This window comes from Lacisediminimonas sp., assembly GCF_030645335.1.
Taxonomy (GTDB): domain Bacteria; phylum Pseudomonadota; class Gammaproteobacteria; order Burkholderiales; family Burkholderiaceae_D; genus Lacisediminimonas.
The window spans coordinates 1-45291 of record NZ_JAUSNH010000165.1 but is presented as its reverse complement, the minus strand read 5'-3'; the positions used below and the strand labels follow the sequence as shown (position 1 = coordinate 45291).

The following is a 45291-nucleotide window of genomic DNA, read 5'->3' as shown; positions in this document are numbered from 1 at the left end:
TGCGCAACCGACGCTCGCATTATCGGTTTGCCCGACCTTTGTCGAGTCCGGCATTGCGCCGCGTCACATCGACCTTCGTCCGTTCGTATTGTCCGGTGAGACCATTTCCATCGTACCGGGTGGACTGACCCGGGTCGCTCTGCAGGAGGGTTCGCTGGTGGTGAACTCATCGCAGGGCGGCGGTACGAAGGACACCTGGATTTTGGAGCAATGACATGCTGAGCCGCACTGCCGACCACCTTTACTGGATGGCGCGTTATACCGAACGCGCCGAAAACACCGCCCGCCTGCTGGATGTGAACCTGCAAACCTCGCTGCTACCGCAATCGGCGCGCTCGGCCGAGCAAGGATGGCGCGCGATGCTGGGCATCTCCGAGCTGCAGCTGGCCTACGACCAGCGCTACGACAAGCTCAACGCGCGCGACGTCCTTCATTTCATGGTGCAGGACCGCACCAATATGTCCTCGATCGCGTCCTGTCTTGGTGCAGCCAGGGAAAATGCACGCGCCGTGCGCGGCACGCTGACCACGGAAGTATGGGAAACCCTGAACACAACCTGGCTGGAAGTACTGTCGCAGTTGCAGGACGGACTGCCCGGACAGGACCCGGGGCAATTCTTCGAATGGGTCAAGCACCGCTCCCACCTGTCGCGCGGCGTCACGCTGGGCACCATGCTCAAGGATGAAGCATTCCAGTTCATCCGCCTGGGCACCCACCTGGAGCGGGCCGACAACACGGCGCGCATCCTGGACGTCAAGTTCCATGGCGCACAGGGTAATGGCACCGAAGCCAGTGCACAGGATGCGCAGTTCGATTTCTATTATTGGGCGGCGATCCTGCGTTCGGTATCCGCCTTCGAAATCTATCGCAAGGTGTACCGGGATGTCATTACACCGGAGCGCGTGGCCGAGCTGATGATGCTGCGTGCGGACATGCCGCGCTCGCTGCATGCCTGCCTGGAGGAAGTGGTGGCGATCCTGGCCGCCGTGCGCAATGACCTGTCGGCGGACACCGAACGCCAGGCCGGGCGCTTGCATGCCGAACTGTGTTTCAGCCGGATCGACGAGATCCTGGAGAGCGGCCTGCATGCTTACCTGACCCGCTTCCTGGAACAAATTTACGAACTTGGCAATCGAATCAGCCGGGACTTCCTGCTGCCGCTGGCAGCCTGAGCAAGAAAATGATCCTGAATATCCGGCACCAGACTGACTACCACTACACGACCACCGTCGCCTATACCATCCAGCAATTGCGGCTGACGCCGCGCCGCGAACCGACCCAGCACACGCTGAACTGGAAAGTCACCGCGCCCGGACGTTGCCACTTCTACACCGATGCCTGGGGCAATGCCACCCATGTGCTGACCCTGACCGGCGACCATACCAACGTGCGGGTAATCGCCGAGGGGCGGGTACAGACAATTTCGCCCGACCAGGGCCGCATCCAGGGCAGTGGCGAACTCAAGGCGCTGGTGTTTACCGTGCCGACCACCTTGACCGAGACGACCGACACCGTGATGTCCTTCGCCGCGCAGCACCTGAAGCCTTCTGCCCGCAGCCACGACCTGATGGACCTGGCCAGCGCCATCATGGGAAGCGTCGGTTACCAGACCGGCGCCACTGGCGTGGCCAGCACGGCGACGGAAGCGCTGCTGTTGGGACATGGCGTTTGCCAGGATCACGCCCATCTGTTCATTGCCTGCTGCCATTCGCGCGGCATCCCGGCGCGCTATGTGTCGGGTTACCTCGATGCCGGCATCCAGGACCATGCCGCCACCCACGCCTGGGTCGATGTCTGGGTTGAAGACGTCGACTATTCCGGCTGGATCAGCATCGACGTCACGCACGCCTGCTTCCAGGACGAGCGTTACTGCAGGCTGGCAGTGGGGCGCGACTACGAGACCGCCGCCCCGGTACGCGGCGTGCGGCGCGGCGGCGGAACGGAATCAATGAGTGCACATGTCACCGTCACGCCCGAGGGCATGCGGTAAAATCCCTCTTTACTTTTTTGTCGAACAAACATGACTTACTGCGTTGCGATGCGGGTAAATGCCGGACTGGTGTTCCTGTCCGATTCGCGCACTAACGCCGGCGTGGACCAGATAGGCACCTTCAGGAAGCTGAACGTGTTTGAAAATCCGGGCGAACGCGTGTTGGTCCTGATGACATCCGGCAACCTGTCGATCACGCAAGCGATCCGGCAGATGATCACTGAACTGGTCACGCCAGAAGGCAAGAGCATCTGGACCGTCGACACGATGTACGAAGCGGCCCAGATCGTCGGCCAGGCGGTGCGGCACGTGCATGAACGCGACGGTACTGCCTTGCAGGAATTCGGCATCGATTTCAACGTGCGCATGATCTTCGGCGGCCAGATCAAGGGGGAACGGTCACGGCTGTTCCAGGTTTATGCCGCCGGCAATTTCATCGAGGCGCACGACGAAAACACCTACTTCCAGATTGGCGAAGCCAAATATGGCAAGCCGATCGTGGATCGCGTGATCACGCCCGACAGCACGCTGGACGAAGCGGCGAAATGTGCGCTGATTTCGATGGACTCGACGCTGCGTTCGAACATTTCAGTCGGGCTCCCGCTGGATCTGCTGGTGTACAAGGCAGATTCATTCGGCGTCACCCGCTTCGTCACGATCGACGAGCACAACCAGTACTTCCAGATGATCCGCAATAGCTGGGGCGACCAGTTAAAACGCGTATTCGAGGGAATTTCTGACCCGGTATGGGATGCGCCGACCGAGGCTGCCCTGAATGTGCTGTCCAAACGCCAGGGACAGAGCCAGCCGGTACGCATGCTGGCCCCGCCAAATGGCAAATTGGCGCAGAACGCGCCGGCGATGGTGCAGACGCTGGCAGGCCAGGATAATCCCGAGCGCCAACCGTAAAATGGGCGGATAGCGGGCCACCGCCACCGGGAAGCAGGCTCAGCAAGGCCGTCGATGCCGGAACGTGGATCAGGAACCCGATCGGCTCGGCATCTGCCGACGGCCAGGCTCAGACGACGATGGTCTGCGCCTCGCTGCCCTGGCGCTCGCGAATTTCGCCAATCCGCGAAACGGTCTGGCCTTGCGTTCGCAAATGGGCCATCGCCGCATCGGCCAGGTCGGCCGCAACAATCACCGCCATGCCAATGCCGCAGTTGAAGACGCGGTGCATTTCCGCGTCGGCAACGCCCCCATGCTGTTGCAGCCAGGAAAACAGCGGCGGCATGCTCCAGCCGTCACGGTGCAGCACCGCCGTCAGGTTCGGCTGCAGCACACGGGGCACGTTCTCGACCAGTCCGCCGCCGGTGATATGCGCCATCCCCCGTACCGGCATGGTCGCCATCAGCGACAGCAAGGACTTGACGTAAATACGGGTCGGCTCCATCAGCACATCGGCCAAGCGGCGGCCGTGGAAATCGGCATCCAGGTCCGGCTGCGCCACCGAAATGATCTTGCGCACCAGCGAATAACCATGGGAATGGCAACCGGAAGAAGCCAGGCCAAGCACCACATCGCCCGGCGCAATCTGGCGCCCATCGATGATTTGCGATTTTTCAACAGCGCCAACCGCAAAGCCAGCAAGGTCGTATTCGCCATCCGGATACATGCCCGGCATTTCAGCAGTCTCACCGCCGATCAGCGCACAACCGGCCTGTTCGCAGCCGAACGCAATGCCCTTCACCACATCAGTGGCGGTGGCTACGTCGAGCTTGCCGCAAGCGAAATAATCGAGGAAAAACAACGGCTCGGCGCCCTGGACCAGGATATCGTTGACACTCATGGCGACCAGGTCGATGCCCACCGTATCGTGCCGCTTGAGTTCGAATGCCAGCCTGAGCTTGGTGCCGACGCCGTCGGTGCCGGACACCAGCACCGGTTCGCGGAACTTCTTGCTGATTTCAAAAAGCGCGCCGAAGCCGCCAATGCCGCCCAGCACACCTTCGCGCATGGTTCGCTTGGCGAATGGCTTGATTGCTTCGACCAGCGCATCGCCGGCATCGATATCGACGCCGGCATCTCGGTAAGACAGGGAAACCTTGGTGGGGGATGTCATGATTTGGTTGGCGGAGGCGGTAAAATAGGCGGCTTTCTCAAAGAGCGCACGATCAGGGGCGCAAGCCTATAATCGCGCATCCAGCCGCCGCAGCAAAGGCGCTATTTTAACAAACCGTTACCCCAGCCCCGATCCTCATGTCATTTCCCTTCACTTCCGAACAAAGACAGACCCTGATGTGGGTCGCGTTCGGACTGGTGTTGGTGGCATTGCTGGTGCTGCTGGGGCCGGTCCTGACACCCTTCATCGCCGCGGCGATCCTGGCCTACGCGCTCAATCCCGGCGTCGACTGGCTGTGCCGGGGCCACCTGGGCCGGCTGCGCATGCCGCGCATGGTGGCCGTCGTGATCGTGATGTTGCTGCTGTGCGCCGTGCTGCTAGCCCTGGTCCTGATCGTGGTGCCGGTGCTGGAAAAAGAACTGCCGCTGATGCGGGAACAGATCCCCCGCCTGCTGTCGTCGATCGATGCGGTCGTCGCCCCGTGGCTGCAAGGACTTGGCGTAACGGCAAGGCTGGACGTCGAAGGCATCAAGCAGTTGTTGACCGAACAGGTAGCGAACGCCGGCCAGGGTATCTGGACGTCACTGCTGGCGTCGGCGCGTATCGGCGGCATTGCACTGCTTGGCTGGATCGCCACGCTGCTGCTGATACCCGTGGTCCTGTTTTACCTGCTGTTGGACTGGCATCAGATGGTCGGGCGCGTCCACCACGCGGTGCCGCGGCGCTGGGCGGCCAGGACGCAGTCGTTCGGACGCGAAGTCGACGCCCTGCTGGCCCAGTACCTGCGCGGCCAATTGCTGGTGATGCTGGTGCTGGCGATTTATTATTCCGCCGGCCTGGCCATTGCCGGCCTCGAAGTCGCGGTGCCGGTCGGCATCATTACCGGCCTGCTGGTATTCATTCCCTATGTCGGATTCGGCCTCGGCCTGCTGATGGCGCTGCTTGCCGCCCTGCTGCAATTCGAGATCCTGCACGGCCTGGTCGCGGTTGGCGTGGTCTACGGTCTGGGGCAAATGCTGGAAAGTTTCATACTGACTCCACGCCTGGTCGGCGAACGCATCGGCCTGCATCCGCTGGTGGTGATCTTCGCCTTGCTCGCCTTCGGACAGTTATTCGGATTCGTTGGCGTATTGCTGGCGCTGCCAGCATCAGCCATCCTGTCGGTTGCCGTGCGCCACACGCGGGACAATTACCTGCGCAGCAGCTTTTACAGCCAGCCTGAACAATGAGACAGCTGCTTCTCGACATTCCCGGCGTCCAGCCGCAAACCTTCGCCACCTTCGTCACCGGCCGCAACGACGAACTGCTGGCGCTGCTGCACACGATCGCCGGCGGCGACGCCAGCGGGCTGGACCAGCGATTCGTCTATCTGTGGGCTGAAGCAGGCTGCGGCAAGTCCCATTTATTGAAGGCCTTGCAGGCAATGTGCTGCGATGCCCGCCTGCTGGGCCCGGATTCGGATGCCGATGACTTCACCTATGCACCGGCGACCTGGCTCTACCTGGTCGATGATTGCGAGCGCCTCAAACCCGCGCAGCAGGTGGCGACATTTGCGCTGTTCAACCAGATCCGGGAACGCGGCGGCGTACTGGTCACCGCAGGTGCGGCCGCACCTGCTACGCTGGCGCTGCGCGACGACCTGCGCACACGGCTTGGCTGGGGCCTGATTTACCAGGTACATGGCCTGGCCGACGAAGAAAAACTGGCGGCGCTGGAGCGCGCAGCGCAGGCGCGCGGCTTTCACTTGGCGCCGGGGCTGTTGCCGTGGCTGATTACGCATTTCCGGCGCGACATGCCCTCACTGGCAGCGGTGCTGGATGCGCTGGACCGCTATTCACTGGAAACCAAGCGCCCGGTTACCCTGCCCCTGTTGAAGGAGCTGCTGGAATTGGGCGAAGTGCAGATAAATTGATGAACCTGGCCATTTTCGATCTTGATTACACGCTGCTCCCGGTCGACTCCGACTACGAATGGGGTCAGTTCCTGGTCCGCCTGGGGGTGGTCGACCCGGTCAGCTTTGCCAGCCGCAATGATGCGTTTTTCGCGCAATACCTGGCCGGCACGCTCGACCCGGTCGAATACCTGCACTTTGCTTTCGGCACGCTGGCGGGCTTCCCGCGCGCGCAGCTCGATCAATGGCACCAGCAGTTCATGAATGAGGTCATCACACCCGCCATCCATCCGGTGGCGCTGGCGCTGGTCGAACAACACCGTTCTGCCGGCGACCTGACGGTGATCATCAGCGCCACCAACAGCTTTGTCACCGGCCCCATTGCGCGCCGGTTCAATGTCGACCACCTGATCTCCGCCGAGCCTGAACTCGATAGCGCCGGCGAAATCACCGGCAAGATCCGCGGTACACCCACCCATGGCCAAGGCAAGGTTTCCCATCTGCACGCCTGGCTTGCCGGCCGGGGAACGCGCCTGGAAGAATTCGGGCGCAGCGCGTTTTACAGTGACTCGCACAACGACCTGCCGCTGCTATCCGCAGTGACCGATCCCGTTGCCACCAACCCGAATGAAAAATTGAAAGCGCACGCTCTGGCTCACGGCTGGCCCGTACTGAACCTATTCGATGATTAAGAAATTTATCAACCGCCTGCTGGGCCGCAAGAACGACGCCGCCCGCAACAACGAACCCGTCGTGCTCGGGCCCAAAGAACACGGCATTGACCCCAAGCTGGTGTCATCCAATGCCATCAGGGTGACCCAGTCGCTGCAAGAGGCGGGGTTCAAGGCATTCCTGGTCGGCGGCGCAGTGCGCGACCTTTTGCTAGGCATCAAGCCAAAGGATTTCGACGTCGCCACCAACGCCACGCCGGAACAGGTCAAGCGACTGTTCCGGCGCGCGTTCATCATCGGCCGCCGCTTCCAGATCGTGCATGTGATGTTCGGGCAGGACTTGATCGAGGTCACTACCTTCCGCGGCGCAACCGCCGACGATGTGCCCAAGGATGCCCACGGGCGGGTGCTGCGCGACAATACCTTCGGCGACCAGCATGAAGACGCGGTGCGGCGCGATTTCACCATCAACGCCATGTACTACAACCCGGCCGACCAGTCGGTGCTGGACTACCACGGCGGCATACCCGACATCCGCAGCCGCACGCTGCGCGTGATCGGCGTGCCGGAAGTCCGCTTCCGCGAAGATCCGGTCCGCTTGCTGCGGGTGGTGCGCTTCGCCGCCAAGCTGGGCTTCACGATCGATCCCGCCACCCGTGAGCCGATCAAGGTGATGGCGCCGCTGATCAACAATGTGCCGGCGGCACGGGTATTCGACGAGATGCTCAAGCTGCTGTTTTCCGGACATGCGCTGGCCTGCCTGCAACAATTGCGCAAGGAAGGCCTGCACCACGGCCTGCTGCCCTTGCTGGACGTGGTGCTGGAACAGCCGCTGGGCGAAAAATTCGTCAGGCTGGCACTGGGCAACACCGACGAACGCGTCAGGCAAGGCAAGCCGGTATCGCCCGGCTTCCTGTTTGCGTCGCTGTTGTGGCACCAGGTCGTGGAAAAGTGGAAGGCCTACGAAGCCGCAGGCGAGCATTCGCTGCCTGCGCTGCACCTGGCGGCTGACGATGTGCTCAATGCGCAGACCGACAAGCTGGCCCTGCAGCGCAAGATCGCGGGCGACATGCGGGACATCTGGGCCATGCAGCCGCGCTTCGACCGCCGCGTGGGCAAGTCGCCGTACAAGCTGCTCGAACATCTGCGCTTTCGTGCCGGCTACGACTTCTTGCTGCTGCGCTGCGCATCCGGCGAGATTGACGAGGAAATCGGCGAATGGTGGACTGAGTTCCAGGATGCCGATGGCCCGGGACGCGAGCTGCTGCTGGCGAGGAAGTTGAAGAAACCGGGAGAAAAAGCGGGCGACGCTGCGCCGGCACGCAAACGCCGCCGCAAAAGCAGCGGTACACGCGCGAAAACCGGTGAAGAAGGCCAGGCCGCCAACCCTGGCGCCGGCGGACCCGGCGCGACCAACGATTGACCCAGGCTGACGAATGAGGTTGCCAGCTTCAACCGCCTGGATAGGGATAGGCGCCAACCTGGGCGACGCCCGCGCCAATGTCGAACAGGCGATTACCGCAATCGCCAGGCTGCACGGATGCGCCCTGGTACGCCGTTCTTCGCTGTACCGCAGCGCCCCGGTCGATGCCGGGGGCGATGACTATGTCAACGCGGTGTTGCAAATATCCACCACCCTCGCGCCGCAGGATCTGCTGCAACAATTGATGCAACTTGAGACCGGCTTCGGGCGCGAACGCGCCTATCGCAATGCACCGCGCACGCTGGACCTGGACTTGCTGCTGGTCGACGATATCGAGTTGCAGAGCGAACTGCTGACTCTGCCCCATCCGCGCATGCACTTGCGTGCATTCGTGCTGGCGCCCTTGCTGGAAGTCGATCCCGATATCGTGATTCCCGGCATTGGTCCGGCGGCGGCGATGCTCGATGCCACGGCCGGCCAAGAAATCCAAAAGCTCGAAGCAACGAAGTAAAGCCATCGCCGGATAAAGAACGCCGCTTTCGCCTGGCCTCCTTGCGCCAGCCTTTCAACAGCCGACAGGTTTGCCAGCCACCATGCCCACTGCAGCCGTACTCCAGACAATTGGCTTGCTTTGCCTGTCCAATGTCTTCATGACCATCGCCTGGTACGCCCACCTGAAAAACCTGGCCGACAAGCCATGGTGGATCGCCGCGTTCATCAGTTGGGGCATTGCACTGTTCGAGTACCTGCTGCAGGTGCCGGCAAACCGCATCGGCTATAGCGTTCTCAGCCTGGCCCAGCTCAAGATCCTGCAGGAAGCGATTACACTGTCGATCTTCGTTCCGTTTGCCGTGATCTACATGGACCAGCCACTCAAGATCGACTACCTGTGGGCTGCGCTGTGCCTGGTCGGCGCCGTCTACTTCATTTTCAGATCATGAACATCGAAAGATTCAGGTACATCGTCGTGGAAGGTCCGATCGGCGCGGGGAAAACCACGCTGGCCCGCAAGATCGCGGATGGCCTGGGCGCACAGGCCTTGCTGGAAATGCCCGAGGACAATCCCTTCCTCGAAAAATTTTATCGTGACGCCGAACGCTATGCCTTGCCGACGCAACTGTTCTTCCTGTTCCAGCGGGTCAACCAGTTGCGCGACCTGAAGCAGGCCGACATGTTCAACGCCCCGGTCGTGTCCGACTTCCTGCTCGACAAGGATCCGCTGTTCGCCAGCCTGACGCTGGCCGACGATGAGCTGCACCTGTACCGGCAACTGTATGAGCAACTCCGCCCGCAGGCACCGGTACCTGACCTCGTGATCTACCTGCAAGCCCAACCTGAGACGCTGGTGGAACGGGTCCAGAAGCGCGGCATTGCCATGGAGTCCGGTATTTCAGAAGACTATCTCTATCGGCTATGTGAGAGTTACAGCCGCTTCTTTTATCATTACGAAGATGCGCCGCTGCTGATCGTCAACACCGAGCACCTCAACCCGATTGCCCGGGACGAGGATTTCAATTTGCTGCTCAATCGCGTGCACAACATGCGTGGCAAGCGCGAATTTTTCAGTCGTGGAGAATAACGAATGTCGGCCTATCTGCAAGAAGCCCGGACCAAAGCAGTCACCATTACCAGCTTGCTCGAAATGCGCGCCAAAGGCGAAAAAATCGCCATGCTGACCTGCTATGACGCCAGCTTCGCGTCGCTGATGGATCGCTGCGGCGTCGAAATGCTGCTGGTCGGCGATTCACTGGGCATGGTATGCCAGGGACAACAGTCAACCCTGCCCGTCACGCTGCAAGAAGTGGCCTACCACACCGCCAGCGTCGCGCGCGGCAACAAGACTGCGATGCTGGTGGCCGACATGCCGTTTGGCACCTATGCCACCCCCGAATCCGCCTTCGCCAACGCGGTGTCGCTGATGCAGGCCGGTGCGCAAATGGTCAAGATCGAAGGCGGCGCCTGGCTGTGCGACACCATACGCTTCCTCACGCAACGCTCGGTTCCTGTGTGCGCACACCTGGGCCTGACGCCACAGTCGGTGCATGCGCTGGGCGGATACAAAGTGCAAGGCAAGACCGTGCAAGCAGCCGACCTGCTGAAGGCCGATGCCATCGCCGTGCAGCAAGCCGGCGCAACTGTCCTCGTGCTTGAAGCGATTCCTGCGCAATTGGGGAAAGACACCACCGACAGCTTGTCGATTCCAACGATCGGCATTGGCGCCGGCGTCGACTGTTCGGGCCAGGTGCTGGTCATGCACGACATGCTGGGGGTTTTCCCCGGGCACAAGGCAAAGTTCGTGCGGGATTTCATGCAGGGACAAGGCAGTATTGCCGACGCAATCTCCAGTTACGTCCTTGCGGTCAAGGACAAATCCTTTCCCGCGGCCGAACACTGTTTCTGAGGCGGAACCGGCAGGCCTGCGCCGATTGACTGCGTCACCTGTAATCCACCAGACTGTCAGCAGGATACGGCAGCCGGCGACCGCTGAGCGCCGCGATGGCGCCGCTCCCGGGCGCCTAAAAAAAGCGGCACACATTCGGCCAATGGCCATGCACATCTTTCGATGGGGGTGTTTTTTCCGGCACGCCCGCACTACTCCCTGAACCGAACAATCCTGATGGCCAGGCTTGCCGTAAGACTATGCTGATTGGTAGCAGGCGATGGGAACCGAAATGCGCGTCCTGATACTGTGGTTCAGCATAACCGCAGTTCGGCCATATTTTGGGTTAAAAACGTGCGTATCAAAAGGTTAAATGTGTGACATTCTGCGCTCACTTTCCTCTATGGTAAAAGCCTATTAGGCAGGTGCATCAGGATCATTATATTTGTCACAATTTTTCCCCTCTTCTGATCTACTTCAATCCGTACACACAGGGTTAGCAGCGCGATACCGCGCACCTGCCCTGTGATATCCGCGCGTTGGCAAATCAACAGAAAAGGGGGCAATCATGAACGCTGTCACGGAAGCAAAATATCTTTACACCCATGCTGCGCTTGCAGCGGTGCCTCAACAAGAATACCAGCAGATCGACGTGATCCATGATGCCGAAACCAGGTCGGCGTGGACCTATCTCAAACCGCGTGGCCGTGCCTGTTTTACCTTGGGCTTGCTGGCCGACCTGCGGCTGAGGGACAAGAATTTTGAAGCCGACCGAGGCCAGGCATGCAGTGATGGAGAAGTGTTCCCTATCGAGTACTCCGTCGTTGCCTCGGCCGACCCCCGGGTATTCAGCTGGGGCGGCGACCTGGCGCTGTTCGTCATGCTGATCAAGGCGCGTGACCGCGAAGCGTTGCTGCACTACGCGCGCGCCTGTGTCGAACCGGCCTGGCGGCGCCTGTGCCACTACGGCGGACGGACAACGACCATATCGCTGGTGCAAGGCGATGCATTGGGTGGTGGCTTTGAATGCGCGCTGACCAGCGACGTGATTATCGCCGAGGAGTCGGTTCGCATGGGTTTCCCGGAAATCTTGTTCAACCTGTTCCCGGGCATGGGCGCTTACAGCCTGCTGGCGCGCCGCATTGGCGCCCGCCAGGCCGAGAAAATGATTCTTGGCGGCGAAATGCACAATGCCAGCTACCTGAAAGAATTAGGGCTGGTCGACATCGTGGTGCCCGACGGACAAGGCAAGGAAGCAACAAAGGACTTCATTCGCCGGCACCGCGGACAGTCAAACGGGATGCGAGCCTTGTTCCGCTGCCGCGAATTCACCAACCCGGTAACGATGGAGGAACTGATGCAGATCTGTGAAGTCTGGACCGATGCCGCCCTGCGCCTGGAAGACCGGGACCTGAGGATGATGCAACGTCTGGTGAAGGCACAGGTGAGGCAACGGGACGGCGCCATTCCGGACAGTGTTCCCGCCTGAAGGGACGATGTGCCTACGGCGTCGTGCAGTGCCCGGCATCACGCAGTTCCATGAAGCCGGGCACACCCGCCCTGCCCGAAGATCGATGCAGCACCCGGTCCAGGGCCATCATCTGGCGCCATCATTGAAGGCGTCGCCTTGCCGAGCCTTGCCTCCTGATTGCCTTTGTCTCGCCGGATAGCTCAATACCGGCGCGCCAGATCGCGCAACGAATCAGGCATCGCGCGTAGGATCGGACACCCGAAGATCAGACACCTGAAGGACCGCCACGCCAGCCGGCGGCGTCATGCCAATGGCCGATCAGCTCAGGCGATCTGGCGAATCCATTCCTTGAACAGATAAAAATTCGACTTGCTTGCCGCGATTACTTCTTGCTGCGCCCGGGCGTCCTCAAGCGTATTGAGCAGCGCATGTAGCCGGACCACGTGCACCTCATCAAGGCTGGCGTGCGATTCAAGGAAAGCAAAGCCTCTGCCAGGCTGCATTCCAAAGCCGCGCGCAAGGCCGGCAGCAATCGGGCCTGCGTAGGCCGATGCGAGCAATTCAAGCACGTAGGACATTCCGATGACAGAACAAGGGTGGACTCGGTCTGCCAGGTAGTAGTTGCTCGATATGAGGGCCAGGACTGGTTCGCTCGCACGGCTATGACGTACCAGATCGGTATCGACGTCAAATTCGGCAAGATCATCCAGCACCATTTGCTCATGGCCCTGCTCGTCGTGCATCGCTTCATAGAGATGCGAGCGCAGTTGCCTGAATTGATCCGGACACCGGCTGACGGCAGCCCCCATGATCGGGCAAAAATGCAGAACCACGTGATACAGGTCGGACAGGAATTGAATGTAATGGCTGCGACTGCATTGGCCTTCAACCATTTGTCGCAATAGCGGCAGGCTTTCCAGATCCGCGCGATGTAAATCTGTAACCTCGAGCAATTCTACGACGAAGGGAATGGTCACTTTTCAGCCTGGCCTGTGTTGGGAATCACTTGCCGGCGTCACTTTGCGCTGCACGCAGTAGATATTCAATTGCGTACACAATGCGGAAAAAACATGCCGGCATTCCTGTATGACCTGCTCACCCCTGTCATGGAACAGGCCGGCAGCAGTCAGTTGCTCGGATCGCTCGCAGAATTCCTGCATGCGCAAAGCACCGACACTGACCGCCGATCCTTTCATCGCATGCAGGAGGTCCCGGCAATCCTGTAATCGTTGCCCATGCAGTGCGGACTCTAGTTGTACGACCAAAGCACTGTTGTCCTTCATGTACCCTGCCAGCAGCATCTCGACGAAGCCGGGATCGCTGCCAAGCGACTCAAGGTCTGCAAGCACTACCGGATCAAGATCCTTGCCGTTGGCAATCACCGTGTGTTCGTGCACGTGCCCGTGGCTGCGATCGTCGTCCCCGGAATTGAAAGCTTGCGGTCGAGCCAGCTCGTCAAGCATGGAGAGGAAAGGCCGGACTTGTACGGGCTTGGACAAGAATGCGTCGACGCCAGCCATTGAACACTCGTGTCGGGCGTCTTTTGTTACATTGGCTGAGAACATGATGACCGGCGCACGCTCGCTGTCCGTCACGATGAAGCGGTAGGCTTTTGCAACCTCCAGCCCGCTCATCAGCGGCATGTTCATGTCCAGCAAGGCAATATCGAATCGCTCTGCGATCAAATAATCCAGGGCCTTCTCACCGTTCGTCGCCAATTTGTGGCGATGGCCGGCGCGCTGCAGGATTTGCTGGACGACCTTGCTATTGGTGGGATTGTCTTCGGCCACCAGGACGTACAGGGAGCGGGCGGCAGCGGGAATCGGGCGTACACCTCCCTGTGCCGCTTGCTGATGATCTTCCGGCGATGCGTGCTGCACGCCTTCCGGTGTCTTGAAAAAAAAGCTTGCCGGAATTTTGGTCGCCGCAACGGCTGTCGCCGGAATACCGGGCGCGACCGGGACGGCCGGCAAGGATTTTCTCAGCGGGATCTCGAACAAGAACAGGCTTCCCTTGTCGGGTGTGCTGTGGACACGGATTTTTCCTCCCATCAGCTCAACGAGTTGCTTGGCAATCGTGGTGCCAAGGCCGGTGCCACCGTAGCGCCGCGTCGTTGTCTCATCTGCCTGGGTAAAGCTGTCGAAAATCCGGCGCTTTGTTTGCTCCGACATGCCAATACCGGTGTCGGCGACTTCAAACCGGATCAGTGCAATCTCTTGTCCACTTTTGATGCAAAAGACCCGGCACGCGACCTCGCCACTGTCCGTGAACTTGATTGCGTTTGACAACAGGTTGACCAGTATCTGACGCAGGCTACGGGAATCCCCGAACAGGGTCGCAGGGATGCCGGGTTCAATATTCGATGTCAGCGCAAGACCCTTCTCCAGTGCCTGGTAGCGAAAGACATCGATCGTTCCCTGCACCAGCTTGATCAGGTCAAATTCGACCGTTTCAAGCATCAGCTTGCCGGCTTCGATCTTGGAAAAATCGAGTACGTCCTCGATCAGTGAAAGCATCAGGCACGAAGCTTCATGCAGGGTATGCACCATGTCTTGCTGGTCGCGGTCCAGACGTGTCGTGTACATCAGGTCGGCCATGCCGATGATTGCGTTCAGCGGTGTGCGCAATTCATGGGATATCGAGGAGACAAACTGGCGCTTTGCCATATTGGCTGCTTCCGCGCTCTGCAATGCAGTGGTGAGGCGTTTCACCAGGTGTGCGACATACAGCGATACCGCCAGCATCCCGCCCCACAAGCCCCAGCCCAAGGGCTGGTTGTCATGCCAATGCGGCAGCAGCCATACAGCTGCGCCAAAGCCGGCCAGGGACAGTACCAGCGCCAGGAACAGGTAGCGACGGCCGTAACGAAAGCCGTTGCCGAAGATAATCCAAAGGTACAGCGCGTACATCGGAACCGCAGATTCGTCACTGGCAAAGAAGAAATACGTGATGGCGGATGCGTCAAGTACGATCCCCGCCACCCGGCGCCACGGCGTTTGCTCGGGTCTTGCCAACACATGCAGGAAAAGCGCTATGGTGACGATGAACAACAAGCCGAGCACAGCAAAATTCGGTGCACGGAACAGGTTGCCGCCATGCAGCGTGGCAAGCCAGTAATACAGCAACAGCAGGACGCCAATGGCGACCCGGATTGCCGCCTGTTCATGCTCGCTGTCGGTGCGCCGCGCTAGCCGTGCCAGGAAGCCAGGTCCGGCTTTGGGCGATGTCGTCGGTTCAGCCATGCCGAATTCCGGCGAAGCTGCTGTTGCCGACGCCGGACGGGCTTGCTGCCCTGCCCTGCCTCATTGAAGTGAGTTCATCGATGGCGCCAGCAAGGACGTCCATCGCATCCGGGTCGAACTTCGCGTGCATCTCTTGCTGCATGAAAGCAAGTGCCTGCTCACAGCTCATCGCTTTTTTGTACTGGCGCGGCGAAATCAATGCGTTGAAGACGTCGGCCACCGCGACGATGCGCGCCATCAGCGGAATGGCATTGCCAGCCAGACCGTGGGGGTAACCCGTGCCGTCAAGCCGTTCATGGTGATTCAGGGCGATTTCTGCCGCGGTATTCAATAATCGTGACGAGTCGCCTGCCAACAAGCCATGCCCGAGGATGGTGTGCCGCCGCAGTCGCTCCGATTGCGACGGCGTCAGGGGATTCGGGTGGCTCCAGAGATCCGACGGCAACGCAAGCTCGCCGATGTCATGCACGGATGCTGCCACGCACAGTAATGCGACTTCCGCTTCGGCGCACCCCAGCCCGCGCGCGATGTGCCCGGCAAAGCTTGCGACGTCCTGCTGGCATCGGGCGGCCGACTCACGGTCATGAAGGCGATTCAAGGCGACCAGCCGCTCGAGTGCACCGTCCTCGGAGAGACGCAATTCGCCCTTGATGGCTTCCAGCCGGGTGGACAGCAATTCGATATGCCGGTTCTGGGCCAGGAAATGGCTACGCACGCGCAGCAGGTTTTCGCAGCGTATCCTGCATTCGACCGGATCGATCGGGCGCAACAGATAGTCGGTCACACCGGCGTCAAAGGCGCGGTAAATCAGGTCCCGCTTCTGCACCACGGTCGTCATCACGATCGGCAACTCGGCGGGAGAGCGCAGCTTGCGCAGCGCGCGCGTGATTTCAATGCCATCCAGCCGCGGCATCAGGTAGTCGGTCAGTACCAGGTCAACCGGCCGGGAACGGACGAATTCCAGGGCTTCAAGGGGATCAGCGAACGGAACGAGGTTCAGCCGCGGATGGATGCCGCGGAGGATCTCGGCCAGCACCATGCGCCCGGTACTTTGGTCATCGACGATGACGACAGTTGGCGTGGGTACACGATAGCGCCGCATTTCGTACACCGGGGCTCGTTCGAATTCTGCGCTCACGGGACTGATCCGGATAGGAGGGAGTCCGCAGTATGCGCGAGCCGAAACGAAAATGTAACGTCGGCGACATTAACAATTTAACGTTTTTTACTAATTGTTTTCCCGCTTGTAAACGTCGCCGCGCCGGGTCAAGGATTTTGCAGGACGGAAGTCATTCCCGTCGGCAAACCTACTGGTGCTCGCGACTATTCACCGACAAAAAGTGCGGTCACGGGATGGGATGGGATGGGCAAGCGTCATGCCGATGCTGCCTGCCGGGGGCGCATTCAATGCCCCCCCCCGGCTTCTTCGCATCACTCAAAGAACTCTTTTACCTTGTCTTTCCATGACTTGCTCTGCGGACTGTGCCTGGCTCCGCCTTCCGAGGTCAATTCCTCGAATTCGCGCAGGATGTCCTTTTGACGGTCGGTCAGCTTTACCGGGGTTTCGACCACGACATGGCAAAACAGGTCACCGGGGTAGCCTGAACGCACGCCTTTTATTCCCTTGCTGCGCAACCGGAATGTTTTCCCGGACTGGGTGCCTTCGGGAATCGTGAACGATACCTTTCCCGCCAAGGTGGGCACTTCGATGTCGCCGCCCAGTGCTGCCTTGGCGAAGGAAATCGGCATTTCGCAGTGCAGGTCGTCGCCATCGCGCTGGAATACCGCATGCGCCTTGATGTGGACTTCAACGTAAAGATCGCCCGCCGGTCCACCATTCGTTCCCGGCTCGCCATTGCCGGTCGAACGGATACGCATGCCATCGTCGATGCCTGCCGGGATCTTGACTTCCAGCGTCTTGTTGCGCTTGATGCGGCCAGCGCCGCTGCAGGTCGCGCATGGTTCGGGAATGATCTTGCCGGTGCCATGGCATTTCGGGCAGGTCTGCTGGATGCTGAAAAAGCCCTGTTGCATCCGCACCTGGCCTTGACCGCCACAGGTGGTGCAGGCAACCGGCGAGGTGCCGGGCTTGGCGCCCGAACCGTGGCAGGTGTCGCAACTGTCCCAGCTCGGCACACGGATTGAGGTATCAAAGCCGTTGGCCGCCTGTTCAAGCGAAATTTCGAGGTTGTAGCGCAAGTCGGCGCCGCGAAACACTTGCGGACCGGCCCGGCCGCCGGCGCGCGCACCGCCGCCAAATATGTCGCCGAAAATGTCGCCAAAGGCATCGGCGAAACTGCCGTTGCCACCGAATCCGCCGCCGCCGGCCACATTGGGGTCGACGCCGGCATGTCCGTAGCGGTCGTAGGCCTCGCGCTTCTGCGCGTCAGAAAGCATTTCGTAGGCTTCCTTGGCTTCCTTGAACTTGTCCTCGGCGCCCTTGCTATCCGGGTTGCGGTCCGGATGGTGTTTCATCGCCAGTTTGCGATAGGCCTTCTTGATTTCTTCGTCGGAGGCATTTTTTGCCAGGCCGAGTACTTCGTAATAATCACGCTTTGCCATATTTCACGACCTTGTTATGCAAGCAAAAACGCCGGACCGAACATCGCAACGCGACTTTCGATCCGGCGGAAGGGTTCGGCTTGCGCCTACTGCCCAGCCTTATTTGTCCTTCACTTCCTTGAAGTCGGCATCGACGACATCGTCGTCTTTTGCCCTGGACTCGCCGCCAGTCTGGTCCGCACCACCGGCCGCACCCGCTGCGCCGGCCGCTGCCTGCTGGCCAACGTCGGCATACATCTTTTCGCCGAGTTTCTGGGCTGCGGTGGACAGGGTCGCAATTTTCGCATCAATTTCGGTCTTGTCGTTGCCTTTCAGCGCGGCATCGAGATCCTGGATTGCGGCTTCGATCTTTTCCTTGTCGGCGGCGTCGATCTTGTCGCCGTATTCGGTCAGCGCCTTGCGGGTCGAGTGTACCAGCGCGTCGCCCTGGTTATGCGCCTCGGCCAGTTCGCGCAGCCGATGGTCTTCGGCCGCATTTGCCTCCGCGTCGCGCACCATCTTCTGGATTTCTTCTTCCGTCAGGCCAGAGTTTGCCTTGATGGTGATCTTGTTTTCCTTGCCGCTCGCCTTGTCCTTGGCATTGACATGCAGGATACCGTTGGCGTCGATGTCAAAAGTGACTTCGATTTGCGGCGTACCGCGTGGCGATGGCGGAATCCCTTCGAGATTGAACTCGCCCAGCCCCTTGTTGCCGGCTGCCATTTCGCGCTCGCCCTGGAAAACCTTGATCGTGACCGCCGGCTGGCTGTCTTCGGCAGTCGAAAACACCTGGCTGAACTTGGTCGGGATGGTCGTGTTCTTGTGGATCATCTTGGTCATCACGCCGCCCAGGGTTTCGATGCCCAGGGACAGTGGTGTCACGTCCAGCAACAGCAGGTCCTTGCGCTCGCCGGACAGCACGGCGCCCTGGATCGCTGCGCCAACGGCGACGGCTTCATCCGGATTGACGTCCTTGCGCGGCTCCTTGCCGAAGAACTCGCGAACCTTTTCCTGCACCTTGGGCATGCGCGTCATGCCACCGACCAGGATCACGTCGTCGATGTCCGACACCTTGACGCCAGCATCCTTGATGGCGATGCGGCATGGCTCGATGGTCTTGCTGATCAGTTCTTCTACCAGCGACTCCAGCTTGGCGCGGGTGATCTTCATCGTCAGGTGGACCGGCGCGCCGTTGGCCATGGCGATGTAAGGCTCGTTGATTTCGGTCTGCTGCGACGACGACAATTCGATCTTGGCGCACTCGGCCGAGGCCTTGATCCGCTGCAGCGCGATCGGATCCTTGCGCAGGTCCACACCGCTGTTTTTGCGGAATTCGTCGATGATGAAGTCGATCATGCGCTGGTCGAAGTCTTCGCCACCCAGGAAGGTATCGCCGTTGGTGGACAGCACTTCAAATTGCTTCTCGCCATCGACGTCGGCGATCTCGATGATCGACACGTCGAAGGTACCGCCGCCCAGGTCATAGACGGCAATCTTGCGATCGCCCTTGCTGGTCTTGTCCAGGCCGAATGCCAGCGCGGCAGCGGTCGGTTCGTTGATGATGCGCTTGACGTCGAGTCCGGCAATCCGGCCGGCATCCTTGGTGGCCTGGCGCTGTGCATCGTTGAAGTAGTCGGGGACGGTAATCACGGCCTCGGTCACTTCTTCACCCAGGTATTCCTCGGCGGTTTTCTTCATCTTACGCAGCACTTCGGCTGATATCTGCGGTGGTGCAAGCTTCTTGTCGCGCACCAGTACCCAGGCGTCGCCATTGTCGGCCTTGAGGATCTTGTAGGGCATCAGCGAGATGTCCTTCTGCACTTCCTTCTCGTCGAACTTGCGCCCGATCAGCCGCTTCACGGCATACAGGGTGTTCTCCGGATTGGTGACTGCCTGGCGCTTGGCCGGCGCGCCGACCAGGATTTCGCCGTCATCCTGGTAAGCGATGATCGAAGGGGTCGTGCGCGCACCTTCGGAGTTCTCGATGACCTTCGGCTGCCCGCCTTCCATGATGGCGATGCAGGAGTTTGTCGTACCCAAGTCAATGCCAATGATTTTGCCCATGATTTTGTCCTTTTATAACTTGATTGCCGAATGGCTGAATAACTGAATTAGCGGTATGTCTGGATGCTGGATGCCTGAATCCCGATGCGTACCATATAGGGAGGAAAGGCCGCAGTTTCAAGCGGGTGCGCCGCCGGCGATCACTTTTCTTTGGAAACGATCACCAGTGCCGGGCGCAGCAAGCGGTCGGCAATCATGTAGCCCTTCTGCAGGACCGTCACGATCGTGTTGACTTCCTGGTCGGCCGGCACGGTCGAAATCGCCTGGTGCTTCATCGGGTCGAGCTTGTCGCCGCCCTGCGGGCTGATTTCAAGCAGGCGGTTCTTTTCGAATGCGGTACTCAACTGGCGCAAGGTCATCTCGACCCCTTCTTTCAGGGAGTCGATCGTTGGCGCCTCGACCTTGAGCGCCATTTCGAGGCTGTCCTTTACCGGCACCAGCGACTCGGCAAAGCTCTCGATGGCAAACTTGTGGGCCCGGGCAATGTCTTCCTGGGCGCGCCGCCGGACGTTTTCAGCTTCGGCCTTGGCGCGCAGGAAGGACTCGGTAAGCTCGGCCACGCGCGCTTCGGCGTCTGCCAGCTTCTGCTCGACGCCGGGATCGACGTAGCCAGTGGCGTCCACCGAGTCGGCCGCGCCGCCCCCTTGTTGATCCAGCATTTCCTGGGCGTTGTTTTTTTCTTCGTCTTGCATAAAAAAGTCTCCGACAATCAATGACTTAAGTGATCCAGCCTCGAACAAATGGGGCTATAGCCCTGCTTTTCAAGGGGTCAAGCCGCCGCCGGTATTGCGGCTTTGCCAATTGTGGTCCTGTTACAAAATTTACCGCCGGACAACTAACAATCGCCGCTAGCGGAACTATGCTTAAAAGGTAAGCAAAGCCGGCTCACCGGCTCGGGGAAAATGATGAAACTCCACCTGATTTCGACCGTGTTGATCATTTACGTAGTGCTGGCCGCGGCCTGGATCGCCATGACGGGCGCGGCCGCGCCGCACTTCGGCTTTTACTGATCGGCCATTAAGCAGCACCCGACAGCGTTTACTGGCCTGCTCCCAGCGCCAGCGCCCGCTCTCGCGAACGGGCATTGTCGGCGGCGTCGAGTTCGCGCTCGGGTCCATGTACCCGCGTCGGCCAGCCGAGCATGTGCTGCTCGCAAATAGCGGCAAGCCCCTCTATCCAGACCGGCGATTCGTTCAGGCAGGGAATGTACTGGAAGGTGGCGCCGCCGGCAGTGAGGAAGTCAGATCGCACTTCCATCGCAATTTCTTCCAGCGTTTCTAGGCAATCGGCGGTGAAGCCGGGACAGATCACGTCCACGCTCTTGACTCCCTGCTTCGCCAGTTGCTTGAGCGTCGGCGCGGTATAGGGCTGCAGCCATTCCGCCTTGCCGAAGCGGGACTGGAACGTCACCAGGTACTGGTCCGCTGTCAGCCCGAGCGCCTGTGCCAGCAGGCGCGCCGTCTTGTAACACTCGCAATGGTAGGGGTCGCCAAGCATCAGTGTGCGCTTGGGAACGCCGTGGAAGCTCATCACCAGCTTTTCGCCCTGGCCGTTGGCATCCCAGTGTCGGGTGACTGCGTTCTGCAGCGCCTCGATGTAGGCTTGCTGGTCGTGATAATTGCGCACCAGCCTGAGCTCTGGCACATTGCGCACCCGGCTGTAGTGGGCAAAAACCGCATCCCAGACCGATGCCGTGGTCGCGCCGGCATATTGCGGATAGGCCGGAACGATCAACACCCGATCGCAGTTGCGGCTTTTAACCTGTTCAAGCACCGAGGCCACCGAGGGATTGCCGTAGCGCATGGCATAGGCCACGTCGACCTCATGCCCGCGCTGTGCCAGTTGCTGTGCCAGCAATGCGGCCTGCATCTGGGTATGGTGTTTCAGCGGCGAGCCTTTCGGGGTCCAGATGGAAGCATATTTCTGCGCCGACTTGCCAGAGCGCAGCGGCAGGATGATCAGGTTCAGGATGAACCACCACACCAGCCGCGGAATTTCAACCACGCGGGGATCGGACAGGAACTGCTTCAGGTAGCTGCGCACGGCCTTGGCCGTCGGCGCTTCCGGCGTGCCGAGGTTGACGAGGACGATTGCAGTCCGGCTGGGTGCGCCATGTTCATGGCGGGGTTCTGGTTGGAATTTCATGATGGCGCGGATTATACGGTGCCTGGGGGTGGCGAGTGACAGCGGTGCGCCCGAAGGCCTGGCTCAGGATGCCAGTAGTTCACGCGCATGCTTTCGCGTCGTGGCGGTAATTTCAAGCCCGCCCAACATGCGCGCCACCTCCTCCACCCGCGCCTTGCTGTCGAGCGGGGCGATGTGCGAGACCGTCCGCTTGTCATGGCCAGCGGTCTTGCTGACCTGGAAATGCTGGTCGGCCTGGCTGGCGACCTGCGCCAGATGCGTCACACATAGCACTTGACGATCATGCCCCAGACGCTTTTGCAGGCGTCCGACGACTTCGGCCACGGCGCCGCCGATGCCGCTGTCAACCTCGTCGAAAATCAGGGTCGGGGTAGCGGTCGCATTGGAGGTAATGACTGAAATGGCCAGCGAGATGCGCGCCAGCTCGCCGCCCGACGCCACTTTTTGCAAGGGACGCGGCGTGGCGCCGGCATGGCCGGCCACCAGGAATTCGACTTGCTCCAGTCCGTGGCTGGCTGGCTCGCAGGGGTGCAACGCGATTTCCAGGCAGCCGCCGGCCATGCTTAATTCCTGCATGGCTTCAGTCACTGCCCCGGACAAGGCCAGCGCCGCCCGCGCGCGCGCGGCCGACAGCGCGCCGGCCAGGCGGCGAAATTCAAGGGCGAGCTGGTCTTCCTGGGCGCGCAAGCTTTCCATGTCGGTCGCATCCGCCAGTTGCTGCAATTGAGCGCTTAACCGTTCGAATTCCTGCGGCAGTTCCTCGGGCGCCAGCCGGAATTTTCGCGCCATGCCATGGATGGCCTCGACCCGGGCATCGACTTCGCGCAGTCGCGCCGGATCGAGCTCGACGCGGTCAAGATAATCCTTGAGTGCGTAGGCGGCCTCCTGGAGCTGGATGCGTGCCGGCTCCAGCGCCTCCATGACCGGTTTCAAGCTGCTGTCGATCTCGGCCAGCTTCGCCATCTTGTGCTCCAGCGTTGACAGTCGCGACAGCATGGCGCCGGTCTCGGATTCGGAAATCTCTTGCAGCGCCTCCTGGGTGCCTTCGATCAGCGCGGCGGCATTGGCCAGCCGGCTTTGTTCCAGCGTGACTTCGGTCCATTCGCCGGGCCTTTGCGCCAGTTTTTCCAGCTCGCCGACCTGCCATGCCAGCCGTTCCCTTTCCAGCAGCACGTCGCGTGCATTCGATTCGAATTCCTCGCGCTGGCGCGCCACTGCGCGCCACGCCTTGAAGGCGGCGGCCACGGCGCGCGTCTGCGGCTCCAGGCCCGCCTGCTGGTCGAGCAGGAGGCGCTGCTCATTCGTGCGCAGCAGGGATTGATGGGCGTGCTGGCCGTGGATGTCGACCAGCATCTCACCGAGTTCACGCAACTGGGTTGCGGTAGCCGGCACACCGTTGATGAAGGACTTCGAACGCCCTGCGCTGTCGATCACGCGACGCAGCAGGATGCCGTCGCCATCGACATCGAACGCATGCTCTTGCAGCCAGGGCAGTGCGCCTTGCGGCGCCCTGAACTCGGCGCTGATGTCGGCCCGTGCCGCGCCTTCGCGAATGACGCTGGCGTCGCCGCGTCCGCCCAGTACCAGCGCCAGTGCGTCGACCAGGATCGACTTGCCGGCGCCGGTCTCGCCCGTAAACACGGTGAAACCGGAGGCGAGTTCGATGTCGATGGCGTCAACGATGACGAAATCACGGATGGAGAGTGAGCGCAGCATGAGCGTGGCAGGACCTGGGCCTTTGGGGAGCGGAAAAGTCTTCGCCCGCTATTTTAACTGTCCGTCGACCGAAGGATATTCATTCCAGTGCAGTTTCTCGCGCAGCGTGTCGTAGTAGTTCCAGCCACGCGGATGCAGGAACGTAATGGTGTGGGCCGAACGGCGGATCACGACCTGGTCGTGGTGTTCCATTCGCGCCAAGGATTGCATGTCGAAATTGACGCTGACGTTGCGTCCGGCGATGACTTCAATCACGATTTCGCTCCTGTCCGTCACCACGATCGGGCGATTCGACAGCGCGTGCGGCGCGATCGGGACCAGCACGATGCCGCCCAGGCTCGGATGCAGCAGAGGACCGCCGGCCGACAGGGAATAAGCAGTCGACCCGGTCGGCGTGGCGACAATCAGGCCATCGGAACGCTGGTTGTACATGAAATGGCCATCGACATCGACACGCAACTCCACCATGCCGGCGCCGGTGCCGCGGGCAACCACCACGTCGTTGAAGGCCAGCGCTTCGAAGATCGGCTTGCCGCGGCGCATGACCTTGCCTTCCAGCAGGGTGCGCTGCTCCGATTCGTAATCGCCATCCAGCATCTCGGCGAGCGTGGCAAGCATGCGCTCGGCCGGAATGTCGGTCATGAACCCGAGCCGGCCCTGGTTGATGCCGATCAGCGGCACCGGATACGGCGCCAACTGGCGGGCAATGCCCAGCATCGTGCCGTCGCCGCCGACCACAATGGCGGCATCGGCCTGCTGTCCGATATCGGCCGGCGACAAGACCGGATAATGCGCAATGTCGGCGGCATCTGCGGCCGACGCCGTGCTGGCGATGCTCGCCGCCGTTTCGGACTCGAAAAGCACCGTGCGACCGGAAGATCGCAGGAAGGCGGCCAGCTCGATCAGTGTGCGCGTGATACCGGCGGCCATGGGCTTGCCGACAATGGCAATCGACTTGTACTGGATCGGGTCAGGAGCTGTTTCTGAGAGCGGCATGCTTCGGATTAGACCATAATTAACAGAACCGATGTACGGCACCGGCACATGCCGGTCATGCAGCACCCACTCAATACGGTCTCCCCCGATGCCCCCTATCAAAGCTGTCCTGTTCGACCTCGATGACACACTGTGGCCGGTAGCGCCGGCAATCGAGCGCGCCGAACACAATATGTTTGACTGGCTGCGCACGCACGCACCGACGGTTGCCGAACGATTCACCATCGAGTCACTACGCGCACGCCGGATGGCGCTGCTTGAAACGCAGCCGCATTACCGGTTCGACATGATGGGCCTGCGCCATGCCGGCCTGACGCAGGCTTTCATCGAATGCAATGAAGACTGCTCGCGGGTCGGACATGCGCTGGATATATTCGCTGCGGCGCGCAATACGGTGGACCTGTATGCCGATGTCGGTACGGTACTGCCGCGCCTGGCCGGGCAATGGCTGCTCGGCACCATCTCCAATGGCCCGGCCGACCTTGCAGCAATCGGCATCAGCCACCATTTCCATACCAGCCTGGCGGCATACCGGTTCGGGACCGGCAAGCCGGATCCCAAAATATTCCTGGCCGCCTGCGAATCAATGGGTGTGGCGCCAGCCGAAGCGGTCTATGTGGGCGACGACCCGCTGCTCGATGTGGAAGGCGCGCAGCGTGCCGGCCTGCGGGGCGTATGGATGAACCGGGAAGGCTTGCGACCAAACCGGACAATGCCCGGACACATCGCGCCGGATGCCGTGTGCAAAAATATGATCGCTCTTGAGCGTTGGTTATGTACAACTTCTGGCACGGGTGACCGGTCACCGATAGAATAGCCCGCATGCAACTGGATAAACGAGCGCAGACTTTACTCAAGACCCTGGTCGAACGCTATATCGCGGACGGACAGCCGGTCGGATCACGCTCGCTGTCCCGGATTTCGGGCCTGGAGTTGTCGCCCGCGACGATCCGCAACATCATGGCCGACCTGGAAGAGATGGGCTTTGTCTCCAGTCCGCACACTTCGGCAGGCCGGGTTCCGACACCGCGCGGCTATCGATTTTTTGTCGATACGCTACTGACTGTCCAGTCGCTCGACGAAGGCGCAATGGACTCGCGCATGCCGCCGCTACTGGCGATCGGTTCGCCGCAAAAAATCATCTCGAATGCGGCCCAGGTCTTGTCCTCGCTGTCGCATTTCGCCGGGGTGGTGCTCACGCCGAAGCGCGATTCGGCCTTCAAGCAGGTCGATTTCATCCGTCTGTCCGAGCGCCGCATCCTGCTGGTGATCGTCAGCCCCAGCGGAGAAGTGCAAAACCGGCTGCTGTTGACCGATGTCGATTACACACCATCACAACTGGTCGAAGCCGCGAACTACCTGAACCAGCATTACGGCGGACAGCGTTTCGAGGATATCCGCATGCGGCTGGCGGCTGAAGTGCGGCAATTGCGTGACGACATGACGCGGCTATTGCATGCGGCTGTCGAGGCCGGCAACGACGCCATGGCGGACGAATGTGACGACGTCGTGATTTCCGGCGAACGCAATTTATTGTCGGTGGCCGAACTGTCGTCGGACATGGGTTCGCTGCGCAAGCTGTTCGATCTGTTCGAGCAGAAGACCAGCCTGATGCAATTGCTGGACGTGTCGAGCAAGGCAACCGGGGTGCAGATTTTCATTGGCGGCGAATCACACCTGGTGCCGATGGAAGAAATGAGCGTCGTGACCGCGCCCTATGAAGTGAACGGCACGGTGGTGGGCACGCTCGGCGTGGTCGGTCCGACCAGGATGGCGTATGAGCAAGTGATCCCCATCGTCGACATCACGGCAAGATTGCTCAGTAACGCGCTCAGTCAGCATTAGGCGCGCAACAGCAGCGCACCAGACGTCACTTGGAAAGCCTGGCCGGATCTAACGCCGGCGGTGCGGACAGTCGGCCTTGGTGCAATGGCCGTACAGCGCCAGTGAATGATCGGCAATCGCAAAGCCACGGTCTGCTGCCACCTTGTGCTGCCGCTGTTCGATTTCGGCGTCAAAAAACTCTTCGACCCGTCCGCAATCCAGGCAAACCAGATGATCATGGTGGGTGCCTTCATTGAGTTCGAACACGGCCTTGCCAGTCTCAAAGTGATTGCGGCTGAGCAGGCCAGCCTGCTCGAACTGCGTCAGCACCCGGTAAACCGTGGCCAGGCCGACATCGATGTTTTCGGCCAGCAAAACCTTGTAGACGTCTTCCGCGCTGAGATGCCGCACCCTGCTGTTCTGGAATATTTCCAGGATCTTGACACGCGGCAGGGTCGCTTTCAGGCCGCTGGACTTCAGATCGGGGGCGGAAATGGGCATGAGATAGTTTGTGGATTGCTTATCTGCCTTATCATATAGCGTTTGTTGACCCCTTGCAGATACCAGAGAGACGACTCATGCATGTGCTGTTCCCCTCCCGTGCCGCTTGCATTGCGATTGCGCTTACGGGCGTCCTCCTTGGCGGATGTGCGTACAAGAATCCGCTGATGGACGGTCCGGCACCCGTTGCAACTGCGCCCGCTGCTGTCACTGCACCTGCCGCAACGGCCAGCGCACCGGCCGCCGCCCTACCAGCCGCAGCCGCTTCCGGCGTTCAGACGAGCAAGGAAAAGCGCCTGCTCGGCTTCCTCACGCCCTACCGTCCCGATCTCCAGCAGGGCAATTTCATCTCTTCCGAAATGGTCGCCCAGCTCAAACCGGGCATGACACCCGAACAAGTGCGCTTCGTGCTCGGTACGCCTTTGCTGACCGATATTTTCCATCGCGACCGTTGGGACTACCTGTTCAACCACAAGCGCGCGAACGGTGACATCACGCGCAGCAGCGTGACACTGTATTTCCGCGACAATCGCCTCGAAAGGTGGGATGGCGGCAACCTGCCGACAGAAGAAGATTACCTCGCCCGCATTGCCGGCAAAGCGCCAGCGGCCAAGCGCCCTGGTAGCCTGCCGCCGGCCGCACCTGCTGCGCCGCGTGCGCCATCGACCGCCAACGAACCCCGGTAACGTTCCATGACCGCCATGAAAATAGCCGTCGCCGGCGCTTCCGGCCGGATGGGTCGGATGCTGATCGAAGCCATCCAGGATACCGATGACACCGTGCTCAGCGGCGCGCTTGATGTGGCCGGTTCGCCCGGCATCGGCACCGACGCTGCAGCGTTCCTTGGCAAGCCAGCCGGCGTGGATATCCAATCCGACCTGTCGCGCGCGCTGGCCTCGACGCAGATCCTGGTCGACTTCACCCGCCCCGAGGGCACGCTCAGGCACCTGGCTTATTGCGCCGACCATGGCATCAAGATGATCATCGGCACCACCGGCTTTGATGAAGCCGGCAAGGCGGCGATCGCCGAAGCGGCGCAGCGCACAGCCATCGTGTTTGCGCCGAACATGAGCGTGGGCGTCAACGTCACGATGAAACTGCTCGAAATGGCAGCCAAAAGTTTCTCAGAAGGATATGACATCGAGATCATTGAAGCCCATCATCGCCACAAGGTGGATGCCCCGTCCGGCACGGCGCTGAAGATGGGCGAAGTGATTGCCGACGCATTGGGCAGGAAGCTCGACGACGTGGCGGTGTATGCGCGCGAAGGGGTGACCGGGGAGCGCGATCCTTCATCGATCGGTTTTGCCACGATCCGCGGCGGCGACATCGTTGGCGACCATACGGTGCTGTTTGCCGGCATTGGCGAGCGGGTGGAAATCACGCACAAGTCATCGAGTCGCGTGACCTACGTGCACGGCAGCCTGCGCGCCGCCCGCTTTCTCGCCAACCGCAAGACTGGCCTGTACGACATGCAGGATGTGCTGGGCCTGCGCTGAAACCCAGGGTCGCAACGCAGCGGCGACCACCCGCTTTTCTTATGACGACATTACGCCGGACACCGGTTGCGGTTGCGATTTCGCTGTTGCTGCATGCGGGTGTCCTCGGACTGCTTGCGCTGCACGCATCTGACCATCGGGTCGAAACGAAAACACCGGTGACGGTGGTGCTGCTGCAACCGGCACCGCCCCCCCAGCCACGGCTGAAGCCGCCCAGCCCTGCGGCTTTGCCGCCGCCAAAGCCGCAGCCTGAGAAATCACCCCCCAAACCTACGCCGGCAGTCAAGCCGACGCCGGCTGCGCGCCCAGAACCGGTGCCGCCGACGCCTGCGCCGCGCACAGAACCTGCGCCGACTGCGCCGCCGGCAGCGCCCGTTACCGCACCGGTCGCGCCGGCGCCGGCGGCCCCTGCTGCACCGGCGATGCCCGCCCCGGCCGCCCCGACCGGCGTCTCGATTCCCGCCAGTTATGCCGCCAGCAACCGCAAGCCGGTCCAGCCGGCCATGTCACGCCGGTACGGTGAGCAAGGCACCGTGGTGCTGCGTGTGCTGGTCAAGGCCGACGGCAATGCGGGCGCGGTGGAGCTGCGCAACTCCAGCGGTTTCCCGATGCTGGACGAGGCCGCTCGCGAGGCCGTGCAGGGCTGGCGTTTCATTCCAGCCACCCGGGATGGCAAACCGGTGCCGGAGTGGTACCTCGTTCCTGTAACATTCACCCTCAGGAATTAAGCCTCCGACCAGGCCGAAAACCGCAGCAAACAGATTTTCCGGTACCAGAACCCGGCCAAGCAAGGCCCGAAAAAAGACCACAAGCGCATACCATGAACCCCACTCTTGCCAATCCCGCCGCCTCCAGCCTCGGCCTGGCCCAATACTGGGCGCAAGGCGACGCCGTTTCCCACGCAGTCGCCTACCTCCTGTTGCTGATGTCGGTGGCCAGCTGGTTCTACATCCTGTCCAAGTCCTGGAGTTCATGGCGCGTGCGCAGGAGCGCCGCCGCGCTGGAATCGTTCTGGAACGCGCCGTCGCTGGACGACGCCATTGCCCAATTGCGGCGCTCGGATACCGAAAATGTCTATGCGCCGCTGGCGGCGCAGGCCGCGCAGGCGGCAAACCTGCGGGCCAATGAATCCTCGCTTAACGCTCTGGCCGATCCGGGCGAACTGATCACGCGCACGCTGCGACAGGAAATCAACCGCGTGTCGGCGCGGCTGGAAAGCGGCCTGACCTTGCTGGCTTCTGTCGGTTCCACCGCACCGTTCGTCGGACTGCTTGGTACCGTTTGGGGGATTTACCATGCCCTGCTGGCGGTGTCTGCCAGCGGGACGGTACAGATCGACAAGGTTGCCGGGCCGGTCGGCGAAGCGCTGATCATGACCGCGCTCGGCCTGGCGGTGGCGATTCCCGCAGTCCTGGCCTATAACGCATTCACCCGGGTCAACCGCATCACGCTGGCTGAACTCGATGCCTTCGCCCATGACCTGCATGCTTACCTGACGACCGGTTCGCGCATTGGCAAACAGGTAGCACACGACAAGGACTGATCATGGCATTCGGCGGATTCAACGACAACCGGCAGCCCGGCCCCATGTCGGAAATCAATGTCACGCCCATGGTGGACGTGATGCTGGTGCTGCTGGTGATCTTCATCATCACGGCGCCACTGTTTACCCACTCGATACGGCTGGACCTGCCGGCAGCAGCAGCAACGGCCTCCGCAGAAAAGCCCGACACCATCACCCTGTCGGTCGATGCCAAAGGCGCGATTTTCTGGGACAACGGCGCCACCGCTCTCGACATGAACGAGCTCAACCGCCGACTGGCGCTGGCCGCACAGAAGAAGCCACAGCCTGAAATCCAGCTGCGGGCAGACAAATCCACCCGCTTCGAAGTCATTGCCCAGGTCATGGCGGCGGCGCAAGCCGGCGGACTGTCGAAGCTCGGGTTCGTGACCGATCCCAAAGACGCCACAGCGGGGAAATAACATGGCTGGCGCGGCACTGGACGGGCGTGATCTGTTGACGCCGGCGGGCTTCCACCGGGCATCGCGCGCTGCGTTCGGCTTTCCTGACTTTTATGGCAACAATCTGGACGCCTGGATCGACTGCATGTCCGGGCTGCGCGATGGCGACGGCATGACGCGCTTCACGCTGGCGGCCGACGAAATGCTCGATATCGTCGTCAGCAACGCCGGCATCCTGCAGAAATCCGCACCCGACCTGCTGGAATCGCTACGTCTATGCGTGGCGGAAGTGAACCTGCGCTGCGAAGAAGCCGGGCAGCCGCCGATGCTGTCGCTGCAATTACGCTGAGCCCGATTGCCGGCTGCTTGCCGGTTTGACCCGAATCGGCCCGGCAACGGCGGACAAGGACCGGGGCGCCCCCGTTGCCGCCGCATCAGGCTGGCTCCAGCCAGTATAATGCCCGGTCTACTCCATCCCACGCCGCACGCGACATGCAAGAAAAATACACGCCTTCCGACGTAGAAAAATCCGCTCAGCAGCATTGGGAGCGCATCTCCGCCTACAAAGCGGTCGAGCACGCCGTCGACCGCGACGGCCGCGAGAAAAAGAAGTTCTACGCCTGCTCGATGCTGCCCTACCCGTCCGGCAAGCTGCACATGGGCCATGTGCGCAACTACACGATCAACGACGTGATGTACCGCTACCTGCGCATGAGCGGCTATAACGTGCTGATGCCGATGGGCTGGGACGCGTTCGGCATGCCGGCCGAAAATGCGGCGATGGCCAACAAGGTGCCGCCCGCGCAATGGACCTACTCCAACATCGCCCACATGAAGCAGCAGATGCAGGCGATGGGACTGGCCATCGACTGGTCGCGCGAAATGACGGCCTGCAAGCCGGACTATTACAAGTGGAACCAGTGGATGTTCCTCAAGATGCTCGAAAAGGGAATCATCTACCGCAAGACCGGCACGGTTAACTGGGACCCTATCGACCAGACCGTGCTGGCCAACGAGCAGGTCATCGACGGGCGCGGCTGGCGCTCGGGCGCGCTGATCGAAAAGCGCGAGATACCGATGTATTACGCCCGCATCACCGATTACGCCGAGGAATTGCTCGATTTTGTCGACAACAAGCTGCCCGGCTGGCCGGAACGGGTGCGCATCATGCAGTCGAACTGGATCGGCAAATCAGTCGGCGTGCGCTTCGCGTTCCCGCATGCGATCCGCGACGGCAGCGGCGCCGCGATCAATGACGGCAAGCTGTGGGTATTCACGACCCGCGCCGACACCATCATGGGCGTGACTTTCTGCGCCGTCGCGCCTGAGCATCCGCTGGCGCTGCACGCTGCCGCCAGCAATCCGGCGCTGGCGGCATTCATCGCTGAATGCAAGAAGGGCAGCGTCATCGAAGCCGACATGGCGACGATGGAAAAGAAAGGCATGCCGACCGGCCTGACCGTAACCCATCCGATCAGCGGCGAGCAGGTCGCGGTCTGGGTCGGAAATTATGTACTGATGACTTACGGCGATGGCGCCGTGATGGGCGTGCCCGCGCATGACGAGCGCGACTTCGCATTCGCCCGCAAGTACGACTTGCCGATCAAGCAAGTGATCGCTGTCGAGGGCCGGGAATTTTCCGATACGCAATGGCAGGACTGGTACGGCGACAAGGAAAGCGGCCGCAACATCGCCTCCGGCAAATACGATGGCCTGGCCTGCCAGGAAGCGGTCGAGGCAGTGGCCGCCGACCTCGCGGCGCAACAACTGGGCGAGAAAAAAATCACTTATCGCCTGCGCGACTGGGGCATCTCGCGCCAGCGCTACTGGGGCACGCCGATCCCGATGATCCACTGCGCGCAGTGCGGCGAAGTGCCGGTGCCGGAAAAAGATTTGCCGGTGGTACTGCCAGAAGACTGCGTGCCGGACGGCAGCGGCAATCCGCTCAACAAGCATGAGGCTTTCCTGCGCGCCGACTGCCCGCAGTGCGGCAAGCCGGCGCGGCGCGAGACCGACACCATGGACACCTTCGTCGATTCGTCCTGGTACTACATGCGCTATTGCTCGCCCGGCAGTACCGATGCGATGGTCGATTCCCGCAACGATTACTGGATGCCGATGGACCAGTACATCGGCGGTATCGAGCATGCGGTGTTGCACTTGCTGTACGCCCGCTTCTGGACCAAGGTGATGCGCGATTTCGGGCTGGTCAAGTTCGATGAGCCCTTCACCAACTTGCTCACGCAGGGCATGGTGCTCAACGAAACGTATTACCGCGAGGACCCAAGCGGCAAGCTGTCCTGGTTCAATCCGGCCGACGTCGAACTGACCACGGACGAACGCGGCCGCCCGGTGACGGCGACGCTGCGCACGGACGGGCAGCCGGTGTCGATCGGCGGCATCGAGAAGATGGCGAAGTCCAAGAACAATGGCATAGACCCCCAGGCGCAAATCGACCAGTATGGCGCCGACACGGCGCGACTGTTTACGATGTTCGCGTCACCACCCGAGCAGACGCTGGAATGGTCGGGCGCCGGCGTCGAAGGTGCGCATCGATTCCTGCGTCGGGTCTGGAACTTCGGCGTGGCCAACGCCGCGCGCATCAGTGCGCAGACCGTTATCAGGCACGCTGAACTGACGCCGGACCAGCAGGCGCTGCGGCGCGACCTGCACAAGGTGCTGCAGCAGGCAGACAATGATTACCGTCGCATCCAGTACAACACGGTCGTGTCGGCCTGCATGAAGATGCTCAACACGCTGGAAAGCGCCAGGCTCGACGACTCGGCCGCATCGCGCGCCGTGCTGTCCGAAGGATTTGGCATCTTCCTGCGCGTGTTGAATCCGGTTGCGCCCCACATCACCCATTCGCTGTGGGAAGCACTTGGTTACGCCGCGCTTTCGGGCGACCTGCTTGACGCGCCCTGGCCGCAGGTTGACCCTGCGGCACTGGAACAGTCGGAAATCGAATTGATGGTGCAGGTCAACGGCAAGCTGCGCGGCAGCATACGTATGCCAAAAGACGCCGACCGCGCCAGCATCGAAGCCGCCGCGCTGGCCAACGAAGGGGTCGCAAAATACGTCACCGGCACACCCAGGAAAGTCATTGTGGTACCCGGAAAGCTGGTCAATATCGTTGCCTGATCCTGGCGTGTGCTGCGTCGGTTGGATTGCTAATTAATGATGGACAATGCCTGGCCGCGCATTGCCGACATCGGGAGCAGGACATGCGTTTGAAGATTGGTACAAGTATTTTGATCCTGGCGACATCCTTGCTGCTGGCGGCCTGCGGCTTCCAGCTGCGTGGTTCCGGCGCATCGGCAATGTTGCCGTTCAATACGATGTATATCGACCCGACCGGGGTAGGAATCGACCTCAAGCGGCGACTTGCACGCAGCGACGCCACTACCCTGGTGAATGACCGCAAGGCCGCCGAGGCCATCGTCGAAATCATCAGTGAAGTGCGCGAGCGGCTGGTACTGTCGCTCAACAGCCAGGGGCGCGTACGCGAGTACACACTGAACTATCGCGTCAATTTTCGCATCAAGGACAACACCGGTCGCGAGTTGCGCCCGGATTCGCAAGTCGTGGTGCAACGCACGCTGAGCTTCAATGAATCGCAAGTACTGGCCAAGGAAGGCGAGGAAGCCACGCTGTATCGCGACATGCAGTCCGACATGGTCGGCCAGTTGCTGCGCCGGATCGCCGCCACGCGGCCATGGAATCCACCGCAGCAACTGCCGGCGCCATCGCCAGCATTGGCGCCAGCGGCCAGGCAGTAGGAAGCAATTTCATGCAATTACGCGCCGACGCCCTAGACGGCCATCTTGCAAAGACCCTTGCGCCGCTGTACGTGATTACCAGCGACGAGCACCTGCTCGCGCTGGATGCGGCAGACCGGATACGGCGCGCGGCGCGCAGCGCCGGCCATACCGAACGCGAAGTATTGACCGTGGACCGCAGCTTCAAATGGGGCTCGCTGCTGGCGGCCAACCAGTCGCAATCGCTGTTCGGCGACAAGAAACTGGTCGAGCTGCGCATTCCCGGCGGCAAGCCCGGCAAGGAAGGCAGCCAGGCGCTGCAAGACTATGTCGCCGACCTGTCGCCCGACAATGTGACACTGATATCGATGCCCAAGCTGGACTGGGCCACCCAGAAATCCGCCTGGGTCGCGGCGCTGCAAAAAACCGGCATGTATATCGAGATCGCCCTGGTGGAGCGCGCCCAGTTACCGGCCTGGATCGGCGCGCGGCTGGCGGCACAAGGTCAGAGCGCAGACCGGCAAAGCCTGGCCTTCATCGCCGAGCGGGTAGAGGGCAACCTGCTGGCGGCGCACCAGGAAATCCAGAAGCTGGGATTGCTGTATCCGGCCACTGCGCTCACCTTCGAACAGATCCACGCAGCGGTGCTCAATGTCGCACGGTATGATGTGTTCAAGCTCAATGAGGCAATGCTCTCCGGCGACACGGCGCGGCTGGTGCGCATGCTGGAGGGATTGAAGGGCGAAGGCGAAGCCTTACCGCTGGTACTGTGGGCCGTCACCGATGAACTGCGCACGCTGGCCAGGATGAAAAGCGCGATGGAAGCCGGTAAATCCTTGTCGGTAGTCCTGAAAGAATACCGGGTATGGGGGCCGCGCGAGCGGCTGATGGAGCCGGCCCTGCAGCGGCTTTCGCGCGCCACCATCGAAGCGGCAATCCACCAGGCAGCACAGGTCGACCGCCTGATCAAGGGCTTGCGGGCGAAGGATTTCGCCGGCGACCCATGGGATGCGATCCTGCAGATCGGAATGCGGGTGGCGCGCGGATAATCGGGCGCAGCCAGTGCCGACCGGCGCGACGGCGAACATTGCAAGCAAATCAAACACGCAGTAAATACTCAGCACAGAGGCAGCATAGATGGACATAGACCAGTACATGAAGGAACTCGGCCAGCGCGCCCGCGCCGCATCACGCGCGATGGCCAAGGCCGACACCGCCGCCAAGAACAAGGCCCTGCTGCAAATCGCCGCAGCGATCCGACGCGACGCTGCCAGCTTGCGCATCGCCAATGAAAAAGACCTGGCCCAGGCCAGGGCCAGCGGACTCGATGCGGCCATGCTGGATCGCCTGACGCTATCGCAAAAGGCGATCGATACGATGGCCGAAGGCCTGGAACAGATCGCCGCCCTGCCCGACCCGATCGGCGAAATCTCCAACATGAAATACCGCCCGACCGGTATCCAGGTCGGCCAGATGCGCGTGCCGCTCGGCGTGATCGGCATCATCTACGAAGCGCGTCCCAACGTGACGGTCGATGCGGCCGGACTGTGCATCAAGAGTGGCAACGCCACCATCCTGCGCGGCGGCTCCGAAGCGATCCACTGCAACCAGGCGCTCGCCGTGCTGGTCAAGGAGGGGCTGTCCGCCGCCGGGCTGCCGGCTGACGCGGTGCAGATCGTCGAGACCACTGATCGCGCTGCCGTGGGCGCAATGATCACGATGCCCGAGTATGTGGACGTCATCGTCCCGCGCGGCGGCAAGGGGCTGATCGAGCGCCTGATGAAGGAATCGCGGGTGCCGATGATCAAGCACCTGGATGGAATCTGCCATGTGTATGTCGACGATAGCGCCGACATCACCAAGGCAGTGGCCATTGCCTTCAATGCCAAATGCCACCGCTACGGCACCTGCAACACGATGGAAACCTTGCTGCTGTCGCGCGCTGTTGCCAGCCGCGTGCTGGGTGAACTCGCGCACTTGTATGCCGGCGAAAAGGTCGAGCTGCGCGCTGATGACGAAGCGCGGCAGATCCTTGCCGGCTATCCGCATCTTGCAGCCGCCACCGAAGCAGACTGGCATGCCGAATACCTGGCCCCCATCCTGGCGATCAAGATTGTGGCGGGGCTGGACGAGGCAATCGACCATATCAGCACGTACTCGTCCAAGCACACCGACGCCATCATCACCGAGGACTACAGCCGCGCCATGCGCTTCCTGCGCGAAGTGGATTCGGCATCGGTGATGGTGAATGCCTCTACCCGATTTGCCGACGGCTTCGAATACGGCCTGGGCGCGGAAATCGGCATTTCAAACGATAAATTGCACGCCCGCGGACCGGTCGGACTGGAAGGCCTGACCTCGCTGAAGTATGTCGTGCTCGGACATGGTGAAGTCCGGCGCTAGGCCTGTGCCGCGCCGCCCAAACGCTGCAGCAATCATCAGCATTGCAGCTTCTCCATCCCTCGTTGAATTTTTCGGAGTGCGTCGATGCTTTGGGTCAAGTCACTGCACCTGCTGTTCCTGATTTCCTGGTTCGCAGGCTTGTTTTACCTGCCGCGCATCTTCGTCAACCTGGCCGACGAGACAGCGCCGGCAGCGACCGAACGGCTGCTGCTGATGGCCCGCCGGCTATACCGGTTCATGACGATCCTGGCCATTCCTGCTGTCGTGCTGGGCTTTTGGTTGTGGCTGGGCTACGGTATCGGCCGCGGCCCCGGCAATGGCTGGATGCATGCGAAACTGGCGCTGGTGGTCCTTGTCATCGGTTACCACCATGCCTGCGGTTCACTGCTCAAGAAGTTCGAGTCTGCGCTCAACACGCGCAGTCACAAATGGTATCGCTGGTTCAATGAAGTACCGGTGATATTGCTGTTACTGATCATCCTGCTGGTAGTAATAAAACCTTTCTGATTTCACTGGAGCTGACATGGCAAAAAGCTGTGACTATTATTTCGCCCCCCCGTCACCCTGGGCATACCTGGGCCATGACCGTTTCGTTGCCATGGCCAAAAAAGCCGGCGTGACGGTCAACGTGAAGCCATGCGACATCAGCAGGGTCTTCAACGCGTCCGGCGGCCTGCCGCTCGCCAAGCGCCCGCCACAAAGGCAGGCATACCGGCTGCTGGAATTGAAACGCTGGAGCGAGCATCTGGCCCGGCCACTGAATATCCACCCGAAATTCTTTCCGGTTCCGGGCGACCCTGCCGCGCGCCTGATCATCGCAGCCCGGCTGGCCCACGGCACCGACACTGCGCTGGCCGTGACCGGCGCCATCATGCGCGGCGTCTGGGCCGACGAACGCAACATCGCTGACGCGGATACCCTGGCCCTGATCGCCACCGAATGCGGCCTCGACGGCAAGTCGCTGTTGAAATCCTCCGAGACCGCCAGCGTGCAGGCCGAGTACGACCTCAACACCGAGGAGGCGATGGCCGCCAGTGTATTCGGCGCCCCTTGGTACGTCGTCGACGGCGAAGGCTTCTGGGGCCAGGACCGGCTGGAATTTGTCGAGCGCGCCCTGAACCGCTGATGCAGCACATTTGATGGATCAACAAGACAGGCGGCATCCGGCCGCTTGTCCCAAGGAAAAAAGGAACTCCTGATGGCACAGCCAATACCCCGCTCATTCTTTTGCCCCTGCCCGCGCGGTCTGGAAGTCGTACTGGCCGAAGAGCTGCAAGAAATCGCCGCACAGTCATCGACCCTGAAGGTGCACAACCAGGTGCCGGGCGGCGTCCACTGCTCCGGCATTCTGTCGGATGCATACCGGATCAACCTGCACACCCGCATCGCATCGCGCGTACTGATGCGCATGGCGCACGGCAGTTACAGCAACGAAAACGACATTTACGACATGGCCCTGGCGCAGCCTTGGGAAGACTGGTTCGCTGTGGGCAATACCATCCGTGTCGATGTCACGGCAATCAAGTCGCCATTGAAAAGCCTGGAATTCACGACGCTCAAGATCAAGGATGCGATCGTCGACCGCTTCCGCGATTTTTGCGGCGACCGGCCGTCGATCGATACGCGCACGCCGGACATGCGCATTGTCGGCTTTGTGGACCAGCGCCATTTCACGCTGTACCTGGACACCTCGGGCGAGCCGCTGTTCAAGCGCGGCTGGCGCCAGGAAACCGGCGATGCGCCCCTGCGTGAAAACCTCGCGGCCGGCCTGTTGCGCGCTGCTGGCTGGAAGCCCGGCATGATCCTGCTGGACCCGATGTGCGGTTCCGGCACCATCATCGCCGAAGCGGCGCAAATGCTGGCCGGCATACCGGCTGGCGCCAACCGCAGTTTTGCATTCGAACGCTTCAAGGGGTTTGCCGACGAAGAATGGCAAGCGATCCGCAACGCGGTGAAGCGGCCAGCGCTGCCGACCACGCCGACCATCTTCGGCAGCGACATTTCAGGCGACATGATCGTCATGACCCGCAATAACCTGGCCAGCGCCGGCATCACGTTCGACATTCCGTTAAAGCAAATCGAGGCGCAGGAAATCAAGCCGCCAACCGGCGTACCCGGCATCATCCTGACCAACCCGCCCTATGGCGAGCGGATCGACGTACGGGGCGACGCCACCCAGGCGGAAGATGAAATGGCAACTGCCTTCTTCAGCGCATTCAGCACCACCCTCAAACAGCGCTTTGCCGGCTGGCAGGTGTTCCTGTTTTCGGCCGACCTTGGCCTGCCGAAAATGCTGCGGTTAAAAGAGTCCCGCAAGACGCCGTTTTTCAACGGCGCCCTGGAATGCAGGTTGTTCAAGTTTGAAATGGTGGCTGGGTTCAATCGCAGGGAGCAATCGAAACCGGTTGACGGGTGACGCGATCAATCAGGGTCTGGCAGTAGTGTGAGGTCACATGAACGTGGAGCCGGAATAAAGAAAGGCAGCGCCAGGCTGCCTTTCTTTAGTTGCACGATGGCAGGTCAGTCTTTTTTCGGAATGTACAAAGGGTTGTCACCGCCGCGGACTTTGCCTTCGTACAGTCTGTTTTGACGCAATGTATCCGCCTTGCTGGATGGCGCAGCACTTTCAGAACTATCTTTCGAACTCTCCGAAGTGTCGTCGCTCACTTCCACAATAATCGACTCGTCGCTCGACTCCACGAGACTTGACTCGTCGCTTGACTCCACGAGACTTGACTCGTCCTCGCCAGTTCTCTTTGTGGTTTGCGATGGCTGGTCCGCCAAGACAATCGACTCTTCGACCAACTTATCGAAAAATGCCACACCACTGCTCTTGGTCGAATCGGAGAGCTTCAACCAGGCCGGCGTTGGCTTGTCGCCTCCTTTCACGCCAAGGACGAAACTCCCATACTCCGCGGCCACTGTGAGCATAAGGTGGTGTTTGGCCTCGAGGGTTCGCTTTTCTGCAAGTTCGGCAGGCGACAGCGTACTTTCCTGCCTCTCGGTGATCCCGTTCGCCTGGAAGCGCAACTCGGTGAACCGATCATTCTCCAGAAGCAGCGACTGGACACCTTTTAAATTAAAACCATAATTGACCACACCGCGCAATACTTCACGTTTTTCGGTGTCGGTCAATTTGGCGAATTGCGGCGAATTCTTAACTTCTCGAACCAACTCCCCCAACAAAGCCTTGGTCGCCGCAGGAACCTTACTGGTAGACACAGGATCAGTGAACAAGGTTTTCCATACGCCCTCGGCAAGTTCGAGCTTTTGCTTGTCAGAGAGCTGTGCAAGATCCTTTCCCTTTAAATGGTGATCCGCTACTAACTTCATCGATTTTCCGGTGCCGTCCAGGGCTGCTTTGTTCTCGGTCACCCATTCTCGCGGGCTAATGCGATCGTTGCGAAACAATGCCTTGGAAAAGTCAGATTGAGAATGCTTTTTGATTGCCCCCCTGATTTCATCAACCCGGGGCTTTTGGTATTCGGCAAACACGTCTGCCGAACGGGTAAGCTTGTCTGCGTTTTTAAACGCGTTGAATGGCGTGGAAACGCGGACTTTATTCCAATCTGCCACGCGCTTATCTTCGGCCTTCGATATCAGATCCCATTGCTGCTGCTTGCGTTGCGCCCTGGTCGGGTCGAAAAAGTTTTTAATTTGACTCGCCAATGTTTGTTTCGGCCGCCGGAGCCGGTTGACTTCCTGAAAGGAGGCGGGTGGTGGACTCGTCTGCTGGTTGTCGGTTTTTTTGCTTACGGTCAACGATCGTGGATTGCTCCGGGGGATTGTAGTGGTGTCCTTGGCTTTCATGAATGCCTCCTTGGCAGTCGGAATAATTGAAGTGCCTGATGCAACAGGCTGCCTGCCTAAGTAACAATATTCAGACTAAAGTTCTTTTATCGGACAACTATGCTGGTCACAATCCCATCGCGTTTGCGCTATCCTTTACTTTTTTCGACCAAATAGTCAGGAGACAAGCATGCTGCAAGCCGTCAAAGGATTACCCAAACTCAATGACCCTGACCTGCTGCGCAAGCAGGCCTATATCAATGGCGCATGGGTAGGCGCCGCCGAGAATTTCGATGTAACCAATCCGGCCAGCGGTGTGACGATTGCCTCGGTTCCGAACATGAAGGCTGAACATGCGCAAGCCGCCATCGAGGCCGCGCACGCTGCGTTTCCGGCCTGGGCTGCCAAGACCGGCAAAGAACGCGCCGCCATACTGCGCAAGTGGTTCGACCTGGTGATCCAGCATGCTGATGACCTGGGTGCGCTGATGACGGCCGAGCAGGGCAAGCCGCTGGCAGAGGCCCGTGGCGAAGCGGTCTATGCCGCCTCTTTCCTGGAATGGTTTGCCGAAGAAGCCAAGCGCATCAGCGGTGATGTCATGTCCTCGACCTGGACCGACAAGCGGATGGTGGTGCTCAAGCAGCCGATTGGCGTGTGCGTGTCGATTACGCCCTGGAATTTCCCGATTGCCATGATTACCCGCAAAGTGGCGCCAGCCCTGGCTGCCGGTTGCACGATCGTGGTCAAGCCGGCCGAGCAAACGCCACTGTCGGCGCTGGCACTGGCTGAACTGGCGCATCGCGCTGGTGTGCCGGCCGGCGTGCTGAACATCCTGACGTCGGATGCCGACAATTCGATCGCGATCGGCAAGGTGCTGTGCGACAGCCCCAAGGTGCGGCATCTGTCGTTCACTGGTTCTACCCCGGTTGGCCGGATCCTGATGGCGCAATCGGCGCCGACAGTGAAAAAAGTCGCGTTGGAACTGGGCGGACACGCCCCGTTCATCGTCTTTGAGGATGCTGACCTGGACGCTGCAGTAGAAGGCGCGCTGGTCTCCAAATACCGCAATGCCGGCCAGACCTGCGTGTGCACCAACCGCTTCTATGTCCATGAGTCGATCTACGACGCGTTCGTGAAGAAACTGGCTGAAGGCGCAAGGCAGATCAAGGTCGGCAACGGCTTCGAGCAAGGCGTACAACAAGGTCCATTGATCGACGAGCAAGCAATGATCAAGGTGGAAGACCATGTTTCCGACGCCGTATCCAAGGGAGCGAAGGTCGAAATCGGTGGCAAGAAGCATGCACTCGGCGGACATTTCTACGAACCGACGGTGCTGTCGAACGTCACCGTCGACATGAAGATCATGAATGAGGAAACCTTCGGCCCGGTCGCCGCAGTGATCAAGTTCAAGACAGAAGATGAAGTCGTCAAGGCCGCCAACGATACCGATTTCGGCCTGGCCAGCTACTTCTATTCGCGCGATATCGGCCGCGTCTGGCGTGTGGCGGAAAAGCTGGAGTACGGCATGGTCGGCATCAATACCGGCTTGTTCTCCAACGAAGTGGCGCCATTCGGCGGCGTCAAGCAAAGCGGCCTGGGCCGCGAGGGTTCCAAGTACGGTATCGAGGAATACCTGGAAATGAAGTACTTGTGCATGGGCGGAATCTGATAGCACCAAGTGCGCTGCGGCTGGATTGGCCGCAGCGCCGCGACTTGTCAGCCCGCTTTCAACTTGTCGAGTTCGGCTTTGACCCCCGCCATGTAGTCCGACAGGCTGCGCCCGGTGTCCTCATAGGCCTGAGCCTTGTATTTGATATCTCCCCAGTCTTCATCCCGCCAGTTTTTGACAGGGCCATATTGGATCGCAGTGGAAAAGGCCAGGTCGTACTTTATATCGGAAATATTGCTTCTGAATGCGGCGGGGATGGATAATCGCAGCTCAGCAGCACGGTTGCCGACAAGCTGGTCCTTGGGAATTTCCTTCGCATGGACTGTGCGAGCACCTTCCAGATAGCTTCTCAAATTTCGGGTGCGCGCGCCAAACGTACCCGCGCATTCAAATTGATCAACCCGCTGCTGATGCTTCGCCAGGAATTTTTTTTCCTCACCGGTCCTGGTGGCTGGATCCTTTAGCACGACATCAACGAGCCGGGCCGCATCTTTTTTTGAAATGCCTTCTCGCAATGGTGCGGGCAGCAAATTGTACTGGTGGTCAGCAGGGTCCTTCTTTTTGAGGCGGGCTGTCACGTTCGACAAAAAATTCTTATCCGCAGGCTCTGCTGCCACTTTTGGCGTCGGCAACTCTCTGGGCTTTCTATGATTTTCGGGTATCGGACGCCGCTCCGTTTTTAATGCCGAATTCGGCGTTGATGCGTCAGCCCGCGGTCTGTGCGCGCCGAGTAGTGGCGCGGAAATTGATCGACCCAGGCCGAATGACGGGCCGTTCATCTTTTTCTTGTTGTGGATCTTGCTAAAGTCAATTGCCTTTTGGGCACTTGGCGGGGCGTTACTCTTTGCAGGTGTCGGCGCAGGAGCAAGTCGCTGGATACCGATACTGGTGCTGGCGGGGATCCTATTGGGCACGCTTATCTCCACATTTGATTTGCTGGACTAATTGCGTGTGCAATCAGACTAACTCATCTTGCGCTGGATGCTCGTCCTCATACTGCGAACCCTCATGCATCTGCGCCCGGAATTCCTTGGCAAAATTGGCGTAGTCATGGAACAGCGCTGCCATCTGCTCACCGTCCCATTGCTCGGGATCGCTGAGTTCCGATCGCAGCACCATACGGCCAGTATCCCGATCAAAACCCAGTGTTTCGCCGTGCTGACGGCCCAGTTCAAGATTCAGTTCAAGCATCTGTTCGAACATTTCAGCCTTGTCGTTCGCATCGACCGCGCCAAGGTCGACATAACAATTGATCGTCGTGTCTGAATCCTCGTCGAAAAATGCGCCGATGCTGACGTCGTCGATCTCGATCTGACCCTGCTCGCCGAGCATCGAAGTGTCCTGCAAATTCAGGGCCAGGCAGGTGGCTCGACAAAGGTCTCGAAATTCGGCATTCGTCATGTTGGACTCCAGTTGAAGGCGGCATCAGGAAATGGGGGAGTGGGAAAGGTGAAGAAGCCACGCCCAAGCCGCTCTTAAGTGACAATTTCAGAACTTTTGTTCCATTAGCGAACAAATTCTCCGCCCAACCAGATCACGCGAAGTGCGGTATCGTTCCGTTCCCTGTCGCTGCCACCGTACCCACCGCATGCCCTCCTCCCGCCCGATTGCCCCGTCCATGCTGGCGCTGCTGCTGGCCTCGCTCGCCATACTCGGGCCGTTTGCAGTGGACAGCTACCTGCCTGCCTTTCCGGACATTCAGGCTTCGCTGCAAGCGACGCCATTGCAAGTACAGCAGACGCTATCGATCTACATGTTCGCGTTCGCCATGATGATCCTGTGGCATGGCGCGCTGTCGGACGCTTTTGGCAGGCGCAATATCATCATCGGATCGCTGGTGGTGTTTGCGATTGCCTCGCTTGGCTGCGCCTCGGCGCACAGCGTGGAATACCTGTGGGCGTTCAGGGCGCTGCAGGGCATATCAGCCGGCGCCGGCATCGTGATCGGGCGCGCCATCATCCGCGACCTGCATGCCGGTCCGCAGGCGGAAAAATTGCTGTCGCTGGTGACCATGATTTTTTCGATCGGGCCGGCAATTGCGCCGGTGATAGGCGGCTGGATCGTCAAGCTGCTGAACTGGCGCGCGATCTTCCTGCTGTTGTTCGCCTATACATTGCTGCTGGTCTGGATCTGCTGGAAGCGGCTGCCGGAAACCTTGCCGGCTGCGCAGCGCCAGCCGTTCAATCCGCACTTTCTGTGGCAAAGCTATAGCCGCATTTTTCGCACGCCACTGTTCCACCTGAAGGCAGGCGCCCTCGCATTCAATTTCGCCGGACTGTTCCTGTTCGTGGCGTCGGCGCCGGCGGTGGTCACCGTGCATCTCAGCCTGGGGCCGGATCAGTTCGCCTGGCTGTTCGTGCCGGCGGTTTCCGGCATATTCCTCGGTTCGCTGGCAAGCAACCGCCTGGCAGGCAAGTGGCCAATACCGCGCCAGGTGCGGGTCGGCTTCATCCTGATGCTCGGTTCAGGCTTGTTCAACACGCTGTATCACGCGCTCTATCCGGCCCAGTTGCCATGGACAGTCGCACCCTTGTTTTTTTACACCATCGGCATGTCCATGGTGATGCCAGGGGTGACCTTGATGGTGCTCGACCTGTTCCCGCAAATTCGCGGCATCGTGGCTTCATGCCAGTCGTTCACGATGACCATGCTGGCGGCCGTGGTGGCCGGCGCACTGTCGCCGCTGCTGTCGCATTCGATGTTCCTGCTCGCAGCCGGCCAGCTCAGCTTTGTCTTGCTCGGCTTCCTGTTCTGGAGCGTTGGGCAATTGAAAAATGTTAGGGCGACATAACAATTGTAGCGACAGCTTCACCGACACATAAAGTGGCTGTTCCCGCCACCGCCGCCCTGGTCCACGATGCCTGCCTCAGTCGTTCCCGCCCGCTATGGCGCCATGCCGCAGGCGTTCCATCTGCTACTGGTTGCGCCCACGGGCTACAGCCATAGCCATGCGCTCACCGAATTGGTCGAGATGCTGGCGCACTCGCTGGTCGCTCTCGGCCATCCTGTCACGCTTGGACTGAACCAGGCACATGCCGATGCCATCAACATCGTGCTCGGCGCACATTTGGCGACGGCGGAATTGGCGGCGGGCTTCCCACCTTCTTCGATCATCTTCAATGTCGACCAGGTCGATCACGCATCGAGCTGGATGAAGGGGGAATTGCCCAACCTGGTGGCGCGCTTTCCGACCTGGGATTACAGCGCCCGCAATATTGAAAATTGGCGGGCCCTGCTGCCGGATGCGCAAGTGTCATTGCTGCCGATCGGCTATGTTCCGGCCCTGTCGCGCAT

At 60.6% G+C, this 45291-nt stretch carries 44 protein-coding genes and 1 pseudogene; 31 read left to right on the top strand and 14 right to left on the bottom strand.

Annotated features, from left to right (window positions below; genetic code table 11):
• The 4 genes from Q7T64_RS11720 to Q7T64_RS11705 all read left to right on the top strand — a co-directional run.
• On the top strand, nt 1–214 hold a 214-nt coding region (locus Q7T64_RS11720), incomplete at its 5' end, for a circularly permuted type 2 ATP-grasp protein (RefSeq protein ID WP_304795750.1).
• A 1-nt stretch (nt 215) separates the two neighbouring features.
• On the top strand, nt 216–1172 hold the full coding sequence (locus tag Q7T64_RS11715) for an alpha-E domain-containing protein (RefSeq protein WP_304795748.1): 957 nt from the start codon (nt 216–218) through the stop codon (nt 1170–1172).
• 8 nt (nt 1173–1180) lie between these two features.
• On the top strand, nt 1181–1990 hold the full coding sequence (locus Q7T64_RS11710; protein WP_304795746.1) for a transglutaminase family protein: 810 nt from the start codon (nt 1181–1183) through the stop codon (nt 1988–1990).
• A gap of 30 nt (nt 1991–2020) precedes the next feature.
• Complete coding sequence (locus tag Q7T64_RS11705) at nt 2021–2899, top strand: proteasome-type protease (protein WP_304795744.1); 879 nt, start codon at nt 2021–2023, stop codon at nt 2897–2899.
• Between the two features lie 109 nt (nt 2900–3008).
• Here Q7T64_RS11705 and purM read toward each other — a convergent pair whose 3' ends face one another.
• Nucleotides 3009–4052, bottom strand: a complete 1044-nt coding sequence (gene purM, locus Q7T64_RS11700) for a phosphoribosylformylglycinamidine cyclo-ligase (protein WP_304795741.1) — start codon at nt 4050–4052, stop codon at nt 3009–3011.
• Between the two features lie 137 nt (nt 4053–4189).
• Here purM and Q7T64_RS11695 point away from each other — a divergent pair, with 137 nt between their 5' ends.
• From Q7T64_RS11695 to Q7T64_RS11655, 9 genes are all read left to right on the top strand, one after another.
• Nucleotides 4190–5281 (top strand): AI-2E family transporter, encoded by a 1092-nt coding sequence (locus Q7T64_RS11695; RefSeq protein WP_304795739.1) that lies wholly within the window; start codon nt 4190–4192, stop codon nt 5279–5281.
• On the top strand, nt 5278–5964 hold the full coding sequence (hda, locus tag Q7T64_RS11690; RefSeq protein WP_304795738.1) for a DnaA regulatory inactivator Hda: 687 nt from the start codon (nt 5278–5280) through the stop codon (nt 5962–5964). The genes Q7T64_RS11695 and hda overlap by 4 nt, the downstream gene beginning before the upstream one ends.
• Nucleotides 5964–6635: an HAD family phosphatase gene (locus tag Q7T64_RS11685; RefSeq protein WP_304795735.1), complete on the top strand. Its 672-nt coding sequence runs from the start codon at nt 5964–5966 to the stop codon at nt 6633–6635. The genes hda and Q7T64_RS11685 overlap by 1 nt, the downstream gene beginning before the upstream one ends.
• On the top strand, nt 6628–8037 hold the full coding sequence (gene pcnB / locus Q7T64_RS11680) for a polynucleotide adenylyltransferase PcnB (RefSeq protein WP_304795733.1): 1410 nt from the start codon (nt 6628–6630) through the stop codon (nt 8035–8037). Before Q7T64_RS11685 ends, pcnB begins: the two co-directional genes overlap by 8 nt.
• 13 nt (nt 8038–8050) lie before the next feature.
• The gene (gene folK / locus Q7T64_RS11675) at nt 8051–8548 is read left to right on the top strand and encodes a 2-amino-4-hydroxy-6-hydroxymethyldihydropteridine diphosphokinase (protein ID WP_304795730.1); all 498 of its coding nucleotides are present in this window, start codon (nt 8051–8053) and stop codon (nt 8546–8548) included.
• An 82-nt stretch (nt 8549–8630) separates the two neighbouring features.
• Entirely contained in the window at nt 8631–8978 is a 348-nt protein-coding gene (locus Q7T64_RS11670) for a DMT family protein (RefSeq protein ID WP_304795728.1), read from the top strand.
• Nucleotides 8975–9616 (top strand): deoxynucleoside kinase, encoded by a 642-nt coding sequence (locus tag Q7T64_RS11665; RefSeq protein WP_304795726.1) that lies wholly within the window; start codon nt 8975–8977, stop codon nt 9614–9616. Before Q7T64_RS11670 ends, Q7T64_RS11665 begins: the two co-directional genes overlap by 4 nt.
• A 3-nt stretch (nt 9617–9619) precedes the next feature.
• Entirely contained in the window at nt 9620–10438 is an 819-nt protein-coding gene (panB, locus tag Q7T64_RS11660; RefSeq protein WP_304795724.1) for a 3-methyl-2-oxobutanoate hydroxymethyltransferase, read from the top strand.
• Nucleotides 10439–10985: 547 nt separating this feature from the next.
• Nucleotides 10986–11906, top strand: a complete 921-nt coding sequence (locus Q7T64_RS11655) for a crotonase/enoyl-CoA hydratase family protein (RefSeq protein WP_304795722.1) — start codon at nt 10986–10988, stop codon at nt 11904–11906.
• Nucleotides 11907–12211: 305 nt separating this feature from the next.
• Here Q7T64_RS11655 and Q7T64_RS11650 read toward each other — a convergent pair whose 3' ends face one another.
• The 9 genes from Q7T64_RS11650 to Q7T64_RS11610 all read right to left on the bottom strand — a co-directional run bounded on the left by Q7T64_RS11650 (nt 12212) and on the right by Q7T64_RS11610 (nt 24592).
• Entirely contained in the window at nt 12212–12865 is a 654-nt protein-coding gene (locus tag Q7T64_RS11650) for a TenA family transcriptional regulator (protein ID WP_304795720.1), read from the bottom strand.
• A 3-nt stretch (nt 12866–12868) separates the two neighbouring features.
• Nucleotides 12869–15130 (bottom strand): ATP-binding protein, encoded by a 2262-nt coding sequence (locus Q7T64_RS11645; RefSeq protein WP_304795717.1) that lies wholly within the window; start codon nt 15128–15130, stop codon nt 12869–12871.
• On the bottom strand, nt 15123–16268 hold the full coding sequence (locus tag Q7T64_RS11640; RefSeq protein WP_304795715.1) for an HD domain-containing phosphohydrolase: 1146 nt from the start codon (nt 16266–16268) through the stop codon (nt 15123–15125). Before Q7T64_RS11640 ends, Q7T64_RS11645 begins: the two co-directional genes overlap by 8 nt.
• A 293-nt stretch (nt 16269–16561) precedes the next feature.
• Nucleotides 16562–17692, bottom strand: coding sequence for a molecular chaperone DnaJ (gene dnaJ, locus Q7T64_RS11635; RefSeq protein ID WP_304795713.1), 1131 nt, complete (start codon nt 17690–17692; stop codon nt 16562–16564).
• A 99-nt stretch (nt 17693–17791) separates the two neighbouring features.
• A complete protein-coding gene (gene dnaK / locus Q7T64_RS11630) occupies nt 17792–19735 on the bottom strand; it encodes a molecular chaperone DnaK (RefSeq protein ID WP_304795711.1) in 1944 nt (647 codons plus the stop codon).
• A gap of 140 nt (nt 19736–19875) precedes the next feature.
• Nucleotides 19876–20427, bottom strand: a complete 552-nt coding sequence (grpE, locus tag Q7T64_RS11625; protein WP_304795709.1) for a nucleotide exchange factor GrpE — start codon at nt 20425–20427, stop codon at nt 19876–19878.
• A 346-nt stretch (nt 20428–20773) separates the two neighbouring features.
• Nucleotides 20774–21880, bottom strand: a complete 1107-nt coding sequence (hemH, locus tag Q7T64_RS11620) for a ferrochelatase (RefSeq protein ID WP_304795707.1) — start codon at nt 21878–21880, stop codon at nt 20774–20776.
• Between the two features lie 63 nt (nt 21881–21943).
• Nucleotides 21944–23596, bottom strand: a complete 1653-nt coding sequence (recN, locus tag Q7T64_RS11615; RefSeq protein WP_304795705.1) for a DNA repair protein RecN — start codon at nt 23594–23596, stop codon at nt 21944–21946.
• A gap of 48 nt (nt 23597–23644) precedes the next feature.
• A complete protein-coding gene (locus Q7T64_RS11610) occupies nt 23645–24592 on the bottom strand; it encodes an NAD kinase (protein WP_304795703.1) in 948 nt (315 codons plus the stop codon).
• An 88-nt stretch (nt 24593–24680) separates the two neighbouring features.
• On the opposite strand from Q7T64_RS11610, the gene Q7T64_RS11605 reads away from it, so the two are divergent.
• Together Q7T64_RS11605 and hrcA are read left to right on the top strand one after the other, a co-directional pair.
• The gene (locus Q7T64_RS11605; protein WP_304795701.1) at nt 24681–25409 is read left to right on the top strand and encodes an HAD family hydrolase; all 729 of its coding nucleotides are present in this window, start codon (nt 24681–24683) and stop codon (nt 25407–25409) included.
• Nucleotides 25410–25414: 5 nt separating this feature from the next.
• Nucleotides 25415–26437, top strand: coding sequence for a heat-inducible transcriptional repressor HrcA (gene hrcA / locus Q7T64_RS11600; protein WP_304795698.1), 1023 nt, complete (start codon nt 25415–25417; stop codon nt 26435–26437).
• A gap of 48 nt (nt 26438–26485) precedes the next feature.
• Here the strand turns inward: hrcA and fur are convergent, their stop codons facing one another.
• A complete protein-coding gene (fur, locus tag Q7T64_RS11595) occupies nt 26486–26917 on the bottom strand; it encodes a ferric iron uptake transcriptional regulator (RefSeq protein WP_304795696.1) in 432 nt (143 codons plus the stop codon).
• 167 nt (nt 26918–27084) lie between these two features.
• Here fur and Q7T64_RS11590 point away from each other — a divergent pair, with 167 nt between their 5' ends.
• The 13 genes from Q7T64_RS11590 to Q7T64_RS11530 all read left to right on the top strand — a co-directional run bounded on the left by Q7T64_RS11590 (nt 27085) and on the right by Q7T64_RS11530 (nt 38955).
• Nucleotides 27085–27603 (top strand): outer membrane protein assembly factor BamE, encoded by a 519-nt coding sequence (locus Q7T64_RS11590; RefSeq protein ID WP_370653310.1) that lies wholly within the window; start codon nt 27085–27087, stop codon nt 27601–27603.
• Between the two features lie 6 nt (nt 27604–27609).
• A complete protein-coding gene (gene dapB / locus Q7T64_RS11585) occupies nt 27610–28416 on the top strand; it encodes a 4-hydroxy-tetrahydrodipicolinate reductase (protein WP_304795691.1) in 807 nt (268 codons plus the stop codon).
• 41 nt (nt 28417–28457) lie between these two features.
• A complete protein-coding gene (locus tag Q7T64_RS11580; protein ID WP_304795689.1) occupies nt 28458–29144 on the top strand; it encodes an energy transducer TonB in 687 nt (228 codons plus the stop codon).
• A gap of 92 nt (nt 29145–29236) precedes the next feature.
• Nucleotides 29237–29959 carry a MotA/TolQ/ExbB proton channel family protein gene (locus Q7T64_RS11575; protein WP_304795687.1) on the top strand — a complete coding sequence of 241 codons (723 nt, stop codon included), beginning with the start codon at nt 29237–29239 and terminating at the stop codon, nt 29957–29959.
• A 2-nt stretch (nt 29960–29961) separates the two neighbouring features.
• The gene (locus Q7T64_RS11570) at nt 29962–30399 is read left to right on the top strand and encodes a biopolymer transporter ExbD (RefSeq protein WP_304795685.1); all 438 of its coding nucleotides are present in this window, start codon (nt 29962–29964) and stop codon (nt 30397–30399) included.
• Between the two features lies 1 nt (nt 30400).
• Entirely contained in the window at nt 30401–30727 is a 327-nt protein-coding gene (locus Q7T64_RS11565; RefSeq protein ID WP_304795683.1) for a barstar family protein, read from the top strand.
• 143 nt (nt 30728–30870) lie between these two features.
• A complete protein-coding gene (leuS, locus tag Q7T64_RS11560) occupies nt 30871–33519 on the top strand; it encodes a leucine--tRNA ligase (protein WP_304795680.1) in 2649 nt (882 codons plus the stop codon).
• 83 nt (nt 33520–33602) lie between these two features.
• Complete coding sequence (gene lptE / locus Q7T64_RS11555) at nt 33603–34157, top strand: LPS assembly lipoprotein LptE (RefSeq protein WP_304795678.1); 555 nt, start codon at nt 33603–33605, stop codon at nt 34155–34157.
• A gap of 11 nt (nt 34158–34168) precedes the next feature.
• Nucleotides 34169–35185 (top strand): DNA polymerase III subunit delta, encoded by a 1017-nt coding sequence (gene holA / locus Q7T64_RS11550; protein WP_304795752.1) that lies wholly within the window; start codon nt 34169–34171, stop codon nt 35183–35185.
• Between the two features lie 88 nt (nt 35186–35273).
• On the top strand, nt 35274–36539 hold the full coding sequence (locus tag Q7T64_RS11545) for a glutamate-5-semialdehyde dehydrogenase (protein WP_304795676.1): 1266 nt from the start codon (nt 35274–35276) through the stop codon (nt 36537–36539).
• An 84-nt stretch (nt 36540–36623) separates the two neighbouring features.
• Nucleotides 36624–37046, top strand: a complete 423-nt coding sequence (locus Q7T64_RS11540) for a CopD family protein (RefSeq protein ID WP_304795673.1) — start codon at nt 36624–36626, stop codon at nt 37044–37046.
• Between the two features lie 16 nt (nt 37047–37062).
• Complete coding sequence (locus tag Q7T64_RS11535; RefSeq protein ID WP_304795671.1) at nt 37063–37665, top strand: 2-hydroxychromene-2-carboxylate isomerase; 603 nt, start codon at nt 37063–37065, stop codon at nt 37663–37665.
• Nucleotides 37666–37737: 72 nt separating this feature from the next.
• On the top strand, nt 37738–38955 hold the full coding sequence (locus Q7T64_RS11530) for a class I SAM-dependent RNA methyltransferase (protein WP_304795668.1): 1218 nt from the start codon (nt 37738–37740) through the stop codon (nt 38953–38955).
• Nucleotides 38956–39059: 104 nt separating this feature from the next.
• Here the strand turns inward: Q7T64_RS11530 and Q7T64_RS11525 are convergent, their stop codons facing one another.
• Nucleotides 39060–40349 (bottom strand): hypothetical protein, encoded by a 1290-nt coding sequence (locus tag Q7T64_RS11525; RefSeq protein WP_304795666.1) that lies wholly within the window; start codon nt 40347–40349, stop codon nt 39060–39062.
• A 169-nt stretch (nt 40350–40518) separates the two neighbouring features.
• Here Q7T64_RS11525 and Q7T64_RS11520 point away from each other — a divergent pair, with 169 nt between their 5' ends.
• Nucleotides 40519–41997, top strand: coding sequence for an NAD-dependent succinate-semialdehyde dehydrogenase (locus Q7T64_RS11520; protein WP_304795664.1), 1479 nt, complete (start codon nt 40519–40521; stop codon nt 41995–41997).
• A 47-nt stretch (nt 41998–42044) separates the two neighbouring features.
• On the opposite strand, the gene Q7T64_RS11515 is transcribed toward Q7T64_RS11520, so the two are convergent.
• Nucleotides 42045–42911, bottom strand: coding sequence for a hypothetical protein (locus Q7T64_RS11515; RefSeq protein ID WP_304795662.1), 867 nt, complete (start codon nt 42909–42911; stop codon nt 42045–42047).
• A 43-nt stretch (nt 42912–42954) separates the two neighbouring features.
• On the bottom strand, nt 42955–43398 hold the full coding sequence (locus Q7T64_RS11510; RefSeq protein WP_304795659.1) for a CesT family type III secretion system chaperone: 444 nt from the start codon (nt 43396–43398) through the stop codon (nt 42955–42957).
• A gap of 187 nt (nt 43399–43585) precedes the next feature.
• Here Q7T64_RS11510 and Q7T64_RS11505 point away from each other — a divergent pair, with 187 nt between their 5' ends.
• Nucleotides 43586–44788: a multidrug effflux MFS transporter gene (locus tag Q7T64_RS11505; protein ID WP_304795657.1), complete on the top strand. Its 1203-nt coding sequence runs from the start codon at nt 43586–43588 to the stop codon at nt 44786–44788.
• 66 nt (nt 44789–44854) lie between these two features.
• A pseudogene (locus Q7T64_RS11500) lies at nt 44855–45291 on the top strand (hypothetical protein); the annotation flags it as partial.

What these genes read in the sequence shown, in the direction of transcription:
- Q7T64_RS11710 (WP_304795746.1), top strand. Translation starts at nt 1,181, where the DNA reads ATGATCCTGAATATCCGGCACCAGACTGACTACCACTACACGACCACC.
- Q7T64_RS11655 (WP_304795722.1), top strand. Translation starts at nt 10,986, where the DNA reads ATGAACGCTGTCACGGAAGCAAAATATCTTTACACCCATGCTGCGCTT.
- hda (WP_304795738.1), top strand. Translation starts at nt 5,278, where the DNA reads ATGAGACAGCTGCTTCTCGACATTCCCGGCGTCCAGCCGCAAACCTTC.
- panB (WP_304795724.1), top strand. Translation starts at nt 9,620, where the DNA reads ATGTCGGCCTATCTGCAAGAAGCCCGGACCAAAGCAGTCACCATTACC.
- dnaK (WP_304795711.1), bottom strand. Translation starts at nt 19,735, where the DNA reads ATGGGCAAAATCATTGGCATTGACTTGGGTACGACAAACTCCTGCATC.
- grpE (WP_304795709.1), bottom strand. Translation starts at nt 20,427, where the DNA reads ATGCAAGACGAAGAAAAAAACAACGCCCAGGAAATGCTGGATCAACAA.
- Q7T64_RS11570 (WP_304795685.1), top strand. Translation starts at nt 29,962, where the DNA reads ATGGCATTCGGCGGATTCAACGACAACCGGCAGCCCGGCCCCATGTCG.
- Q7T64_RS11670 (WP_304795728.1), top strand. Translation starts at nt 8,631, where the DNA reads ATGCCCACTGCAGCCGTACTCCAGACAATTGGCTTGCTTTGCCTGTCC.
- Q7T64_RS11505 (WP_304795657.1), top strand. Translation starts at nt 43,586, where the DNA reads ATGCCCTCCTCCCGCCCGATTGCCCCGTCCATGCTGGCGCTGCTGCTG.
- Q7T64_RS11525 (WP_304795666.1), bottom strand. Translation starts at nt 40,349, where the DNA reads ATGAAAGCCAAGGACACCACTACAATCCCCCGGAGCAATCCACGATCG.
- Q7T64_RS11705 (WP_304795744.1), top strand. Translation starts at nt 2,021, where the DNA reads ATGACTTACTGCGTTGCGATGCGGGTAAATGCCGGACTGGTGTTCCTG.
- Q7T64_RS11605 (WP_304795701.1), top strand. Translation starts at nt 24,681, where the DNA reads ATGCCCCCTATCAAAGCTGTCCTGTTCGACCTCGATGACACACTGTGG.
- Q7T64_RS11520 (WP_304795664.1), top strand. Translation starts at nt 40,519, where the DNA reads ATGCTGCAAGCCGTCAAAGGATTACCCAAACTCAATGACCCTGACCTG.
- lptE (WP_304795678.1), top strand. Translation starts at nt 33,603, where the DNA reads ATGCGTTTGAAGATTGGTACAAGTATTTTGATCCTGGCGACATCCTTG.
- Q7T64_RS11645 (WP_304795717.1), bottom strand. Translation starts at nt 15,130, where the DNA reads ATGGCTGAACCGACGACATCGCCCAAAGCCGGACCTGGCTTCCTGGCA.
- hemH (WP_304795707.1), bottom strand. Translation starts at nt 21,880, where the DNA reads ATGAAATTCCAACCAGAACCCCGCCATGAACATGGCGCACCCAGCCGG.
- Q7T64_RS11685 (WP_304795735.1), top strand. Translation starts at nt 5,964, where the DNA reads ATGAACCTGGCCATTTTCGATCTTGATTACACGCTGCTCCCGGTCGAC.
- fur (WP_304795696.1), bottom strand. Translation starts at nt 26,917, where the DNA reads ATGCCCATTTCCGCCCCCGATCTGAAGTCCAGCGGCCTGAAAGCGACC.
- recN (WP_304795705.1), bottom strand. Translation starts at nt 23,596, where the DNA reads ATGCTGCGCTCACTCTCCATCCGTGATTTCGTCATCGTTGACGCCATC.
- Q7T64_RS11565 (WP_304795683.1), top strand. Translation starts at nt 30,401, where the DNA reads ATGGCTGGCGCGGCACTGGACGGGCGTGATCTGTTGACGCCGGCGGGC.
- Q7T64_RS11610 (WP_304795703.1), bottom strand. Translation starts at nt 24,592, where the DNA reads ATGCCGCTCTCAGAAACAGCTCCTGACCCGATCCAGTACAAGTCGATT.
- leuS (WP_304795680.1), top strand. Translation starts at nt 30,871, where the DNA reads ATGCAAGAAAAATACACGCCTTCCGACGTAGAAAAATCCGCTCAGCAG.
- pcnB (WP_304795733.1), top strand. Translation starts at nt 6,628, where the DNA reads ATGATTAAGAAATTTATCAACCGCCTGCTGGGCCGCAAGAACGACGCC.
- Q7T64_RS11580 (WP_304795689.1), top strand. Translation starts at nt 28,458, where the DNA reads ATGACGACATTACGCCGGACACCGGTTGCGGTTGCGATTTCGCTGTTG.
- Q7T64_RS11665 (WP_304795726.1), top strand. Translation starts at nt 8,975, where the DNA reads ATGAACATCGAAAGATTCAGGTACATCGTCGTGGAAGGTCCGATCGGC.
- dapB (WP_304795691.1), top strand. Translation starts at nt 27,610, where the DNA reads ATGACCGCCATGAAAATAGCCGTCGCCGGCGCTTCCGGCCGGATGGGT.
- Q7T64_RS11545 (WP_304795676.1), top strand. Translation starts at nt 35,274, where the DNA reads ATGGACATAGACCAGTACATGAAGGAACTCGGCCAGCGCGCCCGCGCC.
- Q7T64_RS11540 (WP_304795673.1), top strand. Translation starts at nt 36,624, where the DNA reads ATGCTTTGGGTCAAGTCACTGCACCTGCTGTTCCTGATTTCCTGGTTC.
- Q7T64_RS11715 (WP_304795748.1), top strand. Translation starts at nt 216, where the DNA reads ATGCTGAGCCGCACTGCCGACCACCTTTACTGGATGGCGCGTTATACC.
- Q7T64_RS11575 (WP_304795687.1), top strand. Translation starts at nt 29,237, where the DNA reads ATGAACCCCACTCTTGCCAATCCCGCCGCCTCCAGCCTCGGCCTGGCC.
- dnaJ (WP_304795713.1), bottom strand. Translation starts at nt 17,692, where the DNA reads ATGGCAAAGCGTGATTATTACGAAGTACTCGGCCTGGCAAAAAATGCC.
- Q7T64_RS11590 (WP_370653310.1), top strand. Translation starts at nt 27,085, where the DNA reads ATGGACGGTCCGGCACCCGTTGCAACTGCGCCCGCTGCTGTCACTGCA.
- Q7T64_RS11530 (WP_304795668.1), top strand. Translation starts at nt 37,738, where the DNA reads ATGGCACAGCCAATACCCCGCTCATTCTTTTGCCCCTGCCCGCGCGGT.
- Q7T64_RS11510 (WP_304795659.1), bottom strand. Translation starts at nt 43,398, where the DNA reads ATGACGAATGCCGAATTTCGAGACCTTTGTCGAGCCACCTGCCTGGCC.
- Q7T64_RS11695 (WP_304795739.1), top strand. Translation starts at nt 4,190, where the DNA reads ATGTCATTTCCCTTCACTTCCGAACAAAGACAGACCCTGATGTGGGTC.
- hrcA (WP_304795698.1), top strand. Translation starts at nt 25,415, where the DNA reads ATGCAACTGGATAAACGAGCGCAGACTTTACTCAAGACCCTGGTCGAA.
- holA (WP_304795752.1), top strand. Translation starts at nt 34,169, where the DNA reads ATGCAATTACGCGCCGACGCCCTAGACGGCCATCTTGCAAAGACCCTT.
- Q7T64_RS11535 (WP_304795671.1), top strand. Translation starts at nt 37,063, where the DNA reads ATGGCAAAAAGCTGTGACTATTATTTCGCCCCCCCGTCACCCTGGGCA.
- folK (WP_304795730.1), top strand. Translation starts at nt 8,051, where the DNA reads ATGAGGTTGCCAGCTTCAACCGCCTGGATAGGGATAGGCGCCAACCTG.
- purM (WP_304795741.1), bottom strand. Translation starts at nt 4,052, where the DNA reads ATGACATCCCCCACCAAGGTTTCCCTGTCTTACCGAGATGCCGGCGTC.